Genomic DNA, 55,492 nt, shown 5'->3' on the forward strand with positions numbered 1-55,492 from the left:
GGCGCGGCGTGCCCCAGCGGCGCACCTCGACGTTGTCGGCTTCGTCCTTGCCGACCGGCACGCTTTCGTGCGCGACGTTCGGCATGCCCAGCATCAGGTCGGACAGGCGCGCCTGGATCTCGCCGAGCTTGGCTTCCGACGCCTTCATGTCGTCGCCGATCCCGCCGACCTCGGCCATCACGGCCGACGTGTCCTCGCCCTTCCCCTTCATCGCGCCGATCTGCTTCGACAGGCTGTTGCGGCGCGCCTGAAGCTCTTCGGTGTGGGTCTGGATCGCGCGGCGCTCCGCCTCGAGGGCGGAGAACGCGGCGACGTCGAGGGTGTAGCCGCGATCGGCGAGGCGCTTGGCGACGCCGTCGAGGTCTTTGCGCAGCAACTGGATGTCGAGCATGGGAGGACTTGGAAAATCGTTGTGTAAGACGGGAATTCTAACGCACCCCGCGGCCGCCACGGCACCGTCCGGACGGACGATGTCGCAAATGGGCGGCCATGGCAGTATCGCACTGGCGGTCCGCCGCATCGGCGGCCGGCGAACGGCCGAGCGCCTCGCGATGACGGATCGCAATACGCTCGCGATACGCCCGCGCCGGCTCGCGGCAACCGAATCGAGCGGAGCGCCGGCTCCGCGTCACAGCCTCCAGGGAATCCGATGACCATCGAACTCGACAAGGATCTACGCGACCGCGCGATCGCGTCGCTGCAACGTTATTTCACAGAAAACATGGACGAGCCGATCGGCAACATCCAGGCCGGCGCGCTGCTGCATTTCTTCGTCCAGGAAATCGCGCCGGCGATCTACAACCTCGCGATCGCCGACGCGCAGGAACGCCTGCATGCGCGAGTCGCCGAACTCGACATCGAATGCCACGAAGAGCCGTTCGAATACTGGAAGAAACAACCGCCGGGCCGCAACAAGCGCTGACGCATCCGCGGCGGCGCAGGCCGGAGCGCCCCGCGCGGCGCCGTCAGTCCTTCTTGCCGGCCTCGCGATCGAGCTCGCGCAGCCATGCAAGCTTGTCGGCGATCTTCGATTCGAGCCCGCGCGGCACCGGCTGATACCAGCGCGGCTCGCGCATCCCGTCCGGCAGGTACGTCTCGCCGGCCGCGTACGCGTTCGGCTCGTCGTGCGCGTAACGATAAGCGTGACCGTAGCCGAGCTCCTTCATCAGCTTGGTCGGCGCGTTGCGCAGGTGCACGGGCACCTCGCGCGACTTGTCCTGCTTCACGAACGCCATCGCCTGGTTGAACGCGTTGTAGCCGGCGTTGCTCTTCGCCGCGCACGCGAGATAGATCACGGCCTGCCCGAGCGCGAGTTCGCCTTCCGGCGAGCCGAGCCGCTCGTAGGTTTCGGCGGCGTCGTTCGCCACCTGCAACGCGCGCGGATCGGCCAGGCCGATGTCTTCCCATGCCATCCGCACGATGCGCCGCGCGAGATACTTCGGATCCGCGCCGCCGTCGAGCATCCGGCAGAACCAGTACAGCGCGCCGTCCGGGCTCGAGCCGCGCACCGACTTGTGCAGCGCCGAAATCTGGTCGTAGAAGTTGTCGCCGCCCTTGTCGAAGCGCCGCGCGTTCAGCGTCATCGCACTGCTGACGAAATCGGCATCGATCGTCGCGACCCCGGCCGACGTCGCCGCCGTCTGCGCCTGTTCGAGCAGGTTCAGGAAGCGGCGCGCGTCGCCGTCCGCGTAGCCGACCAGCGTATCGATCGCCTTGTCGTCGAACGCGAGGCCGTCGAGCGCGATGTCCTGCGCACGCTTCAGCAACTGGCGCATCTCGTCGTCGTTCAGCGACTTCAGCACGTACACCTGCGCACGCGACAGCAACGCCGAATTGACCTCGAAACTCGGGTTTTCGGTCGTCGCGCCGATGAAGGTCACGAGGCCCGATTCGACGAACGGCAGCAGCGCATCCTGCTGCCCCTTGTTGAAACGGTGGATCTCGTCGACGAACAGGATCGTGTGGCGCCCGGTGCGGTTCAGCGTGTCCTTCGCCTGCTCCATCGACTCGCGGATGTCCTTCACGCCGCCGAGCACCGCGGACAGCGCGATGAACTCGCAGTCGAACGCGAGCGCGGTGAGCCGCGCGAGCGTCGTCTTGCCGACGCCGGGCGGCCCCCACAGGATCATCGAATGCGGCTTGCCCGATTCGAACGCGAGCCGCAGCGGCTTGCCTTCGCCCAGCAAATGCGTCTGGCCGATCACCTCGGCGAGCGTTTTCGGCCGCAGCGCCTCGGCGAGCGGCCGGCGCGGCTCGACTTGAAACAGGTCGGACATGAACCCTCGCTCCACATCAAACGATGGCGGCCGAACCGGCCGCCGGACTCGACATTATGACAGCCGCACGACGGCGCCGCCGCGCCCGGTGTCCGGGCCGGTGCCCACCTACAGAAACGACACGGGCCTGCCGTCGCCGGCAGGCCCGTTGCGGAAAAGCAGCGCGCGGCGCCCGTCAGCCGTTGATCACGTCCGCGCCCTTCGGCACGACGAACTTGAACGTATCGCCCTTCAGCGGCGGGTTCGTCTGGATGTTCGTGAAGGTCAGCAGCGTCACGTTGCCGAACACGTCGTGCAGCTCCATCGCGGCGAGCGTGCCGTTCCGGAAGCCGATGCCGATCCGCTGGAACTGCGTGTCCTGCGCCTTCGGCAGCATCTCGAGCCACTCGATGCCGCCCTTCTCGCCGGCATCGCGCAACGTGTAGCTCTTGTCGAGATCGTTGCTGCCGAACAGGATCGCGGCCGGGCTCGCGCCGAGCGCGCCGTTCAGCTTGCGCTCGGTGACCTGGTTCAGGTCGCGGTCGTACACGTACAGCTTGTCGCCGTCGGCCTGCAGCACCTGCTGGTACGGCTTCTGATACGTCCAGATGAATTTGCCAGGCCGCGAGAACACGAACGTGCCGCTCGAATTGTCGGTGGGCTTCGGCGCGGCCTGCGCGGCGCTCGCGCCCTTGGCCGGCGCCTTGACGATCTGCTGCGTGAAATCGCCCTTCGCCGAACGTACCTGCGACACGAAGGCCTTCAGTTGCTCGGTGCCGCCCGCGAACGCGTGCGTCGCCGCGAGCATCAGCGATGCGCCGGCGAGCGCCGCGCCGAGCCAGCGCCGCGTCGAACGAAGAGACATTGCGAACGAATGTTGCTGCATATTGCGGTTTTCTCCCTGGGTGGCCGGCGCCGCGGACTCATTCCGCGTCGCGCGCCGGCACAAGAATTTCGCGGTTGCCGCTCGACGACATCGCCGACACGAGCCCCGACTGTTCCATCTGCTCGAGCAGCCGCGCCGCGCGGTTGTAGCCGATCCGCAGATGACGCTGCACGAGCGAGATCGACGCGCGGCGGTTCTTGATGACGATCTCGACCGCCTGGTCGTACAGCGGATCAGACTCGCCGCCGCCTTCGCCGGTTCCCGCGCCGGCCGAGCCCTCGTCGCCGTCGGCGGTGCCGCCTTCGAGCAGGCCCTCGACGTAGTTCGGCTCGCCCTGCTCCTTGAGCTTCTCGACGACGCGATGCACTTCGTCGTCGGCGACGAACGCGCCGTGCACGCGCACCGGCAATCCCGAGCCGGGCGGCAGGTACAGCATGTCGCCCATCCCGAGCAGCGATTCGGCGCCCATCTGGTCGAGAATCGTGCGCGAGTCGATCTTCGACGACACCTGGAACGCGATCCGCGTCGGCACGTTCGCCTTGATCAGGCCGGTGATCACGTCGACGGACGGCCGCTGCGTCGCGAGGATCAGGTGGATGCCGGCCGCACGCGCCTTCTGCGCGATCCGCGCGATCAGCTCCTCGACCTTCTTGCCGACGACCATCATCAGGTCGGCCAGCTCGTCGATCACGACGACGATGTTCGGCAGCCGGCCGAGCGGCTCGGGATCGTCCGGCGTCAGGCTGAACGGGTTCGGGATCTTCTCCTCGCGCTTCGCCGCCTCGTCGATCTTGTTGTTGTAGCCGGCGAGATTGCGCACGCCGAGCTTGCTCATCAGCTTGTAGCGGCGCTCCATCTCCGCGACCGTCCAGTTCAGCGCATGGCCGGCCTGGCGCATGTCGGTGACGACCGGGCACAGCAGGTGCGGAATGCCTTCGTAGACGCTCATTTCGAGCATCTTCGGATCGATCAGGATCAGGCGCACCTGCTCGGCGGTGGCCTTGTACAGCAGCGACAGGATCATCGCGTTGATCCCGACCGACTTGCCCGAACCGGTCGTACCGGCCACCAGCAGGTGCGGCATCTTCGCGAGATCCGCGCACACCGGCTTGCCGCCGATGTCCTTGCCGAGGCTCAGCGTCAGCGCCGACGCTGCGGCCGCATACACCTCGGAGCCGATGATCTCCGACAGGTGCACCGTCTGGCGGCGCTGGTTCGGCAGCTCGAGCGCCATGTAGTTCTTGCCGGGAATCGTCTCGACCACGCGGATCGACACGAGCGACAGCGAACGCGCGAGATCCTTCGCGAGGTTGACGATCTGGCTGCCCTTCACGCCGGTGGCCGGTTCGATCTCGTAGCGCGTGACGACCGGGCCCGGATACGCGGCGACGACGCTCGCCTCGACGCCGAAGTCCTTCAGCTTCTTCTCGATCAGGCGCGACGTGAATTCGAGCGTATCGGCGGAAATCGCTTCCTGCGTCTTCGGCGCGGGATCGAGCAGCGACACCGGCGGCAGCGTCGAATCGCCCGGCAGGTCGGTGAACAGCGGCACCTGGCGCTCGCGCTCGACGCGCTCGGACTTCGCGGGCGTGACGACCGGCGGCACGATCGTCACCGGCTCGTGATCCTCGATGCGCACGCGCTCCTCCTCGACCTTGCCTTCGCGGCGCACCGCCGCGGCCTCGCCGAGCTTGCGGTCGCGCTCGGCCTCGCGGCGCAGCTTCGCGACGTTGACCGCGGACAGGATCGCGCCGCCGACCCGCTCGGCGACCGACAGCCACGAGAAGCGGAAATACAGCGACAGGCCGATCGCGAGCGCGATCAGCAGCAACAGCGTGCCGCCCGTGAAGCCGAACGCATGCGACATCGCACCCGCGACGGCCTCGCCGACGACGCCGCCCGGCGCACGCGGCAACTGCACCTTCAGCGACCACATGCGCAGCGCCTCGATGCCGTCGCAGGCGAGCACGACCAGCACGAACGCAAGGATTTCGGTCAGCCAGCCGATCGGGCGCTCCGGTTCGTCCGGAATCGCGTCGTGGCGCGTGATGCGGCGGTAGTTGACGGCGATGCGCCGCCCGAGCGGCACGATCAGCCAGTAGGCCGACAGGCCGAACAGCAGCAGGATGATGTCGGCCGTCCACGCGCCGACGCGGCCGGCCCAGTTCGAGATGTGATCGACCTGGGCGGCGTGCGTCCAGCTTGGATCGCGCCGGCTGTAGCTCAGCAGGGCCATCACCAGAAAGGCGCAGAGCGCGACCTGGAGAATCCAGCGGATCTCCGTGAGGAGCTTCGACATCCGGTGCGGCAACGCCTGTGCCTGGGCGGAATAAGGAGCTTTTGCCATGAATCCGTATAAAGAGGACGGGCCGTGCGCCCGCCTGTCGTTCGATCGCGCTTATTGTAAACGCTGCACCGCGCCGCCAAGTGTAAATGACGGTTACATAAGAGGGTCGGGATCACGCATCGAGCGGATACCGGGATACCGCGCGTGCGAGCCCGACACGCGCCGGCCCGTCACTCGCGCTCGACTGTGGCAGTGCGCCGCCCGATGCGGCGGTGCCGGGGTCGTCGCTGGCGCCCCGCCCTGCTTGCCGCGCCGGCCGGCCGCCCGCGAGACACTATCGTCGCGATTGAAACTCTCGTTCGGCAGCGCAGCAACGGGGCCTTTATAATGCGCGTCTGATACCCATCTATGACGGCATCCCGGTCAACCCGGATCGTACGGCGAGCCCTACCCCGCCCGCCGCGGCCGCCTTTTACGGATTCGCACATGTCCACGCCCAAACACGCCAAAGTCCTGATTCTCGGTTCCGGCCCCGCCGGCTACACGGCCGCCGTCTACGCGGCACGCGCCAACCTGTCGCCGGTGCTGATCACCGGCATCGCGCAGGGCGGCCAGCTGATGACCACGACCGACGTCGAAAACTGGCCGGCCGACGCGAACGGCGTGCAGGGTCCGGAGCTGATGGCGCGCTTTCTCGAGCATGCCGAGCGCTTCAACACCGAAATCGTCTTCGACCACATCCATACCGCGAAGCTGCACGAGCAGCCGATCCGCCTGATCGGCGACTCGGGCGAATACACGTGCGACTCGCTGATCATCGCGACCGGCGCGTCGGCGCAGTATCTCGGCCTGCCGTCCGAGGAAGCGTTCATGGGCAAGGGCGTGTCGGCCTGCGCGACCTGCGACGGCTTCTTCTATCGCGGCCAGGAAGTCGCGGTGATCGGCGGCGGCAACACGGCCGTCGAGGAAGCGCTCTACCTGACCGGCATCGCGAAGAAGGTCACGGTGATCCATCGCCGCGACAAGTTCCGCGCGGAGCCGATCCTGATCGACCGCCTGCTGGAGAAGCAAAAGGAAGGCGTCGTCGACATCAAGTGGGATCACGTGCTCGACGAGGTGACGGGCGAGGAATCGGGCGTCACGGGCCTGCGCATCAAGAACGTGAAGACCGGCGCGACGGAAGACCTGCACGTGCAGGGCGTGTTCGTCGCGATCGGCCACAAGCCGAACACCGACCTCTTCCAGGGCCAGCTGGAGATGAAGGACGGCTACATCCTGACGAAGAGCGGCCTGCAAGGCAACGCGACGTCGACGAGCGTGCCGGGCGTGTTCGCCGCGGGCGACGTGCAGGACAACGTGTACCGCCAGGCAATCACCAGCGCGGGCACGGGCTGCATGGCCGCGCTCGATGCGCAGCGCTACCTGGAAAGCCTGCACGACAAGAAGTAAGCCGGGAGCGTTGCCGCGCCGGACGCTACAATGGCGTCCGCTGCCGCGAAGCGGGCTCGACCGGAAAGCCGCTGCCGCCGCGCAGCGGCTTTTTTGTGCCCGCGCGCCCGAACGCGCCTGCCCCGTTACCGAATCATGGCGAAGAACCAGCCCCATCCGAGCGATCCCGCGAAGCGGAAGATCGCTGCCCGTCCCGTGACCCCGGCGCCCGAGGCGCCGCCGCCCGCGCCCGATGCGGCCGCGTTGCGCGGCCAGGGCCTCGCGGGCCTCGGTGCGTTGCGTAAGTCGCTGCAAGGCGAAGCCGATCGTCGCGAACGCGCGCGTATCGAAGCCGCGAAGGCCGAGCGCAAGGCGGAAGCCGACGCGAACCTGTTCCGCAACGAAATCGGCGCGATCCGGCCGCTGAACGCGCCGCCGCGCGCGTCGTCCGGCCGCATGCCGCCCGACCCGGTGCCGAAACAGACGCAGCGCGACGAGGAAGCCGTGCTGAACGCGACGCTGTCGGACGAATTCGATCCGGAGACGCTGCTCGACAGCGACGAATCGCTGTACTACCACCGCCCCGGCATCAGCCGCGAGGTGGTGCGCAAGCTGAGGAGCGGCGCATGGATCGTGCAGGCGCAGATCGATCTGCATGGCATGCGGCGCGACGAAGCGCGCGATGCGCTCGCCGAATTCATCCGCGAAGCCGGCAAGAAAGGGCTGCGCTGCCTGCGCGTGATCCACGGCAAGGGGCTCGGCTCGATCGGCAAGGAGCCCGTGCTGAAGGGCAAGGTGCGCGCATGGCTCGTGCAGAAGGAAGAGGTGATCGCATTCTGCGAGGCCCGCGGCCACGACGGCGGCGCGGGCGCGGTGCTGGTGCTGCTGCAGCCGCACGCGGCGCCGGCCGACCGGGGGCCGCGTGCAGCATCCTAGGCTGACGCTCGCGATCGCGGTACTGGAGGCGATCGCCACGCTGGCTTTCGCGATTTCGGGGTTCATCGAGGCGCGCAAGAACCGCCTCGATTCGGTCGGCACGTTCGTCGTCGCGCTCGCGACCGCATTCGGCGGCGGCACGCTGCGCGACATCCTGCTCGAGCGCCGGCCGTTCTACTGGGTCGTGCACGACGACTACGTGATCGCGATCTTCGTGCTCGCGCTGTTCGCGCCGTTCGTGCTGCGGATGCTGTCGCGGCTGTCGGCCGAACGGCTGCTGCTGATCGCCGATGCGATCGGGCTCGGCATCTTCAGCATCTCGGGCACGGCGATCGCGCTCGACGCCGAGATGCCGCGCTTCATCGCGGTGATGATGGGCGTGATTACCGGCGTGGTCGGCGGGATCGTCCGCGACGTGCTGTGCAACGACATCCCGCTGATCCTGCGCGATTCGCGACCGTACGCGACCTGCGCGTTCGTCGGCTGCTGGTTCTACCTGCTGCTCGTGTGGCTGCAGTTCGACTCGGTGTACAGCGTGCTGCTCGCGACCGGCTTCATCCTCGTCGCACGGCTCGCGACGTTCAAGTTCGACGTGCGGTTGCCGCACTGACCGACGCCTCCGCCGACGCGTCGGCTGCATCGCCGAAACGAAAAAGGGGCCGTTCGAAACGGCCCCTTCTCCTTCGTTCAGCGCGAACGCCGCGTCACGCGATCCGCTCTTCCGACGCCGGATCGAACAGCACCGCCTTCGACACGTCGAACAGCAGCGACTGCGTCTGCCCCGGCTGCGGGTTCGCGGCCGGATGCACGCGGCTCACGATCCGCTTGCCGTTCACTTGCGCGAACACGTGCGTGTCGGGGCCGGTCGGCTCGGTCACGTCGACGCGCACGTCGATCGGCTGCAGCCGCGACGCCTCGCCGTTGTGCGCGCTGCGCGCATCGGTGATGCGCTCCGGACGCAGCCCGAGAATCACTTCGCGGCCGACGTGCGACTTCAGCTTCGCCGCGTCGAACGGCAGGAGCAGCGCGCTGCGCGCGAGGCCCGTGTCGATCTCGAGCGCGATCCCGCTGCCCTGCTCGACCAGCTTGCCATTAATGAAGTTCATCGGCGGCGCGCCGATGAAGCCCGCGACGAACAGGTTCGACGGCGAATCGTAGATCTCCTGTGGCGCGCCGAACTGCTGGACGACACCGTCCTTCATCACCGCGATGCGATCGCCGAGCGTCATCGCCTCGATCTGGTCGTGCGTCACGTAGACGATCGTCGTGCCGAGGCGCTGGTGCAGCAGCTTGATTTCCGCGCGCATCTCGATGCGCAGCTTCGCGTCGAGGTTCGACAGCGGTTCGTCGAACAGGAACAGCGACGGATCGCGTGCGAGCGCGCGGCCCATCGCGACGCGCTGGCGCTGGCCGCCCGACAGTTGCCCCGGCTTGCGGTCGAGCAGATGCTGGATCTGCAGCATCTGCGACACGCGCTCGACGATCTGCTGCTGCTCGTTCTTCGGTACCTTGCGGATGTTCAGCCCGAACGAGATGTTCTCGCGCACCGTCATCGACGGATACAGCGCGTACGACTGGAACACCATCGCGATGTCGCGATCCTTCGGCGACAGGTCGTTGACGACCTTGCCGTCGATGCAGATCTCGCCGCTCGTCACGGTCTCGAGGCCGGCGATCATGTTGAGCAGCGTCGACTTCCCGCAGCCCGAGCCGCCGACCAGGATCAGGAACTGTCCGTCCTCGATCTCGATGTCGACACCCTTCAGGACCGGCACCCCGTTCGGGTAGGTCTTGTACACGTCACGGATGGAAAGGCTTGCCATGCTGTGAATCCTCTGTCTCGTCTCGCGCGGCGCGCTCCGGCGCCGCGTCGGGTTCGTTTCGATGCGCCGCGCGTCCTGCGCGGCCGGTTCGTCGTATCGGATAAAGCCGCGCTTACCCCTTCACCGCGCCCGCCGTCAGCCCGCGCACGAAGTAGCGGCCGGCGACGATGTAGACGAGCAGCGTCGGCAGCGCGGCGATGATCGCGCCGGCCATGTCGACGTTGTATTCCTTCACGCCCGTCGACGTGTTGACGAGGTTGTTCAGCGCCACCGTGATCGGCATCGAATCGACGCCGGAGAACACGATCCCGAACAGGAAGTCGTTCCAGATCTGCGTGAATTGCCAGATCAGGCACACCATGAAGATCGGCAGCGACACCGGCAGCAGGATCTTCGTGAAAATCGTGAAGAAGCCCGCGCCGTCGATGCGCGCGGCCTTCACGAGTTCGGCCGGCACGCTCACGTAGAAGTTGCGGAAGAACATCGTCGTGAACGCGATCCCGTACACGACGTGCACGAACACGAGGCCCGGAATCGTGTTGGCGAGGCCGAGCATCCCCTGCAGGCGCGCCATCGGCAGCAGGATCACCTGGAACGGGATGAAGCAGCCGACCAGCATCATCGTGAACAGCGCGTCCGCGCCGCGAAAGCGCCAGTGGGTGAGCACGTAGCCGTTGAACGCGCCGATCAGCGACGAGATCAGCACGGCCGGAATCACCATCTGCAGCGAGTTCAGGAAGAACGGCTTCATCCCGTCGCAGCGCACGCCGGTGCAGGCGCCGCTCCATGCCTTCACCCATGGGTCGACGGTCCACGTGGTGGGCGGCGTCAGCAGGTTGCCGGTGCGCAGCTGGTCGAGGTCCTTGAACGACGTCGACAGCATCACGTAGATCGGGAACAGGAAATACAGCGCGAACAGGATCAGTGCCGCATAGATCACCGCCCGGCTGATCGTCATCTTAGGCTGCATTGCGGGTGCTCCTCGATTCCATATACATCAGCGGCACCAGCACCGCGACCACGGTCGCGAGCATCATCACCGAGGACGCTGCGCCCAAGCCCAGCTGGCCGCGATTGAACGAAAACGTGTACATGAACATGGCCGGCAGCGACGACGACGTGCCCGGGCCGCCTGCCGTCAGCGCGACGACGAGGTCGAAGGTCTTGATCGTGATGTGGCAGAGGATCAGCAGCACCGAGAAGAACACCGGCCGCATGCTCGGGATCACGATCTTGCGGTAGATGGTCGGCAGCGTCGCGCCGTCGACCTGCGCGGCCTTGAAGATCTCGCCGTCGACGCCGCGCAGCCCCGCGAGGAACAGCGCCATCACGAAGCCGGTCGACTGCCACACGGCCGCGATCACCACGCAGAAGATCGCCTTGTCCGGATCGTCGAGCCAGCCGAACGAGAAGCTCGTCCAGCCCCAGTCGTGCATCACCTTCTCGAGGCCGAGCCCCGGGTTCAGGATCCACTGCCACGCGGTGCCGGTGACGATGAACGACAGCGCCATCGGGTACAGGAAGATCGCGCGCAGCGCGCCTTCGTTGCGGATCCGCTGATCGAGCAGGATCGCGAGGAACAGCCCGAGCGCGACGCAGATCGCGATGAACGGAATCCCGAACCAGCCGAGGTTCGCGGCGGAAGTCCACCACACGTCGTTCTGGAACAGGTCCGTGTAACGGCCGAAGCCGTCGAATTCGTAGTTGGGCAACAGCCGCGAATTGGTCAGCGACAGATAGCCGGTAATCAGGATGAAGCCGTAGATGAACACCACGGCGATCGCGACGCTCGGCGCGAGCACGAGCTTCGGGATCCAGCGATCGGCGAAGGCCGACATCGGCGACGTACGCCGTGCGGCGGCAGCGCCGGATCCGTTTCCGCTAAGAGGGGCAGCCACTTGATTCGACTCCTGGAACGAGGGCGGCGCAGGCCGGGCCGGCGCCGGGTACGGCACGAGCCCGCGGGCGAGCCCGTTTGCTGCACATGCAAAAACGCCCGGCCGACGAAGCGTTTCCGGCCGGGCGCCTGGCGCGCGTTACTTGACCTTCGCGGCCTTCGCGAGCGCGGCGACCGCGCTCTTCGAATCCTGCTGCGAGTTCATGAACTTCGTCACGACGTCCGTGATCGCGCCGGCGGTCGCATCGCCTTGCGCCATGCCGTGCGCGAGCGACGGTACGAAACCGCCCGACTTGATCGCGGTCTGCTCGTCGGCATACGACTTCTTCGCGCAGTCGTCGAACTTGTCCATCTTCACGCCGAGACGCACCGGCACCGAGCCCTTCAGCAGGCTGAACTGCTCCTGGAAGTCCGGCGTCATGATCGTCTTCGCGAGCGCGAGCTGGCCCGGCGTCGCGTTCTTCTCGCCCTTCTGCTGGAAGAACACGAACGAATCGACGTTGAACGTGTATGCGTTCGCCGTGCCCGGCACCGGCGCGCAGATATAGTCCTTGCCCGACTTCTTGCCGGCGTTCTCGAACTCGCCCTTCGCCCAGTCGCCCATGAACTGCATGCCGGCCTTGCCGTTGATGACCATCGCGGTCGCGAGGTTCCAGTCGCGGCCGTTACGGCCGGTGTCGAAGTAGCCCTGGATCTTGCGCACCGTGTCGAACACCGACAGCATCTGCGGCGACGTCAGCGTCGCCTGGTCGAGATCGACCAGCGCCTTCTTGTAGAACGCCGGGCCCTGCGACAGCACGACGTCTTCCCACAGCGTCAGGTCCTGCCACGGCTGGCCGCCCATCGCAATCGGCTGGATGCCCGCGGCCTTCAGCTTGTCGGCCACCGCGAAGAATTCGGGCCAGGTGGTCGGCACCTTCGCGCCGACCTTGTCGAGCGCGGCCTTGTTGATGTAGAGCCAGTTGACGCGGTGCACCGAGAACGGCGCGGCGACGGTGTGGCCCTTGTACTTGATGATCTTGTCGATTTCCGGCGGCAGGTTCTGCTTCCAGTCGCCGGCGGCCGAGTCGATGTTGACGAGCACGCCCTGGTCGGCCCAGTCCTGGATCAACGGGCCCTTGATCTGCGCGGCCGACGGCGCGTCGCCGCTGATCACCTTGGTCTTCAGCGCGGTCATCGCCGCGGCACCGGCGCCGCCCGCGACCGCGAAGTCCTTCCACACGTAGCCCTGCTTCTGCACGTCGTCCTTCAGCACGCCGACGGCCTTCGACTCGCCGCCCGAGGTCCACCAGTGCAGCACGGTTACGTTTTCGGCTGCCTGCGCCGCCACGGCGCCAGCCATCAGGCCTGCGGCGCAGAGCGCGCCCATGATCGAGCGAACTTTCATTACTTATCTCCTCCAGACTGAATCAACTCGTGAAGTTCCCTGACCGGGAACCGGCTTCTTGATAACGACGGGGAAATCGAGCCGCGGGACGCATGCAGCGTACGGGCCGATGACCGGCCGGGCTCTTACAGAAAGCGTGAATCGAGATTCAACGGCGTGTCTCCTCTTTGTGTTTCTGGCCCGCCGCGATGCGGCACGAGCCCGGGGCTCGACGGCGCGCGGACGATGCGCTTCGTCAATGTCCGATAACATTCGGCACAAGGCGTTCCCGGAAGCGAAGCTCGCGCAGCTCATCGACCGCACTTCTTTTTTTCTTCACCCAGGTGCTACCCCTTGCGGCGGATTGTAGTTAAACTACAATTCAGTGTCAAAAATATTTTTATCGCACTACGGATCGCTTCCCAGCACCCCAACACGGCGGAGACACATGCATACCGATTCCAGCTTTACCTTCGTACTTTTCGGCGGCACCGGCGATTTGTCGATGCGCAAGATCCTGCCCGCGCTGTTCGAAGCGCACCGCGGCAACATGCTCGCGGAAGGCGGCCGGATCATCGCCGTCGCGCGACACGAATCGGACCGGGCCCACTATCTCGAGTGGGTCGACACGCACGTGAAACCGCATGCGGCGAAGGCAGCCGGCAACGCGTTCGACGAAAGCGCCTGGAAGTCGTTCCTCGAGCGCATCGAATACGTGAACCTCGATCTCGGCCGCGCGGAGGACTACGTCGTGCTGCGCGACGCGATCGCGCATCTGCCCGGCATCCGCGTGTTCTACCTCGCGACGGGCCCGTCGCTGTTCGTGCCGATCTGCAAGGCGCTCGCGTCGGTCGGCCTGAACGAAGGCTCGCGCATCGTGCTCGAGAAGCCGCTCGGCTACGACCTGAAGTCGTCGAACGCGATCAACGACGCGGTCGGCGAGATCTTCGCGGAAGGCCAGATCTACCGGATCGACCACTACCTCGGCAAGGAGCCGGTACAGAACCTGCTCGCGCTGCGCTTCGGCAACGCGCTGTTCGAGCCGCTGTGGCGCCGCGAATGGGTCGAGAGCATCCAGATCACGATCGCCGAGGAGCTCGGCGTCGAAGCGCGCGGCGATTTCTACGACAATACGGGCGCGCTGCGCGACATGGTGCAGAACCACCTGTTGCAGTTGCTGTCGATCGTCGCGATGGAGCCGCCGCATTCGATGGATTCCGACTCGGTGCGCGACGAGAAGCTGCGCGTGCTGCGTGCGCTGAAGCCGGTCGATCCGCGCGACATCGGCAAGGTCGCGGTGCGCGGCCAGTATCATGCGGGCGTGATCAAGGGCGTGCAGGTGCCGGCCTACGCGACCGAGCCGGGCGTGAAGCCCGACAGCCAGACCGAAACCTTCGTCGCGCTGAAGGTCGAGATCGAGAACTGGCGCTGGGCCGGCGTGCCGTTCTTCCTGCGCACCGGCAAGCGTCTGGCCGACCGCGTCGCGGAGATCGTCGTCAACTTCCGCCCGGTGCCGCACTCGGCGCTCGGGGCCTCCGCGCTGCGCCCCGGTGCGAACCGTCTCGTGATCCGGCTGCAGCCGAACGAGACGATCCGCCTGTACTGCCTCGCGAAGCAGCCGGGCGAAGGGATGAATCTCGCGAGCGTGCACCTCGACCTCGCATTCGACCAGTTCTTCAAGGAAGGGCAGATGGAGGCGTACCAGCGCCTGCTGCTCGACGTGATCAACGGCCGGCTCGCCCTCTTCGTGCGTCGCGACGAACAGGAAGCCGCATGGCAGTGGGTCGAGCCGATCCTGAACGAATGGGCGCGCACGCTGAAGCCGCCGAAGCCGTACGCGGCGGGCACGTGGGGGCCGGCCGCGTCGAGCGCGATGCTCGCGCAGCACGACACCTGCTGGCTCGAAGAAGAAAACTGATGCAACCCGTTGCCGCGTACGCCACCGTACGCGGCAACACGCTTCACGATTCGTACGATTTGAACAGACAAAGCAGTCCGGAGGAGATGTGATCGAGATCCACGCTTTCGACACCCAGGAAGCGCAAAGCGAAGCGCTCGCGCGCGCCGTCGGCGACGCGCTGCGCGCGGCGCTCGCCGGCCCCGCGCGCCCGACGCTCGCGGTGTCCGGCGGCACCAGCCCGCGCCCGTTCCTGCACACGCTGTCGCATGCGGCGCTCGACTGGGCCGGCGTCGACGTCACGCTGGTCGACGACCGCTGGGTGCCGGACGACGACGCGGCGAGCAACGCGCAACTCGTGCGCGACACGCTGCTGCAGCACGCGGCGGCCCCTGCCCGCTTCCTGCCGCTCGTCGACACGCGCACCACGCTCGACGCGCAGGTCGCCGCGCTCAACGCGAACGCCGATTACCGCGTGCCGACCGTCGCGGTGCTCGGCATGGGCGAAGACGGCCACACCGCGTCGATCTTCGCCGACGCGCCCGAATGGGACCACGCGATCACGACGCCCGAGCGTTTCGTCGCCGTGCATCCGGGCGCGGCGCCCCATGCACGCGTGAGCTATTCGCTCGATGCGCTCAAGCGCGTCGAGCGGCTGTTCCTGCTGATCGCGGGTGCCCGCAAGCGCGACGTGCTCGACGCCGCGGCCGCGTCGCTGCAGAAGAACGCGATTTCCCAACTGGCCAACGACAAGGGGACCCAGCTCGATGTCTACTGGTGCGCAAAGTAAGGCGGTCGTCGCGGGTCAGCATGCCGACGGCCCGCGCCTGCTCGCGGACGTCGGCGGCACCAACGCGCGTTTCGCGCTGGAAACCGGCCCGGGCGAGATCACGCAAATCCGCGTGTATCCCGGCGCCGACTATCCGACGATCACCGACGCGATCCGCAAGTATCTGAAGGATGTGAAGATCAGCCGCGTGAACCACGCGGCAATCGCGATCGCGAACCCCGTCGACGGCGATCAGGTCACGATGACCAATCACGACTGGCGCTTCTCGATCGAGGCGACGCGCCGCGCGCTCGGCTTCGACACGCTGCTGGTCGTCAACGACTTCACCGCGCTCGCGATGGCGCTGCCCGGCCTGACCGATGCGCAGCGCGTACAGATCGGCGGCGGCACGCGCCGCCAGAACAGCGTGATCGGGCTGCTCGGGCCCGGCACCGGGCTCGGCGTGTCGGGCCTGATTCCGGCGGACGACCGCTGGATCGCGCTCGGCAGCGAAGGCGGTCATGCGTCGTTCGCGCCGCAGGACGAGCGCGAGGATCTGGTGCTGCAATACGCGCGCAAGAAATTTCCGCACGTATCGTTCGAACGCGTGTGCGCGGGCCCCGGCATGGAGATCATCTACCGGGCGCTCGCCGCGCGCGACAAGAAGCGCGTCGCCGCGTCCGTCGATACGGTGGAGATCGTCGAGCGCGCGCATGCGGGCGACGCGCTCGCGCTCGAGACGGTCGAATGCTTCTGCGGGATTCTCGGCTCGTTCGCCGGCAGCGTCGCGCTGACGCTCGGCGCGCTCGGCGGCGTCTATATCGGCGGCGGTGTCGCACTGAAGCTCGGCGAGCTGTTCACGCGCTCGTCGTTCCGTGCGCGCTTCGAGGCGAAGGGCCGCTTCGCGCACTATCTCGCGAACATCCCGACCTACCTGATCACCGCCGAATACCCGGCGTTCCTCGGCGTGTCGGCGATTCTCGCGGAGCAGTTGTCGAATCGTTCGGGCGGCGCGTCGTCTGCCGTGTTCGAGCGGATCCGCCAGATGCGCGACGCGCTGACGCCGGCCGAGCGACGCGTCGCCGATCTCGCGCTGAACCATCCGCGCTCGATCATCAACGACCCGATCGTGGACATCGCGCGCAAGGCCGACGTGAGCCAGCCGACGGTGATCCGCTTCTGCCGCTCGCTCGGCTGCCAGGGTCTGTCGGACTTCAAGCTGAAGCTCGCGACCGGCCTCACCGGTACGATTCCGATGAGCCACAGCCAGGTGCATCTCGGCGACACGGCCACCGATTTCGGCGCGAAGGTGCTCGACAACACGGTGTCCGCGATCCTGCAACTGCGCGAGCACCTGAATTTCGAGCACGTCGAAAACGCGATCGAGATCCTGAACGGCGCGCGGCGTATCGAGTTCTACGGGCTCGGCAATTCGAACATCGTCGCGCAGGACGCGCACTACAAGTTCTTCCGCTTCGGGATTCCGACGATCGCGTACGGCGACCTGTACATGCAGGCCGCGTCGGCCGCGCTGCTCGGCAAGGGCGACGTGATCGTCGCGGTGTCGAAGTCGGGACGCGCGCCGGAGCTGCTGCGCGTGCTCGACGTCGCGATGCAGGCCGGCGCGAAGGTGATCGCGATCACGTCGAGCAACACGCCGCTCGCGAAGCGCGCGACCGTCGCGCTCGAGACCGACCACATCGAGATGCGCGAATCGCAGCTGTCGATGATCTCGCGGATCCTGCATCTGCTGATGATCGACATCCTCGCGGTCGGTGTCGCGATCCGTCGCGCGTCGACCAACGGCGAACTGCCCGAGGCCGTCGCGCAGGCGAAGGCGCGCGCCACCGACGACGAAACGGCCGACGTGCTCGACTGGCTGAGCCACGGCGCGTCGCCAGCGGCGAAGGACGTCGCGCGGGACTGACGCGCGGCACGGCAGCCGCCGCTGCCCGCGTCCCGACGAAAAACGCCACCGGCGCATCGCGCGCGGTGGCGTTTTTCATTGCGCGGCCCGGCTGGCGGGGCAGCTCAGGCGCCCGCTTTCACCGGTCGGCCGTGCCAGCGCAGCACGAGGCAGCGCCCGGCGAAACACAGCAGGCCCGACACGCCGATCGTCACGCCCATCGCGAACGGCGTGCCGTCCGCGAGCGCGCCGATCGCGACGCTCGCCAGCGCGCCGAGCGCGAGCTGCATCGCGCCGAACACGGCCGCCGACGCGCCCGCGTTGTGCGGATAGCGGTGCATGAGGTCGGTCGTGCAGTTCGCGGACAGGATCCCGACCACGCCGACGACGAAGAACAGACACACGACGATCGACCACAGCCCGCCCCACCCCGTCAGCGCGACGAGCGCGACCGCGAGCGACGCGATGCAGCTCACGAGCGACGCGGCCGCGATGATGCGCAGCGAACCGATGCGGCCGACGAGGCGCGTGTTCGCGAAGTTGCCGATCATGATCCCGACGACGTTCAGGCCGAACAGCAGCCCGTAGTGCTGCGGCGACACGTGGAAATACTCGATGTACACGAACGGCGTCGCGGTGATGTACGAGAACATCGACGCGAACGCCATCCCGCCGCACAGCATGTGCCCCCATGCGACGGGGTCGGACAGGATGCGCCCGTACGATGCGAACGACGCGAGCACGGCCGCGCTCTTGCGCCGCTCCTTCGGCCACGTTTCGGGCACCCGCAGATACGCGGTCGTCGCGCAGATCGCGCCGAACGCGGCCAGCACGACGAACACGCCGCGCCAGCCGGAGAAACGCAGGATCTGGCCGCCGATCAGCGGCGCGAGCAGCGGCCCGACCGCGGTGACGATCGCGACCATCGACAGCACCTTCGCCGCGTCGCTCGGCTCGTGCGCGTCGCGTGCGATCGCACGCGCGAGCACCGACGCGGCGCCGGCGCCGAGCGCCTGCAGGAAGCGTACGACGATCAGCATGTCGATCGAGCCCGACACGAAGCAGCCGACGCTCGCGAGCGTGAACAGCGCGATCCCGCCGAGCAGCACGGGCCGGCGGCCCCACGTGTCGGACAGCGGGCCGTACAGCAGCATCCCGATCGAGAAGCCGGCCATGAAGCTGGTCAGCGTGCGCTGCGCAGCGCCGGGGCTGACGGAGAAGCCGGCGGCGATCGACGGCAGGCTCGGCAGGTACATGTCGGTGGCGATCGGCCCGCAGGCCGCGAGCGCGCCGAGCAACAGGATCAGCCGGGCATCGGGCCGGCGCCGGACGACGTGGGACATGGGTATCCGGAATGGGAGTCCGCGTGCATCGGGGCGCGCGCGACGGTGAAGACGGGAAGCCGCACCGCAAGCGGCGCGTTCAGGCCCATGATTGTACGCGCAACTTTTTTGCGTGCCTCGGACCGCGTGCGGCGGCCGGAGAGCCGCCCACGCGCGTCGCGTGCACCCACGAACACGCGGGCGGATTCGATTAAGCTTGCGGCTTCCCGCCGCGCGCTTGTCCGATCCATTCGACGTACGACCGAACCGATGACTGCTTTCCTGCTGATCTGGAGCCCCAAGAAATGGCCGTGGCCCGAACTGCCCGACGTCGCCGCACGCGTGAAGGCCGGCGAGGCCGTGCATGACGTGTGGGGCTGCGGCTTCGCGCGCGGCATCCTGCCGGGCGACCGCGTGTTCCTGCACCGCGTCGCGAAGGAGCCCAAGGGCGTGTTCGGCTCCGGCTACGTGATACGCGCACCGTACGAGGTGCCCGATCCATCGACCAGGCGCGGCTACCGGCTGTGCATCGACTTCGTGTACGACTGGCTGGTCGACGCGCACCAGGACGTCGTGATTCCGCGCGACGCGCTGCGCGTCCATCCGTATTCGGTGCAGACCTGGGATGCGCAGACTTCCGGCACGTCGATCAAGCCGATGGTCGAAGGTCCGCTCGAAAAGCGCTGGGCCGAGCTGACCGGCAAGCGCAAGCCGCCGCGATAACCGAAAACCGGGTCGAATCTGGCCCGCATTGCCGGCCCGGCAATTCCCTGCGCGCCGAAAGGCCGCGGACCGGCGGCGGGCCTGCCTCGCGTGTCTCCGGTACAATCGGACGATCGTTCCGCCCAGGCGCCGCGGCCCGTGCACAGGCCCCCGCGCCGTTCTCTCGCAGGTTTCGCTCATGTCCAACAATCAGATCCTCTTCGAACGCGCCCAGAAGACCATTCCGGGCGGCGTCAACTCGCCGGTGCGCGCGTTCCGTTCGGTCGGCGGCACGCCGCGCTTCGTCGCGCGCGCGCAGGGCCCGTATTTCTGGGATGCCGACGGCAAGCAGTACATCGACTACATCGGTTCGTGGGGCCCGATGATCGTCGGCCACGTCCATCCGGAAGTGCTGTCGGCCGTGCAGAACGTGCTCGCCGACGGCTTCTCGTTCGGCGCGCCGACCGAAGCCGAGATCGAGATCGCCGAGGAAATCTGCAAGCTCGTGCCGTCGATCGAGCAGGTGCGGATGGTGTCGAGCGGCACCGAAGCCACGATGAGCGCGCTGCGTCTCGCGCGCGGCTTCACGGGCCGCAGCCGCATCGTCAAGTTCGAGGGCTGCTACCACGGCCACGCGGACAGCCTGCTGGTCAAGGCCGGCTCGGGCCTGCTGACGTTCGGCAATCCGACGTCGGCAGGCGTGCCCGCCGACATCGCGAAGCACACGACCGTCCTCGAATACAACAACGTCGCCGCGCTCGAGGAAGCGTTCGGCGCGTTCGGCGACGACATCGCCGCGGTGATCGTCGAGCCGGTGGCCGGCAACATGAATCTCGTGCGCGGCACGCCCGAATTCCTGAACGCGCTGCGCGCGCTGTGCACGAAGCACGGCGCCGTGCTGATCTTCGACGAGGTGATGTGCGGGTTCCGCGTCGCGCTCGGCGGCGCGCAGGCGTACTACGGGATCGCGGCCGACCTCACCTGCCTCGGCAAGGTGATCGGCGGCGGGATGCCGGCCGCCGCGTTCGGCGGCCGCCGCGACATCATGGCCCACCTCGCGCCGCTCGGCGGCGTCTACCAGGCCGGCACGCTGTCGGGCAACCCGATCGCGGTCGCCGCGGGCCTGAAGACGCTGCAGCTGATCCAGGCGCCGGGCTTCTACGACGCGCTCACCGCGCAGACGAAGCGGCTCGCCGACGGCCTCGCGGCCGAAGCCCGCGCGGCCGGCGTGCCGTTCGCGGCCGACTCGATCGGCGCGATGTTCGGCCTGTACTTCGCCGAGCGCGTGCCGGGCAGCTTCGCGGAAGTGACGAAGAGCGACATCGCGCGCTTCAACCGCTTCTTCCACCTGATGCTCGACGAAGGCGTGTACTTCGCGCCGTCGGCCTACGAGGCCGGCTTCGTGTCGAGCACGCACGACGACGCAGTGATCGACGCGACGCTCGCGGCCGCGCGCCGCGCGTTCGCGGCACTCGCCGCCTGACCCGGGGCCGCGCGCATGTTCTCGGATACCGATTTCGCCCACATGCAGCGCGCGCTCGCGCTCGCCGCGCACGGCATGTACACGACCGCGCCGAATCCGCGCGTCGGCTGCGTGATCGTCAAGCACGGCGACGTGATCGGCGAAGGCTTCACGCAGCCGGCCGGCCAGGATCACGCGGAAGTGCAGGCGCTGAAGGACGCGCGTTCGCGCGGCCACGACGTCGCGGGTTCGACCGTGTACGTGACGCTCGAACCATGCAGTCATTTCGGCCGCACGCCGCCGTGTGCGAACGCGCTGATCGACGCGCGCGTCGCGAAGGTCGTCGCGGCGATGGAAGACCCGAACCCGCAAGTGTCGGGCCGCGGCCTCGGGATGCTGCGCGACGCGGGCATCGACGTGCGCTGCGGGCTGCTCGCGCACGAGGCCGGCGAGATGAACATCGGCTTCGTGTCGCGGATGACGCACGGCCGCCCGTGGGTACGGATGAAGACCGCCGCGTCGCTCGACGGCCGCACCGCGCTGCCGTCCGGCGAAAGCCAGTGGATCACCGGCGAGGCCGCGCGCCTCGACGGGCACGCGTGGCGCGCACGCGCGTGCGCGATCCTCACCGGCATCGGCACCGTGCGCGAGGACAATCCGCTGCTGACCGTGCGCGGCATCGACACGCCGCGTCAACCGCAACGCATCCTCGTGGACAGCCGCCTCGACCTGCCGCTCGACGCGCGGCTGCTCGAAGGCGCGCCGCTGCTGATCTTCTGCGGCCGGCTCGACGCCGCCGGCGAAATCCGCGCAAACGTGCTGAAGTCGCGCGGCGCGGAAGTCGTGCCGCTCGCGAATGCGCACGGCAAGGTCGACCTGCCCGCGATGCTGGCGGCGCTCGGCGCGCGCGGCGTCAACGAGCTGCACGTCGAGGCCGGCCACAAGCTGAACGGTTCGCTGCTGCGCGAACGGTGCGTCGACGAATTGCTGGTGTATCTGGCGCCGAGCCTGCTGGGCGCCGACGCGGCCGGCATGTTCGATCTCGCCGCGCCGGCGAGCCTCGATGCGCGCACCCGGCTGTCGTTCCACGGTATCGAGCGGATCGGCGACGACTTGCGGATCCTCGCGCGGCTCGCGCCGCCCGACGCCGCTCACTGAACGGAATCGTCACGATGTTTACCGGAATTGTCGCGGCTGTCGGCCGCATCGAATCGATCGCCCCGCTCGGCACGTCGGCCGACGCCGGCGTACGCCTGACCGTGCAGGCCGGCGGGCTCGACCTGGCCGATGTCGCACTCGGCGACAGCATCGCGATCCAGGGCGCGTGCATGACGGTGATCGAAAAGACCGACACCGCCTTCGACGTCGACGTGTCGCGCGAAAGCCTGAACCGGACGGTCGGCCTCGCGCAGCCCGGCGAAGTGAATCTCGAGAAGGCGCTGCGCGCGCACGATCGCCTCGGCGGGCATATCGTGTCGGGCCACGTGGACGGCCTCGGTACCGTGTCGCGCTTCGCGCCGGTCGGCGAGTCGCACGAACTGCGGATCGTCGCGCCGCGCGAACTCGGCCGCTATCTCGCGTACAAGGGCTCGATCACGGTGAACGGCGTGAGCCTGACCGTCAATACGGTCGACGATCGCGCGGACGGCTGCGAATTCTCGATCAACCTGATTCCGCATACGGTCGAAGTCACGACGCTGCGTCACGTGAAGGCCGGCGACAAGGTCAATCTCGAAGTCGACATGATCGCGCGGTACGTGGAGCGGATGCTGTCGTCGTCGCAGGGCGTGCATCAGGACTGATCGGCCGGCGCCGTCCGGTGCGGGAAATGACGGCTGGCGGTTCGCCCGGCATGGTTCAGGCGTCGCCGCCTCCTCCTCGCTCAACCGCTCGCCGGCCGCCCGCCCGATCGTGTGCGTGGGCCGAGCGGGCTTCGCCGCGCTTTGCTCCCACCCTACTTCGTGCCGGGCCGCGCCGTCGCCGGCCATCCGATACGCCGCCATCGGATCGCGTTCGGTCGTTGGCCGTTTGGCCAGCCGACACCTGGCCAAACGGCCAACGACGCGCACGGGTCATGCCGTCGCGCTAAGATGCGTCGACAGCGGTTTCAACGCCGCAACGCACGACGTGCCGCGCACCGCGGCGCCTCTCTTCCCACAGGAGTCGTCCCCATGTCCATCTCGATGTACCAGGCTTCGCTGCCCGTCCTGATCCGCGGCCTCACCAACCTGCAGCACATCCTCGGCAAGGCGCAGGCCCATGCGGCCGAAAAGCAGATCGATCCGTCGGTGTTCGTCGGCGCACGCCTCTATCCGGACATGCTGCCGCTCGTCCGCCAGGTCTACATCGCGACCGACACGGCCAAGGGCTGCGCTGCGCGGCTCGCCGGCGTCGACATCCCGAGCTACCCGGACGTCGAGCAGACCTTCGACGAGCTGCATGCGCGCATCCAGAAGACGATCGACTACCTCGAAAGCTTCGACGCCGCACAGATCGACGGCAGCGAGACGCGCCAGGTCGTGCTGAAAATGCGCGTCGGGCCGATCGAATTCACCGGCCAGTCGTACCTGCTGAATTTCGTGCTCCCCAACTTCTTCTTCCACGTGACGACCGCGTACGACATCCTGCGCCATAGTGGCGTCGAACTCGGCAAGCTGGACTACCTCGGCGGGCGCAACGAGCACGCGTGACGCGCGGTCGCGCAACGCCCGGCCCGCAGCCGTCCGCACCCGCGCGCAGGCCGGCCGCAGCGCTTTCCGGAGCGCAAGCCGGCCCCGCCCGGCCTGCGCCAGCCGAAACGCCGCCCGGCTGGCGTAAAATACGCACTTTCCTCTTTCTCGCCCCCTTATGACGCTCGCCTCCACGCTCGACATCATCGCCGAGCTGAAAGCCGGCCGGATGGTGATCCTGGTCGACGAAGAAGACCGCGAAAACGAGGGCGACCTCGTGATCGCCGCCGAATTCGTCACGCCGGAAGCGATCAACTTCATGGCCAGGTACGGCCGCGGCCTGATTTGTCTGACGTTGACGCAGGAACGCTGCAAGCAGCTGCACCTGCCGCTGATGACCTATCGCAACGGCACGCAGTACGGCACCGCGTTCACGGTCAGCATCGAAGCGGCCGAAGGCGTGACGACCGGCATCTCGGCCGCCGACCGCGCGCACACGATCGCCACGGCGGTCGCGCACGACGTGCGCCCCGAGCATATCGTGCAGCCGGGCCACGTGTTCCCGATCATGGCGCAACCGGGCGGCGTGCTCGTCCGCGCGGGCCACACCGAGGCCGGCTGCGACTTCACCGCGCTCGCGGGCCTCACACCGGCCGCGGTGATCTGCGAGATCATCAAGGACGACGGCACGATGGCGCGCCTGCCGGACCTGATCGAATTCGCGAAGGAACACAACCTGAAGATCGGCACGATCGCCGACCTGATCCAGTACCGCAGCCGCACCGAATCGATCATCGAGCGGATCGCCGAGCGCACGATGCAGACCGCGCACGGCACGTTCCGCGCGGTGCTGTACCGCGACCAGCCGAGCGGCTCGCCGCACATCGCGCTGGTGCGCGGCATGCCGTCGCCCGACGTCGATACGCCGGTGCGCGTGCACGAGCCGCTGTCCGTGCTCGACCTGCTCGAGACGGGCATCTCGACCCACTCGTGGACGCTCGACGCGGCGATGCGCGAGATCGCGGAACGCGACCTCGGCGTGATCGTGCTGCTCAACTGCGGCGATACGAAGGAACACCTGATCGACGTCTTCAAGGCGTTCGACGAGGAAGAAAAGGCCGCTGCGCTCAAGCGCCGGCCGGTCGATTTCAAGACGTTCGGCATCGGCGCGCAGATCCTGCGCGATGTCGGCGTCGGCAAGATGCAGGTGCTGTCGAATCCGCGCAAGCTGGGCAGCATGTCCGGCTACGGCCTCGAAGTCACGGGCTTCATTCCGATGCCCGGCGGCGAGGCCAAGTCCTGCCCGGCGTCCCACGCGTAACCCGCCACGGCGCTTTCGCCCTATAACCGTTCATCCACACCACGGACCAGATCATGGAAATCGGACAATACCAACCGAATCTCGAAGGCGACGGCCTGCGTATCGGCATCGTGCAATCGCGCTTCAACGAACCCGTGTGCAACGGCCTCGCCGACGCATGCGTCGAAGAACTGGAGCGCCTCGGCGTCACCGGTGAAGACGTGCTGCTCGTGTCGGTGCCCGGCGCGCTGGAAATCCCGCTCGCGCTGCAGAAGCTCGCCGAAAGCGGCCAGTTCGACGCACTGATCGCGCTCGGCGCGGTGATCCGCGGCGAGACCTACCATTTCGAACTCGTGTCGAACGAGAGCGGCGCGGGCATCACCCGCATCGGCCTCGACTTCAACCTGCCGATCGCGAATGCGGTCCTGACGACCGAAAACGACGAGCAGGCCGTCGCGCGCATGACCGAAAAGGGTCGTGACGCCGCACGCGTCGCCGTCGAGATGGCCAACCTGACGATGGCGCTCGACCAGCTCGGCGACGACGAGGACGAAGAGGAAGACGAAGACGACGAAGAGGAGCGCGCATGAAGAAGAGCGCCCGCCGACAATCGCGCGAGCTGGCGACGCAGGGCCTGTACCAGTGGCTGCTGTCGAACGCGCCCTCCGGCGAGATCGACGCGCAACTGCGCGGCGCGCTCGGTTACGACAAGGCTGACAAGGAACTGCTCGAAGCGATCCTGCACGGCGTGATCCGCGAACATGCGACGCTCGTCGAAGCGCTGGCGCCGTCGCTGGACCGTCCGATCGATCAGCTCTCGCCGGTCGAACGCGCGGTGCTGTTGATCGCGACGTTCGAGCTCACGCACCACGTCGAAACGCCGTATCGCGTGATCATCAATGAAGCCGTCGAACTCGCGAAGACGTTCGGCGGCTCCGACGGCTACAAGTACGTGAACGGCGTGCTCGACAAGCTGGCCGCGAAGCTGCGCCCCGCCGAAACGCAGGCGCGTCGCAACGGCTGATACCGTTGGTTGGTCCACGGGCGCGCAAGCGCCCGTTTTTCATTCTTTTCCCCTCCGTCCCGCCCGCCGATGAATACCACCGCCGATTCGCTCGTCACGCTCGCCGCACGCGTCGACGCGATCCAGCCCTTCCACGTGATGGAACTGATGAAGGAGGCACAGCGGCTCGAGTCCTTGGGGCGCGACGTTATCCACATGGGCATCGGCGAGCCGGATTTCACCGCGCCGGAGCCGGTCGTCGAGGCTGCCGCGGCCGCGCTGCGCCGCGGCGTCACGCAGTACACGAGCGCGCTCGGCATCGCGCCGCTGCGCGAGGCGATCGCCGCGCACTATGCGCGCGCGTACGGCCTCGCGATCGCGCCCGAGCGGATCGTCGTGACGGCCGGCGCATCGGCCGCGCTGCTGCTCGCGTGCCTCGCGCTGGTCGGCCGCGACGACGAAGTACTGATGCCCGACCCGTCGTATCCGTGCAACCGGCACTTCGTCGCGGCGGCCGAAGGTCGCCCGGTGCTCGTGCCGAGCGGCCCGGACGCACGCTTCCAGCTCACCGAAAACGACGTCCGCACGCACTGGAACGCGCGCACGCGCGGCGTGCTGCTCGCGTCGCCGTCGAACCCGACCGGCACGTCGCTCGAACCGGACGAACTGAAGCGGATCGTCGAAGCGGTGCGCGCACGCCACGGCTTCACGATCGTCGACGAGATCTACCAGGGGCTCAGCTACGACGCCGCGCCCGTATCGGCGCTGTCGTTCGGCGACGACGTCATCACCGTGAACAGCTTCTCGAAGTATTTCAGCATGACGGGCTGGCGGCTCGGCTGGCTCGTCGTGCCGCCCGCGCTCGTCGGCTCGTTCGAGAAGCTCTCGCAGAACCTGTTCATCTGCCCCTCCGCGCTCGCGCAACACGCGGCGCTCGCCTGCTTCGAACCCGCGACGCTCGACATCTACGAAACACGCCGGCTCGAATTCAAGCGCCGCCGCGATTTCATCGCACCGGCGCTCGAACGGCTCGGCTTCACGGTGCCGGTGATGCCGGACGGCGCGTTCTACGTGTATGCACATTGCGGCAGCGTCGCCCACCCGGCGGCCGGCGACAGTGCCGCACTCACGCAGGCGATGCTGCACGACGCAGGCGTGGTGCTGGTGCCGGGCATGGACTTCGGTGTCCATGCGCCGCGCGACTATATCCGCCTGTCCTATGCGACGGCCTACTCTCGGCTCGAAGAGGCCGTCGGCCGGCTCGCGGCGCTGTTCGGCCAGCACTGACGCCGCGGCCGGGGCGTACCGCCGCTTCACGCATCGCAAAAAGAAAAAGCACCCGAGTCGGGTGCTTTTTTCATGTCGTGCCGGCCGGAGCCGCCGAAACGCGACCGTTACGCGCCGAGCTCCGAATGATCGCCGTGCGACTGCTTCGCGGTATCGACGCTCGCGTCGTCCTGCGGGGCGGCTTCCTTCGGCGCCGCCTTGATCGAGGTCGTGCCGTCGAGCGTCGCATGCACGCGCTTCGCGCCGCCTGCCGCGGCCGTCACGGCAGCGGCAGTGACGATCGGCTTCGCGGGTTGCGCGGGCGCCTGCGGCGCGTTGATCGGCACGCTGCGGCCACGCGCGACGTCGCGCAGGCGGCTGCGTTCGGCCATCACCTTCGAGCCATAGCCGTTGTCGTCGGGATTCGTCGAGCCGTTGTACAGGCGCAGGCCGTTCGCGAGCGAACCGCCGCGCGCGATACAGTCCTTCAGTACCAGTGCGCCGACCTGCAGGTTCGCGAGCGGCTGCAGCGCGGTGTCGGTGCCGCCGAAATACTCGAACTTGTCGGAATGCACCTTCGACATGACCTGCATCAGCCCCTTCGCGCCGACGCCGCTTTCGGCGTACGGGTTGAAGCCCGATTCGATCGCCATCACGGACAGCAGCAGCAGCGGATCGAGGCCGACGTCACGACCGGTCTGGAACGCCGCCTTGACGAGCTGGCCGAGCGGCTCCTGGGCGACGCGGTAACGGCGCGACAGATAGGTGGCGACGAGCGCCTGTTCGCGGTTCGACGCGAGCGCGCGATCGTCGCGGGCATCGGCCGCCACGCGCTGAATCGGGATCAGTTTCGCAAGCGCGACGGGCGACGGGCCGTTACGGGCCGGATCGGACGCATCGCCCGGGGCGCCCTGAGCGCCGGCTTCCGGTGCGACGTCGAGGCCGACCGCAAGCGCATCCGTTTCCGGACTCTCTTCCTGCTGCGGCTGTGCGCCGGCAGGCGCGAAGTTCGGCAGCGGATGGCCGGACAGCAGGCGCGCCGGACCGGCCTGCACGGCCGCGGACACGACCGGCATCAGCTTCGCGGCGAGCGTGCCGCGCACGGTTGGCAGCAACCACAGTGCAAGCGCGACCGCGACAGCGAAACAGCCGACAACGCTGAATAGATGGTGACTGACACGCGTCCCGCGACGCAGCAAGTTGCGCACGATTTGCGCATGCTGCTCGGTGGGACGCCACGATAACCAAGCGTTCATTCAGATCATCTCCCATGAACATGACTCGTGCGGCTCGCTCAGCTCGATGGCGAGACGGAAAACGCGCCGCGGAATCACGACGCCGCACGCCTTGGTTGGGACGCGCAAGCATCGGGGAAACGGTATAAGTACCGTTCGAGGCCACGGTGTAAGAAGGCCGGCGCCTTCGCACACTGGGCGAGGCGGGCATACGCGGTGGCACCCACGCAAAAAACCAGCGTCTGGTGGCGCTGGCTGGGACTACGACAAAGGCCGTCGAAAACGCCGTGCAGGATTCGGCGGACGGTGACGCGCTGCGTCAAAGATCGGTGATTGGCGGCTCGAAGCCTTTTACCCTGCAACCAATGTGAGCGGATTCTAGCAGGGTTTTATAGATCGTCAACACTATAAAACCTTCAAATCATAACAAAAAGTAATTTAAAACCACTCTTCAGAACGCAATCCCCGTGCCGTAAGGGGTTTGCGCTCGATCGACTTTTTTCTGCGCCGGGCGGCCGCGCGGCGACCCGGGTAAAATCGTCGGTCGATTCGGGGTCGCAGCCGGCCGCTGCCCCCGCCCACCGCTGCCCGCCCTGCGGGCAGCCCGGACCTTCTTCATGAAATACAAAGACTTACGCGATTTCATTCAGCGCCTCGAGGCGCTCGGCGAACTGCGGCGCGTCACCCAGCCCGTGTCGCCCGTGCTCGAAATGACCGAGCTGTGCGACCGCGTGTTGCGCGCCGGCGGCCCGGCGCTGCTGTTCAACGCGCCGCCCGGCCATGCGTTCCCGGTGCTCGGCAACCTGTTCGGCACGCCGCGCCGCGTCGCGCTCGGGATGGGCGTCGATGCGGGCGACGATGCCGCGCTCGGTTCGCTGCGCGATCTCGGGCGCCTGCTGTCCGCGCTGAAGGAACCCGATCCGCCGAAGAGCCTGAAGGACGCCGGCAAGCTGCTGTCGCTCGCGAAGGCGGTGTGGGACATGGCGCCGAAGTCGGTGTCGTCGCCGCCGTGCCAGGAAATCGTTTGGGAAGGCGCCGACGTCGACCTGAACAAGCTGCCGATCCAGACCTGCTGGCCCGGCGATGCGGGGCCGCTCGTCACGTGGGGCCTGACGGTCACGCGCGGGCCGAACAAGCCGCGCCAGAACCTCGGCATCTACCGTCAGCAATTGATCGGCCGCAACAAGCTGATCATGCGCTGGCTCGCGCATCGCGGCGGCGCGCTCGACTTCCGCGAGTTCGCGCTGCGGAACCCGGGCAAGCCCTATCCGGTCGCGGTCGTGCTCGGCGCCGATCCGGCCACGACACTCGGTGCGGTGACGCCCGTACCCGATTCGCTGTCCGAGTATCAGTTCGCCGGCCTGCTGCGCGGCAGCCGCACGGAACTCGCGAAGTGCCTGACGCCCGGCGTCGACACGCTGCAGGTGCCCGCGCGCGCGGAAATCGTGCTGGAAGGCTTCATTCATCCGCAGGAAGGCGCCCCCGCCCCTGCGCCGGCCGGCGCGCCGCCGCGACCGGCGGGCAACGCCGCGGCCGCGTACGAACACGCGCTCGAAGGGCCGTACGGCGACCATACCGGCTACTACAACGAGCAGGAGTGGTTTCCGGTGTTCACCGTCGAGCGCATCACGATGCGCCGCGACGCGATCTACCATTCGACCTACACGGGCAAGCCGCCCGACGAGCCCGCCGTGCTCGGCGTCGCGCTCAACGAGGTGTTCGTGCCGCTGCTGCAGAAGCAGTTCACGGAAATCACCGACTTCTACCTGCCGCCCGAAGGCTGCAGTTACCGGATGGCCATCGTCCAGATGAAGAAGAGCTACGCGGGCCACGCAAAGCGCGTGATGTTCGGCGTGTGGAGCTTCCTGCGGCAGTTCATGTATACGAAGTTCATCGTGGTCGTCGACGAGGACGTGAACATCCGCGACTGGAAGGAAGTGATCTGGGCGATCACGACGCGCGTCGACCCCGTGCGCGACACGGTGATGGTCGACAGCACGCCGATCGACTATCTCGACTTCGCATCGCCGGTGGCCGGCCTCGGCTCGAAGATGGGGCTCGACGCGACCAACAAGTGGCCGGGCGAAACGAATCGCGAATGGGGCCGCCCGATCGAGATGGACGCGGCCGTGAAGGCGCGCGTCGACCGGCTGTGGCAGGAGATCGGCCTCTGACGCCACGCGGCCGGCACCCGCCGGCCCGCGCATCGCAATCGCCGCACGCACCCCGAAGATGAACTTTCCGCCTGCCTCCATGCTGTCCGACGGATTCTTTCTGTCGCTATCGTTGTGTCTCGACATCGGCCTCGTCAACGTGGCGATGCTGTCGCTGACGCTGTCGCACGGCTTCCGGCCGGGCTTCTGGCTCGGCGTCGGCTCGTGCGTCGGCGATCTCGTTTACGCGGCGCTCGCGCTCGCGGGGATGGCCGTGCTGCTGCAGTTCGAACCCGTGCGCTGGATCGTGTGGATCGGCGGCGGCGCAGTGCTGCTGTTCCTCACGTGGAAGATGGCGCGCGAAGCGCTGGCGCCCGTCAAGGCAGCCGACGACGACGCGGACGATGAACCGCCGCCGCGGGCGAGCGCGCGGCGCAGTTTCGCGCGCGGGATGCTGCTCGCGATGTCGTCGCCGAGCGCGATCCTGTGGTTCGCGGCGGTCGGCGGCGCGCTGATCGCGAAAGCCGGCGCGACCACCCCGGCCACCGCGTCGGTGTTCCTGTCGGGCTTTTTCCTCGGCGGTCTCGCGTGGACGCTCTTCATGTGCACGCTCGCGAGCCAAGGCCGCAAGCGTGCAGGCGCCGGGCTGATGCGTGCGTGCCATGTCGCGTCGGCGCTGCTCTTCGCGTATTTCTCGTACAGCGTGATCGTCGGCGGCTACCGCGACCTGATCGTGCACGCGACGTAATCGCGACCGCCCTGCCGAGCCGCGCGCCGAAATGGCGGCCCCAATGAAAAACGGCGCAGCGCCCCTCGCGGGACGTTGCGCCGTTTTGCCGCGCGCGGTCAGGCCGCGCGGGACGAATCAGCGACGCCAGTAGCCGTGATGGCCCCAGCCGCCGTAGCCGTGGCGCCAGTACGGGCGACCGTAGTAGCCGCCGACGACCACAGCGGGCGGCGGCGCATAGTAGGCCGGTGCCGGCGCGTAGTACACGGGCGGAGGCGGCGGCGCGTAGTAGACGGGCGGCGGCGGTGCATAGACGGGATATGCGGGTGCGACCGGGATACCGATGCCGACCCCGATCGACACGTGAGCCTGCGCGGCGCTTGCGGCACCCAGGCCCAGCGCGGCGGCGGCGATGAACGGAATGAGCTTTTTCACTTCGATTCTCCTGCTGGAGCGGTATTTTAGGCGCTCCTGTCGGCAACGGCGGGCATGCACGTCGCATGCAAGCAATGTAGCGAAAACCCGCCCCGCGCGTATCGTGCATTTGTTGCAAATTGCAATTGTCCGCGGCCGGAGCCGTCGTCCGGCGCGGGGCCTCGCACGGACGCCAACCCTTGCGGGTCGCGCGATTCCATCCGAGGAGTCGGGGCGCGACACGACGATCGGTCAGTCTTACCGGATCCGGCGCGCGCAGCTGGCGCGCGTACGTAATGAACGATTACAAATTCGAGACAACATGCCGACATTTCAAGCGGGACGCAGCCGCATGGAGTTTCGGGGACGGATTCCGAGTCGTGATCCCGCCACGATACCGGATGCCCAACCACGCATCGATCGCGCCGCGCATCGGTAATTCATACGTGCGGCCGCCTCGCATGCTGCCTTCCGCGACATCGCCGTCATTCCTGCGATACTGGCGGCTGCTTCGTTTTCGCTTACATCCGCTGCCATGCCGCTTCCCGACACACCCCGCCTCGGCTTCATCGGCGCCGGCCGCCTCGCGCGCTGTGTCGCGCAGCGTTTCGCGCAGGCCGGCTTTCCCGTCGTCGCGATCGCGAGCCGCACACCCGCATCGGCCGCCGGCCTTGCCGCGCGCATCGACGGCTGCCGCGCGGTCGATACCCCGCAGCAGGTGGCCGACGCCACCGACCTGATCTTCGTGACGACGCCCGACGATCATCTCGCGTCGAGCGCCGCGGCGTTGCGCTTCGACGCCTCGCGCGCCGCCCGCCAGGCGGTCGTCCATTGCAGCGGCGCATCGGCGGTCGCGCTGCTCGACCCGGCGAAGCAGCAAGGCGTGGCCACCGGCGGCTTCCATCCTCTTTATCTGTTCGGCGGCACCGATGCCGACCTCGCGCGCATCGACGGCTGCTCGGTCACGATCGAAGCGGACGGTGCGCTGCACGCGACGCTGCTGCGACTTGCCGCCGCACTCGGCTGCCATCCGCTGTCGATTCCGGCCGGCGGCCGGATGCTGTATCACGCGGCCGCCCACTACGCGGCGAGCTTCGCGCTGTGTGGGCTGTCGGAAGCGGTCGAGCTGTGGCGCGGCCTCGGTTTCGACGAGGACGCCGCGCTACGCGCGCTGTTGCCGATGCTCGCCGGCACGATCGAGACCGCCCGCGACAAGGGGCTCGCGAATGCGCTGTCCGGGCCGGTGTCGCGCGGCGACACGGGCATCGTCGAGCGTCAGCTCGCGCTGCTCGAGGCGCGCGGCGGCGATCATGCGGCGCTGTACGCGCTGCTGACGCGCCGCGCGATCGCGCTCGCGGCGAAGCGCGCGACGCCGCCGGTCTCGCTGCCGGCGCTGGCCGAAGCCGTCGAAACGTCGCTCGCGCGCGCGGCCGCGCGCCCCTCCCCGTCGCGAGACGAGGCGTGATAAGGTGTCGGCCGATGCGCCGCCAACCGGCGTTGGCGGCCGCACGCTACTGACTGTATAAAAAGGATGCCAACGATGTTCGGCGAGATCGCCCGTTTTCTGCTCAATACCGTCTTCACGCTATTCGGCGCCGCACTGATCCTGCGCGTCTGGATGCAGGCCGTCCGCGTGCCGCCGTACAACCCCGTCACGCAAGCCGTGCTGCAGGCGACCAACTGGCTCGTGCTGCCGCTGCGCCGCGTGATCGCGGGCGTACGCGGCATCGACTGGGCCAGCGTCGTCGCCGCGCTGCTCACCGCGCTCGTCTACGTCGTGCTGATGGTCGTGATGGCCGGCTTCGATCCGGCCGCCGTGATCGCGACGCTCGTCGTGGTCGCGCTGCTCACCGTCGTGAAGTGGGCGCTCAATCTCGTGATCTGGATGACGATCCTGATGGCGCTGCTGTCGTGGCTCAACCCGCACTCGCCGGCGATGCCGATCCTCTACCAGCTCACCGCGCCGTTCCTGAACCCGCTGCGCCGCGTGATCCCGAACCTCGGCGGCATCGACCTGTCGCCGATCCTGCTGTTCGTGATCGTGCAGGTGCTGCTGATGATCGTCACGCGCGCGGCCGTGTCGCTGACGATGTTCGGCATCTGATCCGGCGCGACGCCCTACGCCGCCGGCCCCTGCGCCGGCGGTGCGCCGAGCGTGTCGATCACGCCGAACCGCGCGGGCATCATCGCGTAGCACACACGCACTTTCTCGTGCGATAGCCGCTCGAGCAGCCGTTGCGCTTCGTCCTCGGTGACGATGAATTCGACCTCGATCGCGACCGAGCCCTGCAGTTCGAAGAAGCGATCCTCGTGCAGCACGCGATGCTGGCCGAAACCAGCCATCGCGCGAAACGCGGAACCGCCCGCGACGCCCATCCGGTTCGCCTCTTCCAGCAGCCATTCCCACAGCGGCTTCCAGTGCAGCCGGTGCTGCTCGTGCACGTAGAAACGCAAAAAGACCCTGTCCATCGCTCCCTCCGATGGCGGCCCGCTCAGGCCGCCGCGAGCCACGCGCGCGCGGTCCACATGCCGAGCGCCGTCAGCGCGAACGATCCAGTCAAGTGTAGGGCAGCCACCGCCAACGCCCATCCGAATTCGCCCTCGAGCGCGTGCGTCATCACTTCGACCGAAAAGGTCGAGAACGTCGTGAGGCCGCCGAGAAAGCCCGTGATCACGAACAGCCGCCACTCGGGCGGCAACCCGACGCGCGCGGTAAACATGACGGCGGCCACGCCGATCACATAGCCGCCGATCAGGTTCGACGCGAGCGTGCCGAGCGGCACCGCGGGAAAGAACGCGTTGAGCGCGAGGCTCAGGAACCAGCGCAGCAACGCGCCGAGCCCGGCGCCGACGAAGATCGCGACGATCGAATAGAACAAGGGCACTCCTCTCTGACGCCGCCGCGCGGCGCACGCGGCCTACGCCGAACTGTATGCGCAATCGCGCCGCGCCGGCAATGCCGACGGGCAGCGGATCGTGTCGCGAACGCATGACGCCTTTCACGATTTCCACGCGCGCGCCGCAGTGGACATTTACCGAACAATTACATCGGACATTACGAATCGATTTTGAATCGACCGATTATTTATCGGATTTTTCGAAAATCGATAAAGCAGTTCGATCCGGCGCGGGCTATCCCAGCACAGCACCAATCCATAAGGGATCCCACGTACTTTCCCTTATCAGACATTCCCTTATTCAGTCGATATTCGATGTAGTTACCGTCGTCGATTTCGTAAAATTGATTCGCTACTCCACTCCATCGACATGGAGACTCGAAAAATGAACAATATCCGCCCGTCGTCCATGTTGATTCCGGCGCTGTGCGCGTCGCTGCTCGCGTCGGGCGCCGTGCTCGCCGACGGCAACGGGCCGCTGCCCTACGTCGAAGGCCATCGTGCACCGGCAGGATTCGCGCGCCCGCCGTTCCACACGAAGCCACGTGCGAGCACGGCCACGATCGCCGGCCTCACGCCGGCACTCACCCGGCATGCATACGGGTTCGATGCGATCGCGAACCAGGGCGACGGGATGGTCGTCGCGATCGTCGACGCGTACGACGACCCGAAGATCGAGTCCGATCTCGGCGTGTTCAGCAATGCGTTCTCGCTGCCGGCCTGCACGTCGTCGAACGGCTGTTTCACCAAGGTGTACGCGCACGGTGCGCGGCCCAAACCCGATTCGGGCTGGTCGCTCGAGATCTCGCTCGACGTCGAATGGGTGCATGCGATCGCGCCGAAGGCGAAGATCGTGCTCGTCGAAGCCGCATCGGCCAGCTTCAGCGACCTGCTGGCCGCGGTCGACGTCGCGGTCAGGCGCGGCGCGTCGGTGGTGTCGATGAGTTTCGGCGGCAACGAATTCGGCAGCGAGACGGGCTTCGACAGCCACTTCAACGTACCGGGCGTGACGTTCGTCGCGTCGTCCGGCGACAGCGGCACCGGCACCGAATACCCGGCCGCGTCGCCCTATGTGGTGTCCGTCGGCGGCACGACGCTGTCGTCCGATACGGCCGGCAACTACATCGGCGAGGCGGCGTGGAGCGGCAGCGGCGGCGGCGTGAGCAACGTCGAGGCCGAGCCGGCCGGCCAGGCTGCCTGGCCGATTCCGGTGGCCGGCAAGCGCGGCGTGCCCGACGTCAGCTACGACGCGAATCCGTCCAGCGGTTTCGCGGTGTACGACTCGGTCACCTATCAAGGACAGGCCGGCTGGTTCCAGGTTGGCGGCACGAGCGCGGGTGCGCCGCAATGGTCGGCGCTCGTCGCGATCGCGAACTCGCTGCGCACGGCGGCCGGCAAGAAATCGTTGAGCGGCACCTACGACACGCTCTATACGGTCGGCAAAACCGCGTACGGCAGCGACTTCCACGACGTAACGACCGGCTCCAACGGCAATTGCGGCAGCATCTGCAACGCAGTGGGCGGCTACGACTACGTGACGGGCCTCGGTTCGCCGATCGCGCCGGCGCTCGTGCAGGCGCTCGTCGCTCGGCCGTAACCGGCGCGGCCGCGGCCGATCGGCGCGGGCTCAGCCGCCGCGCCACGCGCGCTCGAGCGCGTTCAACGTCGCCAGCGCACCGCCCTTCAGCCCGATCACGTCCGCCCGGCGCGCATGCGCTTCGCGCGCGTTGATGCGAATCACGTCGGCACCGAACCGCTCGCTCAACAGGCGCACGGTCGGAATCGCGGTGCCCGCGCCGATCTCGACCACGGCGACGCGCCCGGCCTGCGCAATCCAATCTTCAAGCGCGCGCTCCTGAGCGTCGTAGCGCGAGCCGAGCCAGCCGGTGTCGCCGAACATCAGAATGTTCGGCCGCGCGAGCCCGCCGCAGTGCGGGCAGCGCGGCATGTCGCCCACCAGGCGGCACGTCGTTTCGTCGACCTCCGGCATGAACGGCGCCGCGTCCCACGTCTCGTCCGTGCACGGACGCAGGCATTGCATCGCATGAATCGAACCGTGGATCTCGACGATGCGCGCCGGATCGAAGCCGGCTTTCTGGAACTGGCCGTCGACGTTGCTCGTCAGCACGAAACCGCCGTTCGGCATCGCGTCGATCCAGCGGCGCAGGATCGCGAAGCCCGCGTGCGGCGCGGTGGCGCGGTAGAGCGCGAGACGGTGCCCGTAGAACCCCCATGCGAGCGCCGCACGCGCACGAAACGCGTGCGGCGACGCGATCTCGTGGAATTCGAAACGCTCGTGGCGCAGCGCCGGATACGCGCGCCAGAAGCCGTCCGTGCCGCGAAAATCGGGCAAGCCGGAATCGACGCCGATGCCCGCGCCGGCCGTGACGAGCAATGCGTCGGCGCGCGCGAGTGCATCGACGGCGGACGCGACGAGATCGGCGGGAAGCGGCGCGGCGGCGGAACCGGAGGGATCGGCGGAATCGGAAAGCGGCATGATGGGAAAGCGGTGAAGTCGAACGTTGCGCGAATGGCGTCGCGATCATACGCCGGTTCGGGCGTCGCGCCGCCTCGGCGACGCCACTGCGGGCTGCTGCGCGTGTGCGGATACCGGCAACGCGAATACCGGCTGTCCGCACGTGTCGCGCCGGCGATGCCGCAACCCGGCGCTCATGCTTGCTCAATCGGTCGAATCGTCCTGCGCGACCGGCATCTCATCAACCGCGAAATAGACCGGCTTGCCGAGTTGCCGCGCAAGCGCCACGTCCGCATCCGCTCCGCGCGACGCGCCGCCGATGCGCAGCACTGCGTCGCAGCATCGCAGCAGCCGGTGCGCGGCCGGATACAGGAAGGCTTCGCCGATCGCGTCGCCGACCTGCGTCGACCCGGCCGCGGCCGCGAGCGGCAGCGACACCCATTCGCCGATCATCGGCACGTGCCCGCGGCGATACACGGCGAGCGCCGCCGCTTCCAGCCGATGCAGGTTCGCGGCGATGCGCGCGGGGTCGCCGTGCGTGCCGCTGCGATAGGGGCCGGCGACCAGCACGAGCCGCGGCGTCATGCGGCGCGCCCGCCCGCGGTTTCCCGCAGCGCGACGTACTGGAGCAGCATGATCGTCTTCGCATCGACGATCTCGCCGCGCTCGACCGCGTCCAGCGCCGCCTGCAGCGGCATCTCGACGACCTCGAGATCCTCGCCCTCTTCCGCGACGCCGCCGCCCGCGCCGGTGCGCAGCGACGCATCGTATTCGCCGACGAAGAAATGCAGCTTCTCCGTCACGGACCCAGGGCTCATGAACGCCTCGAACACCTTGCGCACGCCGCGCACGCGATAGCCGGTCTCCTCCTCGGCCTCCGCGCGGATGCGCGCTTCGGGCGTTTCGTCGTCGAGCAGGCCGGCGGCCGCTTCGAGCAGCATGCCGTCGTGCCCGCTCACGAACGCCGGCATCCGGAACTGCCGCGTCAGCAGCACGTCGCCCGTCTCGGCATGACGCAGCAGGATCGTCGCGCCGTTGCCGCGATCGTAGGTCTCGCGGCTCAGGCGTTGCCACGTGCCGTCGCGGCGCAGGAAATCGAACGTCACCTTGCGCAGCACATACCAGTCATCGGACAGCACCGTCGTATCGACGATGCGGACCCGCTCCCGCGTAGCAGCCATTGCAGCCTCCGGTTCGACAAAGGACGGCGCTCATGGTAACGTGCACATTCGTGCAATTTCAAGAATTTTCGTGCAAACACGATGCTGACGACGCAACGCAAGAAAGCGATCCTCGATGCGCTCGCGCGTGACGGCCAGGTGCTGGCTGCCGAGCTGAGCGTGCAATTCGGCGTGTCCGAAGATACGGTGCGCCGCGACCTGCGCGAACTCGCAGCCGAAGGGCTGTTGCAGCGCGTGCATGGCGGCGCGCTGCCGGCGTCGCCGGCCGTCGCGCCGTTCGCGCAGCGCGAAGCGCTCGAAACCGCGGAGAAGCGGCGCATCGCGCGGCGCGCCGCGCAGATGATCGCGCCCGGGCAAGTCGCGATCGTCGACGGCGGCACGACCTCCGCGCTGCTCGTCGGCCAGTTGCCGGTCGACCTGCGCGCGACGATCGTCACGCATAGCCCGAGCGTCGCGGTCGCGCTGGCCGCGCATCCGTCGATCGACGTGATCCTGATCGGCGGGCGGCTCTACAAGCATTCGATCGTCGCGGTCGGCGCGGCGGCGATGGAAGGCATCGCGCGCATCCATGCGGACCTGTACTTCATGGGGGTCACGGGCGTGCATCCGGTCGCGGGGCTGAGCACCGGCGATTTCGAGGAAGCGGCGATCAAGCGCGCGCTAGCCGAACGCGCGGCCGAGACGGTCGTGCTCGCGTCGCAGTCGAAGCTGCGCGCGGCGTCGCAGTTCGTGATCGGCGATATCGCGCTGGCGCAGGCGATCGTCGTCGAAAAGGAAACCGACGCCGCGCTGACGGAGCCGATCGAGGCCGCCGGCGTGACGGTGGTGCGCGCATGACGCGCGGCGGCCCGGCCGCGTCGAACCGATAGCGAAGCCGGGGGTACGGGCGCCGCGCCAATGTCAGCGTGCTGACAGGCACTGCTTGCTAACATGGGCGATCGCCCGATCCCCACGTGCTACCCGCCCGATGCCTCCCGCCTCCACCCCGACTCCCCCGGCCCCTCCGGCAAGCGACGCGCCGCCAGGCGTCCTCGCACTGTTCGTCGCGTTCGCGCAGATCGGCCTGACCAGCTTCGGCGGCGGACTCAGCGGACGGATGATGCGCGACTTCGTGCACGAGCGGCGATGGCTCGACGAAGAGGCGTTCCTCAACGGCCTCGCGCTATCGCAGGCGTTGCCGGGCGTCAACGTGAAGAATCTCGCGATCTGGATCGGCTACCGTCTCGCCGGATGGCGCGGCGCGGTGGCGGGCTTCACCGGCATCATCGCGCCGCCCGCGGTGCTGATCGTGCTGTTCGGCGTCGCGTTCTCGACCCTCACGCGCTTCCCGCTCACGCATGTCGCGCTCGCCGGCGCGGCGGCCGCGGCGATCGGGCTGTCGATCTCGATGGCGATCACCGCGGTGCGCCGCCTGCCGCGCCGCGCGCTGCCGTTCGCGGTCATGACGCTCGTCTTCGTGTCGGTCGCGGTGCTGCACTGGCCTCTAGTGTGGACCGTGCTGATCGGCGGCACGCTGAGCGTCGCGCTCGAATACCGCCGTGCGGCCGCGGCGCCGGGCGGGAGCGACGCGCGATGAACGCGTCCGCACGTTACGCCGCGCTGTTCGGCGTGTTCGCGCCGCTGTCGATCGCGACGATCGGCGGCGGGCAGGCGGTCATCGCGGACATCCAGCGGCAGGTCGTCGACGTCCATCACTGGATGAGCGCCGCGCAATTCGTGAACGACTTCGCGATCGCACGGATGGCGCCGGGCCCCGGCTCGCTGCTGGCGACGCTGATCGGCTGGCAGGTGGCCGGCTTCTGGGGCGCGGTGATCGCGACGCTCGCGCTGTTCGGGCCGACCGCGTTCCTGATCTACGGTGTCGCGCATCTATGGCGGCGACATCGAGGCGCGCGCTGGCAGATCGCGCTCGAAGCGGGCCTGCGCCCGGTCGCGGCCGGCATGATTCTCGCGTCGGTGTGGGTGCTGCTGCAGGCGCTCGACGGCGGTTGGCCCGCGCGCGCGATCGCCGTCGCATCGACGTTGTGCGTGATCTACACGCGCGTTCATGCGCTGCTGCTGATCGCGATCGGCGCGCTGCTGCTCGTCGGCATACATGCGCTCGGCGGCGCATGACGCGCGGCCATCGTCACATCGCAACCTCCGCTGTCCGCCTAAATCCCGCGAAACACCGGCGCGCGCCGCTCCGCGAACGCGCGCAACCCTTCGTCGAAATCCGCGCCTTCGCACGCCCGCCGGCGCAACTCGGCGATGCGTTCGAACGCATCGGCCGGCAATGGCCGCGCGTCCTGCAGCACGCGCAACTGCTCCTTCACCGCGTGCACCGCGAGCGGCGCCTTCGCGGCGATCGTGCGCGCGACGTCGAGCGCCGCGTCGTCGACCTCGCCGGCGTCGGCCAGCCGGTTCACGAGCCCGTGGTGCGCGGCGCGTTCCGCATCGAGCGGCTGCGCGCAGAAGAACATCTCCTTCAGCACGTGGATCGGCAGGTTGTCGTAGAAGCGCAGCAAGCCGCTCGTCGAATACGGCAGGCCGATGTTCGCGGGCGTCATCGCGAAACGCGCGTCGCGCGCCGCCACGACGAGATCGCAGCTCATCGCGAGATCGACCGCCCCGCCCCACGCCGATCCGGACACCGCCGCGATCACCGCGCCCGGATAGGTTCGCACGCGCCGCAGCGCGCGTTCGAGCGGCTTGCCGTATGCGAGCGGATCGCGATCGTCGGCCAGTTCGCGCAGGTCGTGCCCCGCGCTCCACACGTCGCCGCTACCGTCGTTCGACAGAATCACGACCGGCGGCGGACGATGTCCGGCCAACGCATCGAGATGTGCGACCAGCGCATCGAGCAGCGGCGCGTCGAGCGCATGCCGTCGCGTCGGGTTCGCGAACTGCACGCGGGCGATCCGCTCGCCGATCAGGTCGACCGTCACGGCCGACGCCCCGTCCCGTTTCGTCGTGTCGGTCATTGCACGGCCTCCGTCACCGCATCCGCCTGGAAGATCGCGCGCTCCGCCAGCAGCGCGTCGATCGCGTCGTCGCCGTAGCCGGCTTCGCGGAGCACGTCGACCGTATGCTCGCCGAGTAGCGGCGGCGCGTGGCGCGTGCGCGGCGCCGGCAGTTCGTTGCCCATCCCGCCGAGCGGCGTGACGACCTGACGCAGCGTGCCGAGCGTCGGATGCGCGACCGGCTCGACCAGCCCGCAATGCGCGAGCTGCGGATCGTCGAATACTTCGTCTAGCGTATGGATCGGCCCGGCCGGCAGCCCGGCCTCGACGAACCGCTGCGTCCATTCGCGCTTGCCGCGCGTGCGCAGGCGGCTTTCGAGCAGCGCCTTCAATGCGTCGCGATGGGCGACGCGCGCATCGTTGGTCGCGAAGCGCGGGTCGGCCGGCAGTTCGGGCAGATCGAGCAACCGGCACAGCCGCAACCACATGTCGGTCGTGATCGGTGCGAGGTTGAGCGGGCCGTCGGCCGTCTCGAACACGCCGTACGGCGCGATCACCGCATGCGCGTTGCCGGTGCGGCGCGGCACGTCGCCGAGGCTCAGGTAGCGTTGCCCGTGCACGCTCAACAGCGCAACGAGGCTTTCGAGCAGCGACGTGCCGACATGCTGGCCGCGCCCGGTGCGCTCGCGCTCGAACAGCGCGGCCATCACGCCGGTCGCGACCCACATCCCCGAGCTGAGATCGCCGATCGCGGTGCCCGTGCGGGTCGGCTCGCCGTCCGGGAAGCCGGTGAGGCTCATCAGCCCCGCATAGCCCTGCGCGATCTGGTCGAAGCCCGGCCAGTCGCGCAGCGGGCCGCGCGGGCCGAACGCGGTGACGCTGCCCATCACGAGCCGCGGGTCGCGCGCGCTCAGTGCGGCGTAGCCGAGCCCCATCGCGTCCATCGTGCCGGCCTTGAAATTCTCGATCACGACGTCGGCCTGCGCGATCAGACGCCGCACGACGTCGAGGCCGGCCGGTTGCCGGAAGTCCACACAGACGCCGCGCTTGTTGCGGTTGCAGGACAGGTAGTACGTGCTCACGCCGCGATCGAACGGCCCCCACGCGCGGCTCATGTCGCCGTGCGGCCCCGACTCGACCTTGATCACGTCGGCGCCGAGATCGGCGAGCACCATCGAGCAGAACGGCCCCGACAGCGCGCGACTGAGATCGACGATCCTGATTCCCGTTAATGCCTGCATTCCGGACTCCTGATATTGATGATGGGGTGTGGCGTGTTCGCGAACGACTGCGGCGTGCCGCTCATTCGGGCAGTGTCTGGTGGCGCGTTTCGACCGCGAACGGCAGGATCAGGATGCCGAGCCCGAACACGGCAGCGGTCCATGCGACCGGCACGCCGAGCGATCCGTAACCGTGAATCGCGGCGCCGAGCAGAAAGTTCACGCCCGCGCCGATGAAGCGGCCGACCGAAGCGTTGAACGCGAACGCGGTGGCCCGCACGCGCGTCGGATATTGCTCGGGCAGCCACAGCGAGAAGATCGCGAAGTTGCCGCCGAAGAAGCCGAGGAACGCGAGCGACACCATGAACGCGGCGAGCCCGTTCGGCTGGTAGAACGCCCAGCCGAACGCGAACACGATCGAGCCGGCCATCCCCGCGAAATACACGCCGAGCGCGGTACGCCGGCCGAGCCGCTCCGACAGCCACGGCGCCGCCAGACAGCCGGCAATCGTTGCGCACGACAGGATCGCCGCACCGATCGACGCCAGCCGCAGCGCGCCGACGTGATCGATGCCCGCGCGTGTCGCCAGCGTGGTGACCGCGCTCGCCTCGTAGACGGAGCCGGCCCACAACCCGACGATCGCGACGCCGACGAGGCTCGCGCTCGTCAGCGTGCGGCGCAGGAACGCCGGCGCGAAGATCTCGCGCAGCGGATGCGCGCGGCGCGCGTCGGCCACGTCGCCGTCGCGCGCGCCGTGCCGACGCCACTGCCCCGGCTCCTTCACGCGCATGACCGTAAACACCGCGAGCAACGCGGGCGCCAGCCCGCACAGGAACATCGCACGCCAGCCGTAGGTCGCGCCGATCGTGTAGTTCAGGCAGGCCGCGATGAAGAAGCCGAAGTAATAGCCCGTCTGCAGGTAGCCGGCGCCCATCTTGCGGCGGTCCTCCGGCCAGCTTTCGGCGACGTAGGTGCCCGCGAGCGCCCATTCGCCGCCGACGCCGATCCCGGCGATCAGCCGGCACGCGGCCAGCGCCCATACGTCGTGCACGAACGCGGCCGCGCCGGTGAACACCGAATAGATCAGGATGCTCGCCGCGAGCGTGCGCACGCGGCCGAAGCGGTCGGCGAGCGGCCCCCAGACGAACGACAGCCCCCAGCCGATCAGGAACAGCGCGAACAGGATCGAGCCGTACATCCCCAGATTCGCGGGCGTCGCCGCGATGCCGGAGGCCGGCAGCAGTTCGGTCAGCGCGGGAATCAGCACGAGCGCGTAGATCACCGAATCCACGCCGTCGAGCACCCAGCCCGCGTACACGGCCCAGAAGCCCTTGACCTGCTCGCGCGTAAGCGGCGTGCGCCGCGGCTTCGCGCCGGCCGCCGGCGCGTCGATCGCCTTGAACATCTTCGTCTCCTTGCCGGCGGGGCCGGCGCTTTCGCCGCGTCCGGTCCGGGATGGCCGGCAGTCGGGCTCTTTTGTGAGACGAGTATAGAAACGCGATCGATCGCCGAAAAATATGATATTCATCTTGCTCGATCGGATTAGCTTATGGCTCGAATCGAGCGCGAATCGGGAGACGGCGGCGATGGACTTGAGACAGTTGCGCTATTTCGTGAAGGTCGTCGAATACGGCAACGTCACGCATGCGAGCGAGGCGCTGCACGTCGCGCAACCGGCCGTGAGCCAGCAGATGCGCAATCTCGAGCAGGATCTCGGGATGCAACTGCTCGAACGAAGCGTGCGCGGCGTCGCGCCGACCGCCGCCGGCCGCACGCTGTACCGGCACGCGCTCGAACTGCTGCGCCAGGCCGACGGCACGCGCGAGCTGCTGCGCCGCGACGCCGACACGCCGCAAGGCCGTGTGACCGTCGGCATGCCGTCGAGCACCGCGCGCGTGCTGGCCATTCCGCTCGCCCGCGCGGTGCGCGACCGCTTTCCCGGCATCATGCTGGAGCTGATCGAGGCGCCGAGTGCCGATCTCGACACGCTGCTCGAACGCGCACGCCTCGATCTCGCGATCGTCGTCGATGCGGTCGACACGCGCGGCATCGCGATCCATCGGCTGCTGACGGAAACGCTGTACCTGATCACGTGGCCCGGATTCCCGGTGCCGGACGCCCCCGTGCCGCTCGACGCGATCGCGCGAATGCCGCTCGTGCTGCCGAGCGCGCCGAACACGATCCGCAACCGCGTCGACTGGGCGATGCGCGAGGCCGGGCTGTCGTACGAGATCGGCTTCGAGGCGAGCTCGACCGGGCTGCTGTTCGCGGCCGTGATGGCGCAGCTCGGCGTGACGATCCTGCCGTGGACGGCCGCGCACGTCGAGATCGAGGAGCGCAAGCTCAAGCTGTCGACGGTCGCGCACCGGTTGTTCGTGCGCGACCTGTCGCTGTGCTGGCACGACACGGCGCTCGTCAGCAACGCGGTGCAGAAGGTGAAAGCCGAAATCGTCCGGCTGTTCGACACGCTCGGGCAGCGGCCGGAGTGGGCGGCCGAACACGCCGGTCGCGCGTGACGGACCTTGTGCCGCCCCGCCGCGCGTACTAAGCTCGTTTCATCCTGGGTACCGCTGACACCCCACTTCTCCTCGCCGCTCGGTATAAGCGTCGGGGGAAGGAGGCCGTTCGTGTCCCCGTTCCAGTTTGCCTGGCTTCTGCTGGGCGTCAGTGTCCTCGCCGAAGTGCTCGGCTCCGTTGGCCTGAAGTGCTCGGCCGGTTTGTCCCGCCCGTTGCCGTCCGCGATCGCGATCGTCTGCTATGCATGTGCGGTATGGCTGATGGCGCTCGCGACGAAGCGAATCGAAATGGGGCTCGCGTATGCGAGCTGGGCCGCTGCCAGCACGGCGGCCACGGCCATGATCGGCATCGTCTGCTTCGACGAATCGGTGTCGTCGCTGAAGCTCGTCGGCATCGCGCTGACCGTCTGCGCACTCGTCGCACTCAATCTCGGCGATGCGGCGGCACGATGATCCATACGCACGCATCCGGCGGGGGCATTGACAACGCTCACCGCCACCCCTTAACGTTTCCCTCATCGTAACCATCACCGGTTCAGCTTAAGAGGTTGTCGGCCCGCTCGTGCTCGACACCTCCGCCTTCCTCGAAGGCCTGCTGCTTGGCGCCGGCCTGTTCACGTCGGTCGGTCCGAAGGACGCCTTCGTCATCAAGCGCTCGATTTCGGGCCCTCACCTGCTCTCCATCGCCCTCGTCTGCGCGGGCAGCGACGCGCTGCTGATCGCGCTCGGCGCGCACGGGCTGTCGTCGTTGCTGTCGCGCCATCCCGGCGTGGTGGCGGCCGCACTGTGGGCCGGCATCGCGTATCTCGCCGGTTACGGGCTGCTTGCGCTGCGCGCGGCGATCGTCGGGCGGCAGCCCGCGCACGTCGACGGCGCTCCCGCTCGCAGCGAACCCACTCGGTCGCGCACGGTGCTCGCGGCCGCCGCGGTTTCGCTGCTCAATCCGTATGCATGGATCGATACGGTGCTGCTGCTCGGAACCGTGATCGCGAGCCACACGCCGTCCGCGCGCGAGCCGTTTGCGATCGGCGCGATGACTGCTTCGCTGGCGTGGTTCCTGATGCTCGCGTACGGCGCACGCGCGTGCCGTGCGTGGTTCGCTCAGACGCTCGCATGGCGCGTGCTCGATGGTTTCGTCGCGGTGATGATGCTCGGCTTCGCGGTGCGTCTCGCGATCGACGCGCTTTAGGCGTCAGCGGCCGACGCTGAAACCGTGCGGAATGCGTCGTGCGCGTGGGCATGCAGTTCAAAGCCGATGCCCGGCGCCTGCGGCACGCGCGCGTATCCCGCGTCGACGATTTCGCCGTCGGCGAGGCCGCTGAACGGATGGAATGCGAACGGGCTGACTTCCGCGCCGCCGAGCCCGAGCGCCGCGACGACGTGCAGCGAGAACAGATGGCCGCCATGCGGCCAGAACGCGTCGCGCCGCCAGCCGCGCGACACGAAGTGATCGACGATCTGCAAATAGCCCGGCAGCCCGTAGCTGTGCACCGGATCGAACACCAGCACGTCGCGGTCGGCGCGCAGGCCGCCGTAACGGTCGAGCAGCTTCGCCTCCGCAAGCGAGAACAGCGCTTCGCCGGCCGCGATCGGCGGTGCGTACCGCGTAGCGACGTCTGCCTGGAGCGGCAGGTCGAGCGGGTCGCAGATGTCCTCGAACCACCAGAGACCGAACGGCGCGAGCATGTCGACGGCCTGGCAAGCGGTCGTCGCGTCGTACGTGTTCATCGCGTCGACCGCGAGGTGCGATGAACCGGCAAGATGCGCGGCCGCGGCTTCGATGCGGCGCCGGTCCTGATCGAGATTCGCGCCGCCGATCTTGATCTTCGCGTGCGTGTAGCCGAGATCGACGATCCGGCGCATCTCGTCCGACAGGCGCGCGAGATCGTCATGCGGATAGCGATAGCCGCCGCCCGCGTACACGCGCACGCGTGGTGCTGTCGCCCGCTGGAGGCGGTCGGCGAGAAAGCCGTGCAGCGGCAGGCCGGCGATCTTCGCGGCGGCGTCCCAGATCGCCATGTCGATCGTGCCGACCGCGACGCAACGTTCGCCATGTCCGCCCGGCTTCTCGCCGGCCATCATCGCGCGCCATGCGCGGAACGGGTCGAGGTTCGTGCCGGCTTCGTCGGCGAGCGTGTCGGCAGCGGCCACCAGGCGCGGCGCGAACCGTTCGCGGATCAGGCCGCCCTGCGCGAAGCGGCCGATCGACGCGTAGCCGTAGCCCGTCACCGGGCGGCCGTCGCGCACGACGTCGGTGACGACCGCGACGACGCTCGTCGTCAGGCCACCGGACGCAATCGCCGGATCGGCATAGCGGGACACGGGAATCGCACGTTCGTGAATCGCGGTGATGCGCATGGTCGGGCTCCGGAGGGGTGTCCGGCGCAGGCGGAAGGGTCGTGCGCTGCAGCGGAAACGATGGGCGGATCGCTGCATCTTAGGGGTTTGCGCGGCAGCGTGCAGGACCGACGGCGCGCGTCATCGTGTCGTCGCCGGACAACCGCGTGTCGCATACGTTATGTCGCGGGTTGCAGTCGGATAGCGGAGCGCGCCGAGCCTGTCACCACGCTCGGCGCGCTGTTTCCGAACCGGTCGACTTTTATCGAACCGGAATCCTCGTTTGCCCCTCCTGGCTTCGTGAACCGGAAGGATGTGGTCGATGAGGGTATGCCTGACGCGGATTGGGTCGAATCGATCGCCCGCTCAGGCGAACACGAAGTACTTGCGCACCGTCTCCACCACTTCCCACGTCCCCTTCATGCCGGGCTCGATCACGAACACGTCGCCGGCTTTCAGGTGCACCGGCTCCTCGCCTTCCGGCGTGATGATGCAGTAACCGTCGAGGAAGTGGCAGTACTCCCATTTTTCGTAATTCACCTCGAACTTTCCCGGCGTGCAGATCCACGTGCCCATGATCTTGCTGCCGTCCTTCGAGACGTACGCGTTGAGGTTCACGGTGTGCGGATCGCCGCCAATGCGCTTCCATTTGGTCGCGTCAACGACGGGCGTCGGGCAGGTTTTGCGCAGAACGGTGATGAAATCGGACATGTCGGCTCCAGGCTAACGATCGTATGAGAGGCCTGTCACGTTAGTTCGAAAGCGTTGTCGCGACTTGTATGCGTCCGACACCGACTCGTCAATTTTCGACATCGGCTGGTGGGCAGGCACGCTGCCGTCGCGATTAGTTCGTCCGTTGCCAGATCAACCCGCATGGTCAGTTTGCGTGCGATCTTGAAAGTCGGTGTCGCGGCTGAGCGCTTCCCACGCGTCGAATTCGCGCTGCAATTGCGCGATTTTCTCGCGCGCCTGATCGAGCGCATCGCCGCCTATGATGAAGCGCGTCGGAGGATCCTCCGCTTCTACCGCGGCGATGATCGCGCGGGCGCCGCGCATCGGATCACCCCGTTGCTGGCCGTGGGCGGCAAAAATTCCGTCGCGGGCCTTGCCTGCGGTTTCCGCATAGGCGGGAATCCGTACGGACGACTGCTTGGCCGACTCGAGTCTGCGAAAGTCTGTCCGGAATGCGCCGGGCGCCACGATGGTGACGCCGATCCCGAATGGCCTGACTTCCTTCGCCAGCGTTTCCGTCATGCCCTCGAGCGCGAACTTGGCCATGTGATAGTAGCCGACCGACGGAAAGGTGACGAAACCGCCGATCGAGCTGATGTTGATGACGTATCCGTGACCGCGCTCGCGCATTCCCGGCAATACGGCCTTGACGAGGTTCAGCGGGCCAAACACATCGGTTTCCATCAGATCGCGAACCTCGGCGTCCACGCCTTCCTCGATCGACGCGAAGTAGCCATAGCCGGCATTGTTGACAAGCACATCGACGCTGCCGAAACGCTCCTCGGCCGCCGCGATGGCCGCCGCTATCTCGTCCGGCTTGGTAACATCGAGCTCAACCGCAAGCAGCTTGCCTTGCCCGTCGGCGAGATCATCCTTGCGCCGGGCGGTCGCCACGACACGGTAGCCGGAGCGCAGCGCCTGCACGGCCAGCGCGCGGCCGAGCCCTCTCGAACAGCCCGTGATGAACCAGACATCGTTTTTCCCAATCATCATTCACGCTCCCAACCTATCTCTAATGTCGATAGGGAAGATTCTTGCGTCGGTACGACCGCACAACAAGACCGATACATTGGAAGGGCCGTTGAACAGGATCGAACGATGACACGAGGAAACCTCGACGACCTTGCCGCTTTCGCGTGCGTGGCGCGCTTGCGTAGTTTCACGCGCGCCGCGGCCGCACTCGACACCTCGACGTCGAACCTCAGCCACACGATCAGGCGGCTGGAGACGCGCCTCGGTGTGCAACTGCTCCAGCGCAATAGCCGCAGTGTGTCGCTCAGCGCAGCGGGCGAAGCGCTGCTCGCGACGCTCGACCCCGCTCTCGAGAGCATAGACGGCGCGCTCGACGCGCTTCAGCGAGGCAGCGACAGCGTGTCGGGGACGCTCCGTCTGACGGCCACCCGCCAGGCCTACGACATGATCATTCGCCCGGTACTGCCGGCGTTCACCGAAGCGCACCCCGACGCGACGGTCGAAGTGCTGATCGAATATGCGTTCCGCGACATCGTCGCCGATCGATTCGACGCGGGCATTCGCCTCGGTGAGAAAATCGAGCGGGACATGATTGCGGCGAAGGTCGGCCCGGATCTGCGTATGTCGGTGGTCGCCACACCCGCGTATCTCGCGCGCCACGGCACACCGCTTCATCCGCACGAACTCACGCGGCACCGTTGCATCAATTACCGGATGGTCACGGCAGGAACAATCTATGCATGGGAATTCGAGCGCGACGGCAGCCGTCTGGAAGTACGCGCGCCGGGGCCCCTCACTTTCAACGATCCCGACTTGATGCTTGAATGCGCGCTCGACGGCCTCGGCATCGCCTATGTCCTGGAACGCGAAGCGGCACCCTACGTCGAAGCGGGAAGATTGAAGCGGATCTTGCCCGACTGGACGCCGCCTTTTCCCGGCTTCTTCGTGTATTACGCATCGCGACGACAGATGCGGCCGGTGCTCGCCGCATTTCTGGCTGCCGTTCGGGAAGCGTCTCCTGCTTCAGCGATACCGCCCCACAGGCTCCGTACCTGAACGCTAATCAGTCACCCTGAACAATTCGTTTTGCCGGCCGCTCGACGTTATGCCGCCGAGACAGCGTCAACCGGGCGGGTGAGCCAAGCGACGAGAATAAGGGCGTGAAAAAGCCGCAGCTTCCTCAGGATCATCCGCAGGTCGTGACCAGCACCGCACAGCCCCGCGATCGAATCGCGTTGCGGACTGCGGATCAGGTTTGGCGTAGCCATCTTGAATGAATTCCACCAGTGCCGGTATCTGGTCGGCGGTCAGTGGCGGAAATTCGTTGCGGTGTTGAGTGTCGTCCGTGCGGCGACTATCCCTGCCATCCCACCGCACGCACAACGGCGGCAAACCGCTGAAGTTCGACGATCGACGCAAACCGTAGCGGCCATTCGACATCGGCACTTCGGTAGTCGACAATCGATGCCACACGCCTTGTCCGAATCACCAAGATCATGTCCACGCCTACGCTACGCCTCATCGACCGTCAGCTTTCGAGCGACATAGAACGATTGCAAACCGTGTTAGAGGGTGCCCCCGGTTATAGTCTGGCCGTCGAAGGAAAATTGCCCGGACCTGGCGCTGCGATTGAGGTGCTTGATGCGCTACCGCCAGATAAGGACTACGTGGACAAGTTCGTTTACGAAATCGCCCACGACGGCGAGGCGGTCGGATGTCTTGAGATGGTGAGAGGCTACCCGGAAACCGACATCGCGTTCATCGGTCTCTTGTTGTTCCGGGAAGAATCGCAGGGCCGCGGATTCGGTCCACAGGTTCTGCAACTAGCTGAAGCAATCTGCACGGATTGGCAATGCCGCGCATTGCGTATTGCCGTCATCGACACAAACCCGCGAGCGCTCCAATTCTGGAAGCGCGAGGGGTTCATCGAACTACTTCGCAAGCCGGCGATAGATTACTCTGGACTGGCGATCGTGATGGAACGCGAGTTGGTTACACGTGCTGCTTGACTCGAGCATCGAACGACCGCCCACGGCGCCGCAGAATGAGACCGCGATTGGCCGATTTCCGACAACCACTGCCGGCGACACCACCGCTCCAGCATCGAGCAGTGCCCGTTTCGATGCCAGCGGCCAAAACGCCTCGCTTGCCATCTCTACCCCAACCCCTGTACAATCACCCGTTCTGCGGGCGTCGTATAATGGCCATTACCTCAGCTTCCCAAGCTGATGACGTGGGTTCGATTCCCATCGCCCGCTCCACTTTCCGGCTGCACGGCAGCCTGCGCAAAAGCCGCCTCGTCGAAGGCGGCTTTTTTGTACCATGTGCCGGTTCCCGGCGCACTGCTGCGCGCAACGGGCCCCAAGCCCGCAACAACGCCATTCTCTGTACCGATGATGCACGACGATCCGAACGAAGCCGGCCTGCCGCCACGCGACGACGCCATTTCCGACGAAGCGCCCGAAGGCGCCGACGCAGTCAACCCGCTGCACCACCGCCGCATCCGCAGCTTCGTGACGCGCGCCGGCCGCGTGTCGACCGGCCAGCGCCGTGCGCTCGACGAATTCGGCCCGCGCTTCGTCGTCCCGTATGCGCCGGCACTGCCCGACTGGGACGCGATCTTCGGCCGCAGCGCGCCGCGCATCCTCGAGATCGGCTTCGGGATGGGCGCATCGACCGCAGAAATCGCCGCAAACCGCCCGGGCGACGATTTCCTCGGCGTCGAGGTGCACGAGCCGGGCGTCGGCGCGCTGCTGAAGCTGATCGGCGAGCAGGATCTGACGAACATCCGCATCATCCAGCACGACGCGGTCGAGGTGCTCGAGCACATGATCGCGCCGGAAAGCCTCGACGGCGTGCACATCTTCTTCCCCGATCCGTGGCACAAGGCGCGTCACCACAAGCGCCGGCTGATCCAGCCGCCGCTCGTCGCGCATCTCGCGTCGCGCCTGAAGCCCGGCGCGTACATTCACTGCGCGACCGACTGGCAGAACTACGCGGAACAGATGCTGGAAGTGCTCGGCGCGGAACCGACGCTCGAAAACACGGCCGCCGACTACGCGCCGCGCCCCGACTACCGCCCTGTGACGAAGTTCGAGCGGCGCGGGCTGCGGCTCGGCCACGGCGTGTGGGATCTGGTGTTCCGCAAGCGCGCAGGCTGAGCGCCCGGCCGGCGCACTACCCGGCGACCCCGCCAAATGAAACGGCCTGATCGGCAATTGCCGATCAGGCCGTTTTTCATGACGCCCGCGATGCGCGCCGGACCCGACCGGCGTGTCCGCCCGGCATCACGCCCAGTTCAGCCACCCGCTGTATCCCACCAGCAGCACGAACAGCCCAAACGCGATCCGGTACCACGCGAACACCGTGAAGTCGTGCGTCGCGACGTAGCGCAGCAGCCAGCGCACGCACACGAACGCGCTGACGAATGCCGAGACGAGCCCGAGCGCGAACAGCCCGAACGAATCGACGGTGAACGCCTGCCAGTCCTTGACAGTTTCGTAGAGCGTCGCGCCGAAGATGATCGGAATCGCGAGAAAAAACGAGAATTCGGTGGCCACGCGCCGGTCGAGACCGAACAGCATCCCGCCGATGATCGTCGAGCCCGAACGCGACATGCCGGGCACGAGCGCGAAGCACTGCGCGATGCCGACCTTGAGCGCGTCGAGCGGCGTCAGCGCATCGACCGACATCACGCGCGGCGGCTCGCTGCGTTCGCGCTGCCGCGCCTCGGCCCACAGGATGATCGCACCGCCGACGACGAGCGCGAACGCGACGGGCACCGGCGAGAACAGCACGGCCTTGATCTTCTTCTCGAACAGGAGGCCAAGCGCGATCGCGGGAATCGTCGCGATCACGACGTTGAGCGTGAAGCGCTGCGCGTCCGGCCGGCTCGGCAGCCCGGACACGACGGACACGATCCGTTGCCGGTATTCCCAGCAGACGGCGAGGATCGCGCCGAACTGGATCACGACGTCGAACGTCTTCGCGTGCGAATCGTTGAAATTCAGGAAGCTGCCCGCGACGATCAGGTGACCGGTGCTCGACACCGGCAGGAATTCCGTCAGCCCCTCGACGACGCCGAGGATCAATGCCTTGCAGATCAGGATCCAGTCCATCCGTGGCCCAACTCCGAAATGGTCGAAAGAAAAGGCCACTCTTGCGCGCGCGGCCCGCCCGGCCGTGCGCGCCCCGTCGTCACTTCTCGACGATCGCCACGCGTATGCCGTTTGTAAGGATCGTAATTGTACCGGGTTCGTAGTTCACCCCGGCAAATTGGAGTTGTTCCGGCTTGAACGTGTAGATCGGATAGTTGGTCAGCAGCTGCGTCGCGAGCAGGCCGGCGGCCGCGCCGACCTGCTGCGCGTACATCTGCGCGTCGCCGTCGAGCACGAGGCTGTCGACGGCCGGCGCCTTCAGCACGACCGAGCGGCTCGGCGCGTCGTACGCGAGCTGGCCCGACACGGTGAACTTGCCGCTGACGGGCTCGCGCAGGAACGGGCTCGCGAAATGGGCATCGAGCTGCACGGCGACGCGGTTCTGGTCGGGCAGCAGGTTGACGGCCGGGTTCGCGAGCGACACGTCGACCACCTGCGCGACCGTCTTCTGGTACGGAAACTTGCGCGCGACGGCCTTCTGCACGTCGCCGCGCGAGAACGTGTAGTGATCGGGAATGAACGGGAACGTCGATGCGCACGCGGCAAGCGATACGCACACACCGATGGCGCCGACAGCGGCAGCGAGAAAACGGCGCCGGCCGGGCGCGCGAGGGACGGTCATGCTGAACTCTCTCCTGGATGCGCCGGCCGCGTCGCGACCTCGAGGCGCGTGAGCCACGCGAGCGCGTCGTCGCGCGACGCGCCGCACATGTCGGCGGACGGCTGCAGCCCGGAACAGCACGCAGGACGCTCGGGCCGGCCGAAAATCATGCAGCGGAGGTCGTCGCCGAGCTGCGCGCAGCGCACGCCGGCCGGCTTGCCGTCGGGCATGCCCGGAATCGGGCTGGAAATCGACGGCGCGATGCAGCACGCGCCGCAGCCCTCGCGGCACGCGTGCGGCGGCGGGACTTCGGCGGGCGCCGGGCGAACAACAGGCATTTCGACGGACACTCGGCTCTCTCGACGAACAACGAAAAACGGTGCGGCAACCGGACGCGGCATCCGGCAGCCCCACCCCGCATTGTGCCATCGCCGGCTGCGACGTTATTACACAATGCAGCCCGATCGGGCGTTCATATACTCGAAAGCATCTAAAAAACGCGAGACCGTCATGCGTTCTGGTTCTGCCGACACGATGTTCCGTCCCGATTTACTCGCGAAATACGGCGCGAACGGGCCGCGCTACACGTCGTACCCGACCGCGCTGCAATTTCGCGACGATTTCGATCCGGCCGACTACGTACGCGCAGCCGGCGACCCCGGCGCATCGTCGAGCGACCTGTCGCTGTACTTCCACATCCCGTTCTGCAACACCGCGTGCTTCTACTGCGGCTGCAACAAGATCGCGACCAACAACCACCGCCGCGCGCGCCCGTATCTCGACCAGCTCAAGCGCGACATGGCGCTGCAGGCCGCGCTGTTCGATCCGTCCCGCCCCGTCACGCAACTGCACTGGGGCGGCGGCACGCCGACCTTCCTGTCCGACGACGAAACGGCCGAGCTGATGGCGGCCACGCGCGAGCATTTCGTGCTGGCGCCGGACGCCGACGCCGAGTTCTCGATCGAGATCGATCCGCGCACCGTCACGCCGGCGACGCTCGTCCACCTGCGCACGATCGGCTTCAACCGGCTGAGCCTCGGCGTGCAGGATTTCGATCCGATCGTGCAGCAGGCGATCAACCGCATCCAGCCGCGCGCGATGACCGCCGACCTGCTCGCCGCCGCACGGGCGACCGGCTTCCATTCGGTGAGCGTCGACCTGATCTACGGGCTGCCGCACCAGACGGTCGCCGGGTTCGCGCGCACGCTCGAGACGATGATCGAGCTGGCGCCCGACCGCCTGTCGGTGTTCGGCTACGCGCACATGCCGCACCTGTTCAAGATGCAGCGGCAGATCGACGATGCGGCGCTGCCGCCGCCGGAAACGCGCATCGCGCTGCTCGGCCTCGCGATCGACATGCTGACGTCGGCCGGCTACGTGTACATCGGGATGGACCACTTCGCGCGGCCGTCCGACGAACTCGTGCGCGCGCAGCGCAACAGCACGCTGCAGCGCAATTTCCAGGGCTACAGCACGCGCGCGGATACCGACCTGATCGGCTTCGGCGTGTCGTCGATCGGCAAGGTCGGCGACGTCTACGCGCAGAACGCGAAGGACCTGCCCGCATACGGCGCCGCGCTCGACGCGGGCCGGCTGCCGATCGCGCGCGGCGTAAGGCTCACACCGGACGACCGGCTACGCCGCGACGTGATCACGCAACTGATGTGCAACCTCGAACTGCCGTTCTCGCATGTCGAGGCCGCGCACGGCATCCGCTTCGCCGATCATTTCGCGCGCGAGCTCGACGCGTTGCGCCCG

At 67.6% G+C, this 55,492-nt stretch carries 56 protein-coding genes and 1 tRNA gene (2 of these 57 running past the window's edge); 32 read left to right on the forward strand and 25 right to left on the reverse strand.

The features are described from left to right. A protein-coding gene (serS, locus tag WS89_RS14405) for a serine--tRNA ligase (RefSeq protein WP_059499918.1) crosses the window boundary here: on the reverse strand, positions 1-391 show its start. It extends 911 nt beyond the left edge of the window; only the first 391 of its 1,302 coding nucleotides appear in the window; it begins with the start codon at positions 389-391; the stop codon falls past the left edge of the window. Between the two features lie 258 nt (positions 392-649). Here serS and WS89_RS14410 point away from each other — a divergent pair, with 258 nt between their 5' ends. Further along, entirely contained in the window at positions 650-922 is a 273-nt protein-coding gene (locus WS89_RS14410; RefSeq protein ID WP_059499917.1) for a DUF2164 domain-containing protein, read from the forward strand. A 43-nt stretch (positions 923-965) separates the two neighbouring features. Here the strand turns inward: WS89_RS14410 and WS89_RS14415 are convergent, their stop codons facing one another. From WS89_RS14415 to WS89_RS14425, 3 genes are all read right to left on the reverse strand, one after another. After that, positions 966-2,276 (reverse strand): replication-associated recombination protein A, encoded by a 1,311-nt coding sequence (locus WS89_RS14415; RefSeq protein WP_059499916.1) that lies wholly within the window; start codon positions 2,274-2,276, stop codon positions 966-968. 175 nt (positions 2,277-2,451) lie between these two features. Further along, entirely contained in the window at positions 2,452-3,141 is a 690-nt protein-coding gene (gene lolA / locus WS89_RS14420) for an outer membrane lipoprotein chaperone LolA (RefSeq protein WP_059499915.1), read from the reverse strand. 37 nt (positions 3,142-3,178) lie between these two features. Next, the gene (locus WS89_RS14425; RefSeq protein ID WP_059499914.1) at positions 3,179-5,488 is read right to left on the reverse strand and encodes a DNA translocase FtsK; all 2,310 of its coding nucleotides are present in this window, start codon (positions 5,486-5,488) and stop codon (positions 3,179-3,181) included. Between the two features lie 426 nt (positions 5,489-5,914). Between WS89_RS14425 and trxB the strand changes: the two genes are divergently transcribed. From trxB to WS89_RS14440, 3 genes are all read left to right on the forward strand, one after another. Then, the gene (gene trxB / locus WS89_RS14430) at positions 5,915-6,877 is read left to right on the forward strand and encodes a thioredoxin-disulfide reductase (RefSeq protein ID WP_059499913.1); all 963 of its coding nucleotides are present in this window, start codon (positions 5,915-5,917) and stop codon (positions 6,875-6,877) included. A 135-nt stretch (positions 6,878-7,012) separates the two neighbouring features. Then, positions 7,013-7,792 carry a Smr/MutS family protein gene (locus WS89_RS14435; protein WP_034206656.1) on the forward strand — a complete coding sequence of 260 codons (780 nt, stop codon included), beginning with the start codon at positions 7,013-7,015 and terminating at the stop codon, positions 7,790-7,792. Beyond that, positions 7,779-8,402: a trimeric intracellular cation channel family protein gene (locus tag WS89_RS14440; RefSeq protein ID WP_059791590.1), complete on the forward strand. Its 624-nt coding sequence runs from the start codon at positions 7,779-7,781 to the stop codon at positions 8,400-8,402. Before WS89_RS14435 ends, WS89_RS14440 begins: the two co-directional genes overlap by 14 nt. Before the next feature lie 94 nt (positions 8,403-8,496). Here the strand turns inward: WS89_RS14440 and WS89_RS14445 are convergent, their stop codons facing one another. From WS89_RS14445 to WS89_RS14460, 4 genes are all read right to left on the reverse strand, one after another. Continuing rightward, on the reverse strand, positions 8,497-9,615 hold the full coding sequence (locus WS89_RS14445; protein ID WP_059791592.1) for an ABC transporter ATP-binding protein: 1,119 nt from the start codon (positions 9,613-9,615) through the stop codon (positions 8,497-8,499). Positions 9,616-9,727: 112 nt separating this feature from the next. Next, positions 9,728-10,585 carry a carbohydrate ABC transporter permease gene (locus tag WS89_RS14450; RefSeq protein WP_011544828.1) on the reverse strand — a complete coding sequence of 286 codons (858 nt, stop codon included), beginning with the start codon at positions 10,583-10,585 and terminating at the stop codon, positions 9,728-9,730. Continuing rightward, a complete protein-coding gene (locus WS89_RS14455; RefSeq protein WP_059499909.1) occupies positions 10,575-11,513 on the reverse strand; it encodes a carbohydrate ABC transporter permease in 939 nt (312 codons plus the stop codon). Before WS89_RS14455 ends, WS89_RS14450 begins: the two co-directional genes overlap by 11 nt. 138 nt (positions 11,514-11,651) lie before the next feature. After that, the gene (locus WS89_RS14460; protein ID WP_059499908.1) at positions 11,652-12,899 is read right to left on the reverse strand and encodes an ABC transporter substrate-binding protein; all 1,248 of its coding nucleotides are present in this window, start codon (positions 12,897-12,899) and stop codon (positions 11,652-11,654) included. Positions 12,900-13,326: 427 nt separating this feature from the next. On the opposite strand from WS89_RS14460, the gene zwf reads away from it, so the two are divergent. From zwf to WS89_RS14475, 3 genes are all read left to right on the forward strand, one after another. Further along, on the forward strand, positions 13,327-14,796 hold the full coding sequence (gene zwf, locus WS89_RS14465) for a glucose-6-phosphate dehydrogenase (RefSeq protein ID WP_059499907.1): 1,470 nt from the start codon (positions 13,327-13,329) through the stop codon (positions 14,794-14,796). Between the two features lie 88 nt (positions 14,797-14,884). Beyond that, entirely contained in the window at positions 14,885-15,565 is a 681-nt protein-coding gene (gene pgl / locus WS89_RS14470) for a 6-phosphogluconolactonase (RefSeq protein ID WP_059791594.1), read from the forward strand. After that, the gene (locus WS89_RS14475; protein WP_059499905.1) at positions 15,543-17,471 is read left to right on the forward strand and encodes a bifunctional transcriptional regulator/glucokinase; all 1,929 of its coding nucleotides are present in this window, start codon (positions 15,543-15,545) and stop codon (positions 17,469-17,471) included. Before pgl ends, WS89_RS14475 begins: the two co-directional genes overlap by 23 nt. 104 nt (positions 17,472-17,575) lie before the next feature. On the opposite strand, the gene WS89_RS14480 is transcribed toward WS89_RS14475, so the two are convergent. Then, positions 17,576-18,793: a Bcr/CflA family multidrug efflux MFS transporter gene (locus WS89_RS14480; protein ID WP_059499904.1), complete on the reverse strand. Its 1,218-nt coding sequence runs from the start codon at positions 18,791-18,793 to the stop codon at positions 17,576-17,578. A gap of 249 nt (positions 18,794-19,042) precedes the next feature. On the opposite strand from WS89_RS14480, the gene WS89_RS14485 reads away from it, so the two are divergent. The 9 genes from WS89_RS14485 to WS89_RS14525 all read left to right on the forward strand — a co-directional run bounded on the left by WS89_RS14485 (position 19,043) and on the right by WS89_RS14525 (position 27,195). Then, a complete protein-coding gene (locus WS89_RS14485; protein ID WP_059791596.1) occupies positions 19,043-19,495 on the forward strand; it encodes a hypothetical protein in 453 nt (150 codons plus the stop codon). Positions 19,496-19,673: 178 nt separating this feature from the next. Next, the gene (hemL, locus tag WS89_RS14490; RefSeq protein ID WP_059791602.1) at positions 19,674-20,957 is read left to right on the forward strand and encodes a glutamate-1-semialdehyde 2,1-aminomutase; all 1,284 of its coding nucleotides are present in this window, start codon (positions 19,674-19,676) and stop codon (positions 20,955-20,957) included. 15 nt (positions 20,958-20,972) lie between these two features. After that, a complete protein-coding gene (ribD, locus tag WS89_RS14495; RefSeq protein WP_059791604.1) occupies positions 20,973-22,094 on the forward strand; it encodes a bifunctional diaminohydroxyphosphoribosylaminopyrimidine deaminase/5-amino-6-(5-phosphoribosylamino)uracil reductase RibD in 1,122 nt (373 codons plus the stop codon). Between the two features lie 14 nt (positions 22,095-22,108). Then, positions 22,109-22,738, forward strand: coding sequence for a riboflavin synthase (locus tag WS89_RS14500; RefSeq protein ID WP_059499900.1), 630 nt, complete (start codon positions 22,109-22,111; stop codon positions 22,736-22,738). Between the two features lie 369 nt (positions 22,739-23,107). Next, positions 23,108-23,626, forward strand: a complete 519-nt coding sequence (locus WS89_RS14505; protein ID WP_059499899.1) for a DUF1993 domain-containing protein — start codon at positions 23,108-23,110, stop codon at positions 23,624-23,626. Between the two features lie 157 nt (positions 23,627-23,783). Further along, positions 23,784-24,926: a bifunctional 3,4-dihydroxy-2-butanone-4-phosphate synthase/GTP cyclohydrolase II gene (gene ribBA, locus WS89_RS14510; RefSeq protein ID WP_059499898.1), complete on the forward strand. Its 1,143-nt coding sequence runs from the start codon at positions 23,784-23,786 to the stop codon at positions 24,924-24,926. 53 nt (positions 24,927-24,979) lie between these two features. Then, complete coding sequence (gene ribH / locus WS89_RS14515) at positions 24,980-25,495, forward strand: 6,7-dimethyl-8-ribityllumazine synthase (RefSeq protein ID WP_006476661.1); 516 nt, start codon at positions 24,980-24,982, stop codon at positions 25,493-25,495. Then, positions 25,492-25,929 carry a transcription antitermination factor NusB gene (nusB, locus tag WS89_RS14520; RefSeq protein ID WP_006476662.1) on the forward strand — a complete coding sequence of 146 codons (438 nt, stop codon included), beginning with the start codon at positions 25,492-25,494 and terminating at the stop codon, positions 25,927-25,929. The genes ribH and nusB overlap by 4 nt, the downstream gene beginning before the upstream one ends. A gap of 69 nt (positions 25,930-25,998) precedes the next feature. After that, positions 25,999-27,195 (forward strand): pyridoxal phosphate-dependent aminotransferase, encoded by a 1,197-nt coding sequence (locus WS89_RS14525; RefSeq protein WP_059791606.1) that lies wholly within the window; start codon positions 25,999-26,001, stop codon positions 27,193-27,195. Positions 27,196-27,302: 107 nt separating this feature from the next. On the opposite strand, the gene WS89_RS14530 is transcribed toward WS89_RS14525, so the two are convergent. Then, positions 27,303-28,430: a lytic transglycosylase domain-containing protein gene (locus tag WS89_RS14530; RefSeq protein ID WP_059499896.1), complete on the reverse strand. Its 1,128-nt coding sequence runs from the start codon at positions 28,428-28,430 to the stop codon at positions 27,303-27,305. A 596-nt stretch (positions 28,431-29,026) separates the two neighbouring features. On the opposite strand from WS89_RS14530, the gene WS89_RS14535 reads away from it, so the two are divergent. Then, entirely contained in the window at positions 29,027-30,583 is a 1,557-nt protein-coding gene (locus tag WS89_RS14535) for a UbiD family decarboxylase (protein ID WP_059791608.1), read from the forward strand. A gap of 58 nt (positions 30,584-30,641) precedes the next feature. Continuing rightward, positions 30,642-31,310 carry a LysE family translocator gene (locus WS89_RS14540; RefSeq protein WP_059499894.1) on the forward strand — a complete coding sequence of 223 codons (669 nt, stop codon included), beginning with the start codon at positions 30,642-30,644 and terminating at the stop codon, positions 31,308-31,310. Positions 31,311-31,427: 117 nt separating this feature from the next. Here WS89_RS14540 and WS89_RS14545 read toward each other — a convergent pair whose 3' ends face one another. Then, entirely contained in the window at positions 31,428-31,724 is a 297-nt protein-coding gene (locus tag WS89_RS14545; RefSeq protein ID WP_006488565.1) for a hypothetical protein, read from the reverse strand. A gap of 514 nt (positions 31,725-32,238) precedes the next feature. Between WS89_RS14545 and WS89_RS14550 the strand changes: the two genes are divergently transcribed. Then, positions 32,239-33,168 (forward strand): Rossmann-like and DUF2520 domain-containing protein, encoded by a 930-nt coding sequence (locus WS89_RS14550; protein WP_059791610.1) that lies wholly within the window; start codon positions 32,239-32,241, stop codon positions 33,166-33,168. A 75-nt stretch (positions 33,169-33,243) separates the two neighbouring features. Then, complete coding sequence (locus WS89_RS14555) at positions 33,244-33,807, forward strand: YggT family protein (RefSeq protein ID WP_034206634.1); 564 nt, start codon at positions 33,244-33,246, stop codon at positions 33,805-33,807. Positions 33,808-33,821: 14 nt separating this feature from the next. On the opposite strand, the gene WS89_RS14560 is transcribed toward WS89_RS14555, so the two are convergent. Both WS89_RS14560 and crcB read right to left on the reverse strand, forming a co-directional pair. Beyond that, positions 33,822-34,172: a DUF190 domain-containing protein gene (locus WS89_RS14560; protein ID WP_059499891.1), complete on the reverse strand. Its 351-nt coding sequence runs from the start codon at positions 34,170-34,172 to the stop codon at positions 33,822-33,824. A 23-nt stretch (positions 34,173-34,195) separates the two neighbouring features. Then, positions 34,196-34,582, reverse strand: coding sequence for a fluoride efflux transporter CrcB (crcB, locus tag WS89_RS14565; protein ID WP_059791612.1), 387 nt, complete (start codon positions 34,580-34,582; stop codon positions 34,196-34,198). A 403-nt stretch (positions 34,583-34,985) separates the two neighbouring features. Here crcB and WS89_RS14570 point away from each other — a divergent pair, with 403 nt between their 5' ends. Further along, positions 34,986-36,197 carry a S53 family peptidase gene (locus WS89_RS14570; RefSeq protein WP_059791614.1) on the forward strand — a complete coding sequence of 404 codons (1,212 nt, stop codon included), beginning with the start codon at positions 34,986-34,988 and terminating at the stop codon, positions 36,195-36,197. Between the two features lie 30 nt (positions 36,198-36,227). On the opposite strand, the gene WS89_RS14575 is transcribed toward WS89_RS14570, so the two are convergent. The 3 genes from WS89_RS14575 to WS89_RS14585 all read right to left on the reverse strand — a co-directional run bounded on the left by WS89_RS14575 (position 36,228) and on the right by WS89_RS14585 (position 38,257). After that, positions 36,228-37,097, reverse strand: a complete 870-nt coding sequence (locus tag WS89_RS14575; protein ID WP_059791615.1) for an SIR2 family NAD-dependent protein deacylase — start codon at positions 37,095-37,097, stop codon at positions 36,228-36,230. 183 nt (positions 37,098-37,280) lie between these two features. Continuing rightward, entirely contained in the window at positions 37,281-37,661 is a 381-nt protein-coding gene (locus WS89_RS14580) for a hypothetical protein (protein WP_059791616.1), read from the reverse strand. Next, positions 37,658-38,257: an NUDIX domain-containing protein gene (locus WS89_RS14585; RefSeq protein ID WP_059499887.1), complete on the reverse strand. Its 600-nt coding sequence runs from the start codon at positions 38,255-38,257 to the stop codon at positions 37,658-37,660. Before WS89_RS14585 ends, WS89_RS14580 begins: the two co-directional genes overlap by 4 nt. An 81-nt stretch (positions 38,258-38,338) precedes the next feature. On the opposite strand from WS89_RS14585, the gene WS89_RS14590 reads away from it, so the two are divergent. From WS89_RS14590 to WS89_RS14600, 3 genes are all read left to right on the forward strand, one after another. Then, the gene (locus WS89_RS14590; protein WP_059791617.1) at positions 38,339-39,094 is read left to right on the forward strand and encodes a DeoR/GlpR family DNA-binding transcription regulator; all 756 of its coding nucleotides are present in this window, start codon (positions 38,339-38,341) and stop codon (positions 39,092-39,094) included. A gap of 130 nt (positions 39,095-39,224) precedes the next feature. After that, the gene (locus WS89_RS14595; protein WP_059791618.1) at positions 39,225-39,833 is read left to right on the forward strand and encodes a chromate transporter; all 609 of its coding nucleotides are present in this window, start codon (positions 39,225-39,227) and stop codon (positions 39,831-39,833) included. Further along, positions 39,830-40,372 (forward strand): chromate transporter, encoded by a 543-nt coding sequence (locus tag WS89_RS14600; protein WP_059499884.1) that lies wholly within the window; start codon positions 39,830-39,832, stop codon positions 40,370-40,372. The genes WS89_RS14595 and WS89_RS14600 overlap by 4 nt, the downstream gene beginning before the upstream one ends. Before the next feature lie 38 nt (positions 40,373-40,410). Here WS89_RS14600 and scpB read toward each other — a convergent pair whose 3' ends face one another. From scpB to WS89_RS14615, 3 genes are all read right to left on the reverse strand, one after another. After that, positions 40,411-41,220, reverse strand: a complete 810-nt coding sequence (gene scpB, locus WS89_RS14605) for a methylmalonyl-CoA decarboxylase (protein WP_059791619.1) — start codon at positions 41,218-41,220, stop codon at positions 40,411-40,413. Next, positions 41,217-42,440, reverse strand: a complete 1,224-nt coding sequence (locus WS89_RS14610) for a CaiB/BaiF CoA transferase family protein (RefSeq protein WP_059791620.1) — start codon at positions 42,438-42,440, stop codon at positions 41,217-41,219. Before WS89_RS14610 ends, scpB begins: the two co-directional genes overlap by 4 nt. A 61-nt stretch (positions 42,441-42,501) precedes the next feature. Next, positions 42,502-43,824 carry an MFS transporter gene (locus WS89_RS14615; RefSeq protein ID WP_059791945.1) on the reverse strand — a complete coding sequence of 441 codons (1,323 nt, stop codon included), beginning with the start codon at positions 43,822-43,824 and terminating at the stop codon, positions 42,502-42,504. A gap of 181 nt (positions 43,825-44,005) precedes the next feature. Here WS89_RS14615 and WS89_RS14620 point away from each other — a divergent pair, with 181 nt between their 5' ends. The 3 genes from WS89_RS14620 to WS89_RS14630 all read left to right on the forward strand — a co-directional run bounded on the left by WS89_RS14620 (position 44,006) and on the right by WS89_RS14630 (position 46,124). Beyond that, positions 44,006-44,935, forward strand: coding sequence for a LysR substrate-binding domain-containing protein (locus WS89_RS14620; protein WP_059791621.1), 930 nt, complete (start codon positions 44,006-44,008; stop codon positions 44,933-44,935). A 111-nt stretch (positions 44,936-45,046) separates the two neighbouring features. After that, complete coding sequence (locus WS89_RS14625) at positions 45,047-45,388, forward strand: DMT family transporter (protein WP_059791622.1); 342 nt, start codon at positions 45,047-45,049, stop codon at positions 45,386-45,388. Positions 45,389-45,497: 109 nt separating this feature from the next. Continuing rightward, positions 45,498-46,124, forward strand: a complete 627-nt coding sequence (locus WS89_RS14630; RefSeq protein ID WP_059791623.1) for a LysE/ArgO family amino acid transporter — start codon at positions 45,498-45,500, stop codon at positions 46,122-46,124. On the opposite strand, the gene WS89_RS14635 is transcribed toward WS89_RS14630, so the two are convergent. The 3 genes from WS89_RS14635 to WS89_RS14645 all read right to left on the reverse strand — a co-directional run bounded on the left by WS89_RS14635 (position 46,121) and on the right by WS89_RS14645 (position 48,997). Then, positions 46,121-47,293 (reverse strand): enolase C-terminal domain-like protein, encoded by a 1,173-nt coding sequence (locus WS89_RS14635; RefSeq protein ID WP_059791624.1) that lies wholly within the window; start codon positions 47,291-47,293, stop codon positions 46,121-46,123. The genes WS89_RS14630 and WS89_RS14635 overlap by 4 nt on opposite strands. 345 nt (positions 47,294-47,638) lie before the next feature. Further along, a complete protein-coding gene (locus WS89_RS14640; RefSeq protein ID WP_059448122.1) occupies positions 47,639-47,983 on the reverse strand; it encodes a cupin domain-containing protein in 345 nt (114 codons plus the stop codon). A gap of 153 nt (positions 47,984-48,136) precedes the next feature. Continuing rightward, the gene (locus WS89_RS14645) at positions 48,137-48,997 is read right to left on the reverse strand and encodes an oxidoreductase (RefSeq protein ID WP_218921297.1); all 861 of its coding nucleotides are present in this window, start codon (positions 48,995-48,997) and stop codon (positions 48,137-48,139) included. A gap of 105 nt (positions 48,998-49,102) precedes the next feature. Between WS89_RS14645 and WS89_RS14650 the strand changes: the two genes are divergently transcribed. The 4 genes from WS89_RS14650 (at position 49,103) to trmB (ending at position 52,137) form a co-directional block, all read left to right on the forward strand. Next, positions 49,103-50,032, forward strand: coding sequence for a LysR family transcriptional regulator (locus WS89_RS14650; RefSeq protein WP_059791626.1), 930 nt, complete (start codon positions 49,103-49,105; stop codon positions 50,030-50,032). Positions 50,033-50,472: 440 nt separating this feature from the next. Then, a complete protein-coding gene (locus tag WS89_RS14660; protein WP_059499877.1) occupies positions 50,473-50,985 on the forward strand; it encodes a GNAT family N-acetyltransferase in 513 nt (170 codons plus the stop codon). A gap of 177 nt (positions 50,986-51,162) precedes the next feature. Continuing rightward, positions 51,163-51,237: transfer RNA gene (locus tag WS89_RS14665), tRNA-Gly, on the forward strand. Positions 51,238-51,369: 132 nt separating this feature from the next. Then, entirely contained in the window at positions 51,370-52,137 is a 768-nt protein-coding gene (gene trmB, locus WS89_RS14670) for a tRNA (guanosine(46)-N7)-methyltransferase TrmB (RefSeq protein ID WP_059791627.1), read from the forward strand. A 126-nt stretch (positions 52,138-52,263) separates the two neighbouring features. Here trmB and WS89_RS14675 read toward each other — a convergent pair whose 3' ends face one another. From WS89_RS14675 to WS89_RS14685, 3 genes are all read right to left on the reverse strand, one after another. Next, positions 52,264-53,094, reverse strand: a complete 831-nt coding sequence (locus WS89_RS14675; RefSeq protein WP_059791629.1) for an undecaprenyl-diphosphate phosphatase — start codon at positions 53,092-53,094, stop codon at positions 52,264-52,266. A 79-nt stretch (positions 53,095-53,173) separates the two neighbouring features. Then, on the reverse strand, positions 53,174-53,755 hold the full coding sequence (locus WS89_RS14680; protein WP_059791631.1) for a DUF1439 domain-containing protein: 582 nt from the start codon (positions 53,753-53,755) through the stop codon (positions 53,174-53,176). Continuing rightward, entirely contained in the window at positions 53,752-54,072 is a 321-nt protein-coding gene (locus tag WS89_RS14685; RefSeq protein ID WP_059791950.1) for a YkgJ family cysteine cluster protein, read from the reverse strand. Before WS89_RS14685 ends, WS89_RS14680 begins: the two co-directional genes overlap by 4 nt. Positions 54,073-54,244: 172 nt before the next feature. On the opposite strand from WS89_RS14685, the gene hemN reads away from it, so the two are divergent. Beyond that, positions 54,245-55,492, forward strand: partial view of an oxygen-independent coproporphyrinogen III oxidase gene (hemN, locus tag WS89_RS14690; protein WP_059791633.1) — the 5' portion only. 144 nt of this gene lie beyond the right edge of the window; only the first 1,248 of its 1,392 coding nucleotides appear in the window; it begins with the start codon at positions 54,245-54,247; the stop codon falls past the right edge of the window.

The organism is Burkholderia sp. MSMB1072, from assembly GCF_001524725.1.
Lineage (GTDB): Bacteria > Pseudomonadota > Gammaproteobacteria > Burkholderiales > Burkholderiaceae > Burkholderia.

Bases quoted from the DNA above. Each gene is read 5' to 3' on its own strand.
- zwf (WP_059499907.1), top strand. From the start codon at position 13,327: ATGCATACCGATTCCAGCTTTACCTTCGTACTTTTCGGCGGCACCGGC.
- nusB (WP_006476662.1), top strand. From the start codon at position 25,492: ATGAAGAAGAGCGCCCGCCGACAATCGCGCGAGCTGGCGACGCAGGGC.
- ribBA (WP_059499898.1), top strand. From the start codon at position 23,784: ATGACGCTCGCCTCCACGCTCGACATCATCGCCGAGCTGAAAGCCGGC.
- WS89_RS14475 (WP_059499905.1), top strand. From the start codon at position 15,543: ATGTCTACTGGTGCGCAAAGTAAGGCGGTCGTCGCGGGTCAGCATGCC.
- ribH (WP_006476661.1), top strand. From the start codon at position 24,980: ATGGAAATCGGACAATACCAACCGAATCTCGAAGGCGACGGCCTGCGT.
- hemL (WP_059791602.1), top strand. From the start codon at position 19,674: ATGTCCAACAATCAGATCCTCTTCGAACGCGCCCAGAAGACCATTCCG.
- WS89_RS14600 (WP_059499884.1), top strand. From the start codon at position 39,830: ATGAACGCGTCCGCACGTTACGCCGCGCTGTTCGGCGTGTTCGCGCCG.
- WS89_RS14660 (WP_059499877.1), top strand. From the start codon at position 50,473: ATGTCCACGCCTACGCTACGCCTCATCGACCGTCAGCTTTCGAGCGAC.
- WS89_RS14485 (WP_059791596.1), top strand. From the start codon at position 19,043: ATGACTGCTTTCCTGCTGATCTGGAGCCCCAAGAAATGGCCGTGGCCC.
- WS89_RS14560 (WP_059499891.1), bottom strand. From the start codon at position 34,172: ATGGACAGGGTCTTTTTGCGTTTCTACGTGCACGAGCAGCACCGGCTG.
- scpB (WP_059791619.1), bottom strand. From the start codon at position 41,220: ATGACCGACACGACGAAACGGGACGGGGCGTCGGCCGTGACGGTCGAC.
- WS89_RS14555 (WP_034206634.1), top strand. From the start codon at position 33,244: ATGTTCGGCGAGATCGCCCGTTTTCTGCTCAATACCGTCTTCACGCTA.
- WS89_RS14445 (WP_059791592.1), bottom strand. From the start codon at position 9,615: ATGGCAAGCCTTTCCATCCGTGACGTGTACAAGACCTACCCGAACGGG.
- WS89_RS14425 (WP_059499914.1), bottom strand. From the start codon at position 5,488: ATGGCAAAAGCTCCTTATTCCGCCCAGGCACAGGCGTTGCCGCACCGG.
- WS89_RS14505 (WP_059499899.1), top strand. From the start codon at position 23,108: ATGTCCATCTCGATGTACCAGGCTTCGCTGCCCGTCCTGATCCGCGGC.
- WS89_RS14535 (WP_059791608.1), top strand. From the start codon at position 29,027: ATGAAATACAAAGACTTACGCGATTTCATTCAGCGCCTCGAGGCGCTC.
- lolA (WP_059499915.1), bottom strand. From the start codon at position 3,141: ATGCAGCAACATTCGTTCGCAATGTCTCTTCGTTCGACGCGGCGCTGG.
- WS89_RS14650 (WP_059791626.1), top strand. From the start codon at position 49,103: ATGACACGAGGAAACCTCGACGACCTTGCCGCTTTCGCGTGCGTGGCG.
- WS89_RS14575 (WP_059791615.1), bottom strand. From the start codon at position 37,097: ATGCCGCTTTCCGATTCCGCCGATCCCTCCGGTTCCGCCGCCGCGCCG.
- WS89_RS14680 (WP_059791631.1), bottom strand. From the start codon at position 53,755: ATGACCGTCCCTCGCGCGCCCGGCCGGCGCCGTTTTCTCGCTGCCGCT.
- WS89_RS14635 (WP_059791624.1), bottom strand. From the start codon at position 47,293: ATGCGCATCACCGCGATTCACGAACGTGCGATTCCCGTGTCCCGCTAT.
- WS89_RS14620 (WP_059791621.1), top strand. From the start codon at position 44,006: ATGGACTTGAGACAGTTGCGCTATTTCGTGAAGGTCGTCGAATACGGC.
- WS89_RS14595 (WP_059791618.1), top strand. From the start codon at position 39,225: ATGCCTCCCGCCTCCACCCCGACTCCCCCGGCCCCTCCGGCAAGCGAC.
- WS89_RS14550 (WP_059791610.1), top strand. From the start codon at position 32,239: ATGCCGCTTCCCGACACACCCCGCCTCGGCTTCATCGGCGCCGGCCGC.
- WS89_RS14590 (WP_059791617.1), top strand. From the start codon at position 38,339: ATGCTGACGACGCAACGCAAGAAAGCGATCCTCGATGCGCTCGCGCGT.
- WS89_RS14610 (WP_059791620.1), bottom strand. From the start codon at position 42,440: ATGCAGGCATTAACGGGAATCAGGATCGTCGATCTCAGTCGCGCGCTG.
- ribD (WP_059791604.1), top strand. From the start codon at position 20,973: ATGTTCTCGGATACCGATTTCGCCCACATGCAGCGCGCGCTCGCGCTC.
- WS89_RS14480 (WP_059499904.1), bottom strand. From the start codon at position 18,793: ATGTCCCACGTCGTCCGGCGCCGGCCCGATGCCCGGCTGATCCTGTTG.
- trxB (WP_059499913.1), top strand. From the start codon at position 5,915: ATGTCCACGCCCAAACACGCCAAAGTCCTGATTCTCGGTTCCGGCCCC.
- WS89_RS14540 (WP_059499894.1), top strand. From the start codon at position 30,642: ATGAACTTTCCGCCTGCCTCCATGCTGTCCGACGGATTCTTTCTGTCG.
- WS89_RS14685 (WP_059791950.1), bottom strand. From the start codon at position 54,072: ATGCCTGTTGTTCGCCCGGCGCCCGCCGAAGTCCCGCCGCCGCACGCG.
- WS89_RS14525 (WP_059791606.1), top strand. From the start codon at position 25,999: ATGAATACCACCGCCGATTCGCTCGTCACGCTCGCCGCACGCGTCGAC.
- WS89_RS14580 (WP_059791616.1), bottom strand. From the start codon at position 37,661: ATGACGCCGCGGCTCGTGCTGGTCGCCGGCCCCTATCGCAGCGGCACG.
- WS89_RS14435 (WP_034206656.1), top strand. From the start codon at position 7,013: ATGGCGAAGAACCAGCCCCATCCGAGCGATCCCGCGAAGCGGAAGATC.
- WS89_RS14500 (WP_059499900.1), top strand. From the start codon at position 22,109: ATGTTTACCGGAATTGTCGCGGCTGTCGGCCGCATCGAATCGATCGCC.
- WS89_RS14675 (WP_059791629.1), bottom strand. From the start codon at position 53,094: ATGGACTGGATCCTGATCTGCAAGGCATTGATCCTCGGCGTCGTCGAG.
- WS89_RS14570 (WP_059791614.1), top strand. From the start codon at position 34,986: ATGAACAATATCCGCCCGTCGTCCATGTTGATTCCGGCGCTGTGCGCG.
- WS89_RS14615 (WP_059791945.1), bottom strand. From the start codon at position 43,824: ATGTTCAAGGCGATCGACGCGCCGGCGGCCGGCGCGAAGCCGCGGCGC.
- WS89_RS14450 (WP_011544828.1), bottom strand. From the start codon at position 10,585: ATGCAGCCTAAGATGACGATCAGCCGGGCGGTGATCTATGCGGCACTG.
- WS89_RS14415 (WP_059499916.1), bottom strand. From the start codon at position 2,276: ATGTCCGACCTGTTTCAAGTCGAGCCGCGCCGGCCGCTCGCCGAGGCG.
- WS89_RS14410 (WP_059499917.1), top strand. From the start codon at position 650: ATGACCATCGAACTCGACAAGGATCTACGCGACCGCGCGATCGCGTCG.
- WS89_RS14640 (WP_059448122.1), bottom strand. From the start codon at position 47,983: ATGTCCGATTTCATCACCGTTCTGCGCAAAACCTGCCCGACGCCCGTC.
- WS89_RS14585 (WP_059499887.1), bottom strand. From the start codon at position 38,257: ATGGCTGCTACGCGGGAGCGGGTCCGCATCGTCGATACGACGGTGCTG.
- WS89_RS14645 (WP_218921297.1), bottom strand. From the start codon at position 48,997: ATGATGATTGGGAAAAACGATGTCTGGTTCATCACGGGCTGTTCGAGA.
- trmB (WP_059791627.1), top strand. From the start codon at position 51,370: ATGATGCACGACGATCCGAACGAAGCCGGCCTGCCGCCACGCGACGAC.
- WS89_RS14460 (WP_059499908.1), bottom strand. From the start codon at position 12,899: ATGAAAGTTCGCTCGATCATGGGCGCGCTCTGCGCCGCAGGCCTGATG.
- WS89_RS14530 (WP_059499896.1), bottom strand. From the start codon at position 28,430: ATGAACGCTTGGTTATCGTGGCGTCCCACCGAGCAGCATGCGCAAATC.